At 61.4% G+C, this 54263-nt stretch carries 66 protein-coding genes and 1 pseudogene (1 of these 67 running past the window's edge); 45 read left to right on the top strand and 22 right to left on the bottom strand.

Features of this window, described 5'->3' with window-relative positions:
- The 6 genes from AB4Z38_RS08400 to AB4Z38_RS08375 form a co-directional block, all read left to right on the top strand.
- Positions 1-2257, top strand: partial view of a DNA-directed RNA polymerase subunit beta' gene (locus tag AB4Z38_RS08400; protein ID WP_441429284.1) — the 3' portion only. 1643 nt of this gene lie to the left of the window's left edge; the window shows 2257 of its 3900 coding nt (coding positions 1644-3900); its start codon lies beyond the left edge, outside the window; the stop codon is at positions 2255-2257.
- 388 nt (positions 2258-2645) lie between these two features.
- Complete coding sequence (rpsL, locus tag AB4Z38_RS08395) at positions 2646-3020, top strand: 30S ribosomal protein S12 (RefSeq protein WP_009358312.1); 375 nt, start codon at positions 2646-2648, stop codon at positions 3018-3020.
- Between the two features lies 1 nt (position 3021).
- Complete coding sequence (gene rpsG / locus AB4Z38_RS08390) at positions 3022-3492, top strand: 30S ribosomal protein S7 (RefSeq protein WP_059387355.1); 471 nt, start codon at positions 3022-3024, stop codon at positions 3490-3492.
- 68 nt (positions 3493-3560) lie between these two features.
- Positions 3561-5675: an elongation factor G gene (fusA, locus tag AB4Z38_RS08385; protein WP_236812282.1), complete on the top strand. Its 2115-nt coding sequence runs from the start codon at positions 3561-3563 to the stop codon at positions 5673-5675.
- Positions 5676-5910: 235 nt separating this feature from the next.
- Positions 5911-7101, top strand: coding sequence for an elongation factor Tu (gene tuf, locus AB4Z38_RS08380; RefSeq protein ID WP_028265109.1), 1191 nt, complete (start codon positions 5911-5913; stop codon positions 7099-7101).
- Positions 7102-7310: 209 nt separating this feature from the next.
- Positions 7311-7436 carry a hypothetical protein gene (locus AB4Z38_RS08375; RefSeq protein WP_268818815.1) on the top strand — a complete coding sequence of 42 codons (126 nt, stop codon included), beginning with the start codon at positions 7311-7313 and terminating at the stop codon, positions 7434-7436.
- A gap of 34 nt (positions 7437-7470) precedes the next feature.
- Here the strand turns inward: AB4Z38_RS08375 and AB4Z38_RS08370 are convergent, their stop codons facing one another.
- Entirely contained in the window at positions 7471-8895 is a 1425-nt protein-coding gene (locus AB4Z38_RS08370) for a GH1 family beta-glucosidase (RefSeq protein ID WP_441429283.1), read from the bottom strand.
- Positions 8896-9295: 400 nt separating this feature from the next.
- Between AB4Z38_RS08370 and rpsJ the strand changes: the two genes are divergently transcribed.
- From rpsJ to map, 23 genes are all read left to right on the top strand, one after another.
- A complete protein-coding gene (gene rpsJ, locus AB4Z38_RS08365) occupies positions 9296-9604 on the top strand; it encodes a 30S ribosomal protein S10 (protein ID WP_003803825.1) in 309 nt (102 codons plus the stop codon).
- An 18-nt stretch (positions 9605-9622) separates the two neighbouring features.
- A complete protein-coding gene (gene rplC / locus AB4Z38_RS08360) occupies positions 9623-10273 on the top strand; it encodes a 50S ribosomal protein L3 (protein ID WP_059387360.1) in 651 nt (216 codons plus the stop codon).
- A 4-nt stretch (positions 10274-10277) separates the two neighbouring features.
- The gene (gene rplD, locus AB4Z38_RS08355; protein WP_284980817.1) at positions 10278-10895 is read left to right on the top strand and encodes a 50S ribosomal protein L4; all 618 of its coding nucleotides are present in this window, start codon (positions 10278-10280) and stop codon (positions 10893-10895) included.
- Positions 10892-11197, top strand: a complete 306-nt coding sequence (rplW, locus tag AB4Z38_RS08350) for a 50S ribosomal protein L23 (RefSeq protein ID WP_059387362.1) — start codon at positions 10892-10894, stop codon at positions 11195-11197. Before rplD ends, rplW begins: the two co-directional genes overlap by 4 nt.
- A 29-nt stretch (positions 11198-11226) precedes the next feature.
- Complete coding sequence (rplB, locus tag AB4Z38_RS08345) at positions 11227-12066, top strand: 50S ribosomal protein L2 (protein ID WP_028265104.1); 840 nt, start codon at positions 11227-11229, stop codon at positions 12064-12066.
- Between the two features lie 12 nt (positions 12067-12078).
- The gene (gene rpsS / locus AB4Z38_RS08340; RefSeq protein ID WP_018773666.1) at positions 12079-12360 is read left to right on the top strand and encodes a 30S ribosomal protein S19; all 282 of its coding nucleotides are present in this window, start codon (positions 12079-12081) and stop codon (positions 12358-12360) included.
- A 38-nt stretch (positions 12361-12398) separates the two neighbouring features.
- Positions 12399-12764, top strand: a complete 366-nt coding sequence (gene rplV, locus AB4Z38_RS08335) for a 50S ribosomal protein L22 (protein WP_028265103.1) — start codon at positions 12399-12401, stop codon at positions 12762-12764.
- Positions 12765-13601 carry a 30S ribosomal protein S3 gene (rpsC, locus tag AB4Z38_RS08330; protein ID WP_028265102.1) on the top strand — a complete coding sequence of 279 codons (837 nt, stop codon included), beginning with the start codon at positions 12765-12767 and terminating at the stop codon, positions 13599-13601.
- Positions 13602-14018: a 50S ribosomal protein L16 gene (gene rplP, locus AB4Z38_RS08325; protein WP_028265101.1), complete on the top strand. Its 417-nt coding sequence runs from the start codon at positions 13602-13604 to the stop codon at positions 14016-14018.
- A 2-nt stretch (positions 14019-14020) separates the two neighbouring features.
- On the top strand, positions 14021-14344 hold the full coding sequence (gene rpmC / locus AB4Z38_RS08320) for a 50S ribosomal protein L29 (protein ID WP_059387364.1): 324 nt from the start codon (positions 14021-14023) through the stop codon (positions 14342-14344).
- Complete coding sequence (rpsQ, locus tag AB4Z38_RS08315) at positions 14341-14640, top strand: 30S ribosomal protein S17 (protein ID WP_059387365.1); 300 nt, start codon at positions 14341-14343, stop codon at positions 14638-14640. The genes rpmC and rpsQ overlap by 4 nt, the downstream gene beginning before the upstream one ends.
- A 348-nt stretch (positions 14641-14988) precedes the next feature.
- The gene (gene rplN / locus AB4Z38_RS08310; protein ID WP_003803789.1) at positions 14989-15357 is read left to right on the top strand and encodes a 50S ribosomal protein L14; all 369 of its coding nucleotides are present in this window, start codon (positions 14989-14991) and stop codon (positions 15355-15357) included.
- A 3-nt stretch (positions 15358-15360) separates the two neighbouring features.
- Positions 15361-15723: a 50S ribosomal protein L24 gene (gene rplX, locus AB4Z38_RS08305; protein ID WP_390278693.1), complete on the top strand. Its 363-nt coding sequence runs from the start codon at positions 15361-15363 to the stop codon at positions 15721-15723.
- Positions 15723-16301: a 50S ribosomal protein L5 gene (gene rplE / locus AB4Z38_RS08300; RefSeq protein ID WP_059387367.1), complete on the top strand. Its 579-nt coding sequence runs from the start codon at positions 15723-15725 to the stop codon at positions 16299-16301. The genes rplX and rplE overlap by 1 nt, the downstream gene beginning before the upstream one ends.
- A gap of 77 nt (positions 16302-16378) precedes the next feature.
- Entirely contained in the window at positions 16379-16777 is a 399-nt protein-coding gene (gene rpsH, locus AB4Z38_RS08295) for a 30S ribosomal protein S8 (protein WP_028265096.1), read from the top strand.
- Between the two features lie 18 nt (positions 16778-16795).
- Positions 16796-17332, top strand: coding sequence for a 50S ribosomal protein L6 (rplF, locus tag AB4Z38_RS08290; protein ID WP_059387368.1), 537 nt, complete (start codon positions 16796-16798; stop codon positions 17330-17332).
- A gap of 3 nt (positions 17333-17335) precedes the next feature.
- A complete protein-coding gene (gene rplR / locus AB4Z38_RS08285) occupies positions 17336-17719 on the top strand; it encodes a 50S ribosomal protein L18 (protein ID WP_236812276.1) in 384 nt (127 codons plus the stop codon).
- Positions 17720-17748: 29 nt separating this feature from the next.
- A complete protein-coding gene (gene rpsE / locus AB4Z38_RS08280; RefSeq protein WP_028265093.1) occupies positions 17749-18420 on the top strand; it encodes a 30S ribosomal protein S5 in 672 nt (223 codons plus the stop codon).
- A 2-nt stretch (positions 18421-18422) separates the two neighbouring features.
- Entirely contained in the window at positions 18423-18629 is a 207-nt protein-coding gene (rpmD, locus tag AB4Z38_RS08275) for a 50S ribosomal protein L30 (RefSeq protein ID WP_059387371.1), read from the top strand.
- Positions 18629-19111, top strand: coding sequence for a 50S ribosomal protein L15 (gene rplO, locus AB4Z38_RS08270; protein WP_059387372.1), 483 nt, complete (start codon positions 18629-18631; stop codon positions 19109-19111). The genes rpmD and rplO overlap by 1 nt, the downstream gene beginning before the upstream one ends.
- Before the next feature lie 189 nt (positions 19112-19300).
- A complete protein-coding gene (secY, locus tag AB4Z38_RS08265; RefSeq protein WP_441429282.1) occupies positions 19301-20611 on the top strand; it encodes a preprotein translocase subunit SecY in 1311 nt (436 codons plus the stop codon).
- A 5-nt stretch (positions 20612-20616) separates the two neighbouring features.
- Positions 20617-21186, top strand: a complete 570-nt coding sequence (locus AB4Z38_RS08260) for an adenylate kinase (RefSeq protein WP_441429359.1) — start codon at positions 20617-20619, stop codon at positions 21184-21186.
- A 234-nt stretch (positions 21187-21420) separates the two neighbouring features.
- Positions 21421-22248 carry a type I methionyl aminopeptidase gene (gene map / locus AB4Z38_RS08255; protein ID WP_441429281.1) on the top strand — a complete coding sequence of 276 codons (828 nt, stop codon included), beginning with the start codon at positions 21421-21423 and terminating at the stop codon, positions 22246-22248.
- Between the two features lie 105 nt (positions 22249-22353).
- Here the strand turns inward: map and AB4Z38_RS08250 are convergent, their stop codons facing one another.
- From AB4Z38_RS08250 to AB4Z38_RS08240, 3 genes are read right to left on the bottom strand one after another with little or no spacing between them, the layout of a single operon-like run.
- Positions 22354-23700 carry an ABC transporter substrate-binding protein gene (locus tag AB4Z38_RS08250; RefSeq protein WP_284980814.1) on the bottom strand — a complete coding sequence of 449 codons (1347 nt, stop codon included), beginning with the start codon at positions 23698-23700 and terminating at the stop codon, positions 22354-22356.
- 59 nt (positions 23701-23759) lie between these two features.
- Positions 23760-24698 (bottom strand): carbohydrate ABC transporter permease, encoded by a 939-nt coding sequence (locus AB4Z38_RS08245; RefSeq protein ID WP_441429280.1) that lies wholly within the window; start codon positions 24696-24698, stop codon positions 23760-23762.
- Complete coding sequence (locus AB4Z38_RS08240) at positions 24695-25645, bottom strand: carbohydrate ABC transporter permease (protein WP_441429279.1); 951 nt, start codon at positions 25643-25645, stop codon at positions 24695-24697. The genes AB4Z38_RS08245 and AB4Z38_RS08240 overlap by 4 nt, the downstream gene beginning before the upstream one ends.
- A gap of 338 nt (positions 25646-25983) precedes the next feature.
- Between AB4Z38_RS08240 and AB4Z38_RS08235 the strand changes: the two genes are divergently transcribed.
- From AB4Z38_RS08235 to AB4Z38_RS08200, 8 genes are all read left to right on the top strand, one after another.
- Positions 25984-26934 (top strand): P1 family peptidase, encoded by a 951-nt coding sequence (locus AB4Z38_RS08235; RefSeq protein ID WP_441429278.1) that lies wholly within the window; start codon positions 25984-25986, stop codon positions 26932-26934.
- A 257-nt stretch (positions 26935-27191) separates the two neighbouring features.
- On the top strand, positions 27192-27413 hold the full coding sequence (gene infA, locus AB4Z38_RS08230; protein WP_009358723.1) for a translation initiation factor IF-1: 222 nt from the start codon (positions 27192-27194) through the stop codon (positions 27411-27413).
- A gap of 82 nt (positions 27414-27495) precedes the next feature.
- Complete coding sequence (rpmJ, locus tag AB4Z38_RS08225) at positions 27496-27609, top strand: 50S ribosomal protein L36 (protein WP_011775570.1); 114 nt, start codon at positions 27496-27498, stop codon at positions 27607-27609.
- Positions 27610-27798: 189 nt separating this feature from the next.
- Positions 27799-28176 carry a 30S ribosomal protein S13 gene (gene rpsM / locus AB4Z38_RS08220; RefSeq protein ID WP_011775569.1) on the top strand — a complete coding sequence of 126 codons (378 nt, stop codon included), beginning with the start codon at positions 27799-27801 and terminating at the stop codon, positions 28174-28176.
- Between the two features lie 44 nt (positions 28177-28220).
- A complete protein-coding gene (gene rpsK, locus AB4Z38_RS08215) occupies positions 28221-28622 on the top strand; it encodes a 30S ribosomal protein S11 (protein WP_028265083.1) in 402 nt (133 codons plus the stop codon).
- Positions 28623-28764: 142 nt separating this feature from the next.
- Positions 28765-29775 (top strand): DNA-directed RNA polymerase subunit alpha, encoded by a 1011-nt coding sequence (locus AB4Z38_RS08210; protein ID WP_136321891.1) that lies wholly within the window; start codon positions 28765-28767, stop codon positions 29773-29775.
- A gap of 66 nt (positions 29776-29841) precedes the next feature.
- Positions 29842-30402, top strand: a complete 561-nt coding sequence (gene rplQ / locus AB4Z38_RS08205; protein WP_441429277.1) for a 50S ribosomal protein L17 — start codon at positions 29842-29844, stop codon at positions 30400-30402.
- A 32-nt stretch (positions 30403-30434) separates the two neighbouring features.
- Entirely contained in the window at positions 30435-31325 is an 891-nt protein-coding gene (locus tag AB4Z38_RS08200; RefSeq protein WP_441429276.1) for a tRNA pseudouridine synthase A, read from the top strand.
- 132 nt (positions 31326-31457) lie between these two features.
- On the opposite strand, the gene AB4Z38_RS08195 is transcribed toward AB4Z38_RS08200, so the two are convergent.
- The 13 genes from AB4Z38_RS08195 to AB4Z38_RS08135 form a co-directional block, all read right to left on the bottom strand.
- Positions 31458-31649, bottom strand: a complete 192-nt coding sequence (locus AB4Z38_RS08195) for a Flp family type IVb pilin (protein ID WP_441429358.1) — start codon at positions 31647-31649, stop codon at positions 31458-31460.
- Positions 31650-31679: 30 nt separating this feature from the next.
- Positions 31680-32555, bottom strand: a complete 876-nt coding sequence (locus tag AB4Z38_RS08190; RefSeq protein ID WP_441429275.1) for a type II secretion system F family protein — start codon at positions 32553-32555, stop codon at positions 31680-31682.
- A gap of 12 nt (positions 32556-32567) precedes the next feature.
- Positions 32568-33521 (bottom strand): type II secretion system F family protein, encoded by a 954-nt coding sequence (locus AB4Z38_RS08185; protein WP_441429274.1) that lies wholly within the window; start codon positions 33519-33521, stop codon positions 32568-32570.
- Entirely contained in the window at positions 33518-34999 is a 1482-nt protein-coding gene (locus tag AB4Z38_RS08180) for a CpaF family protein (RefSeq protein ID WP_441429273.1), read from the bottom strand. The genes AB4Z38_RS08185 and AB4Z38_RS08180 overlap by 4 nt, the downstream gene beginning before the upstream one ends.
- The gene (locus AB4Z38_RS08175) at positions 34996-36201 is read right to left on the bottom strand and encodes an AAA family ATPase (RefSeq protein WP_441429272.1); all 1206 of its coding nucleotides are present in this window, start codon (positions 36199-36201) and stop codon (positions 34996-34998) included. Before AB4Z38_RS08175 ends, AB4Z38_RS08180 begins: the two co-directional genes overlap by 4 nt.
- Positions 36198-36965 (bottom strand): Flp pilus assembly protein CpaB, encoded by a 768-nt coding sequence (cpaB, locus tag AB4Z38_RS08170; protein WP_441429271.1) that lies wholly within the window; start codon positions 36963-36965, stop codon positions 36198-36200. The genes AB4Z38_RS08175 and cpaB overlap by 4 nt, the downstream gene beginning before the upstream one ends.
- A 40-nt stretch (positions 36966-37005) precedes the next feature.
- A complete protein-coding gene (locus AB4Z38_RS08165) occupies positions 37006-37980 on the bottom strand; it encodes a TadE/TadG family type IV pilus assembly protein (protein WP_441429270.1) in 975 nt (324 codons plus the stop codon).
- The gene (locus tag AB4Z38_RS08160; RefSeq protein WP_441429269.1) at positions 37968-38363 is read right to left on the bottom strand and encodes a TadE/TadG family type IV pilus assembly protein; all 396 of its coding nucleotides are present in this window, start codon (positions 38361-38363) and stop codon (positions 37968-37970) included. Before AB4Z38_RS08160 ends, AB4Z38_RS08165 begins: the two co-directional genes overlap by 13 nt.
- Before the next feature lie 89 nt (positions 38364-38452).
- Positions 38453-38650, bottom strand: coding sequence for a Flp family type IVb pilin (locus tag AB4Z38_RS08155; RefSeq protein WP_441429268.1), 198 nt, complete (start codon positions 38648-38650; stop codon positions 38453-38455).
- Positions 38651-38680: 30 nt separating this feature from the next.
- Positions 38681-38881, bottom strand: coding sequence for a Flp family type IVb pilin (locus AB4Z38_RS08150; RefSeq protein WP_441429267.1), 201 nt, complete (start codon positions 38879-38881; stop codon positions 38681-38683).
- Between the two features lie 266 nt (positions 38882-39147).
- On the bottom strand, positions 39148-39801 hold the full coding sequence (locus AB4Z38_RS08145; protein WP_441429266.1) for a prepilin peptidase: 654 nt from the start codon (positions 39799-39801) through the stop codon (positions 39148-39150).
- A gap of 227 nt (positions 39802-40028) precedes the next feature.
- Positions 40029-40451 carry a hypothetical protein gene (locus AB4Z38_RS08140; protein WP_441429265.1) on the bottom strand — a complete coding sequence of 141 codons (423 nt, stop codon included), beginning with the start codon at positions 40449-40451 and terminating at the stop codon, positions 40029-40031.
- Between the two features lie 12 nt (positions 40452-40463).
- A complete protein-coding gene (locus AB4Z38_RS08135; protein ID WP_441429264.1) occupies positions 40464-41018 on the bottom strand; it encodes a hypothetical protein in 555 nt (184 codons plus the stop codon).
- Positions 41019-41465: 447 nt separating this feature from the next.
- Here AB4Z38_RS08135 and rplM point away from each other — a divergent pair, with 447 nt between their 5' ends.
- Together rplM and rpsI are read left to right on the top strand one after the other, a co-directional pair.
- On the top strand, positions 41466-41909 hold the full coding sequence (gene rplM, locus AB4Z38_RS08130) for a 50S ribosomal protein L13 (RefSeq protein WP_024817563.1): 444 nt from the start codon (positions 41466-41468) through the stop codon (positions 41907-41909).
- A gap of 36 nt (positions 41910-41945) precedes the next feature.
- Positions 41946-42455: a 30S ribosomal protein S9 gene (gene rpsI, locus AB4Z38_RS08125; protein WP_234749102.1), complete on the top strand. Its 510-nt coding sequence runs from the start codon at positions 41946-41948 to the stop codon at positions 42453-42455.
- 158 nt (positions 42456-42613) lie between these two features.
- Here rpsI and AB4Z38_RS08120 read toward each other — a convergent pair whose 3' ends face one another.
- Together AB4Z38_RS08120 and AB4Z38_RS08115 are read right to left on the bottom strand one after the other, a co-directional pair.
- Positions 42614-44524 carry an ArnT family glycosyltransferase gene (locus AB4Z38_RS08120; RefSeq protein ID WP_441429263.1) on the bottom strand — a complete coding sequence of 637 codons (1911 nt, stop codon included), beginning with the start codon at positions 44522-44524 and terminating at the stop codon, positions 42614-42616.
- Positions 44525-44585: 61 nt separating this feature from the next.
- Positions 44586-45824, bottom strand: coding sequence for a glycosyltransferase (locus AB4Z38_RS08115; protein WP_441429262.1), 1239 nt, complete (start codon positions 45822-45824; stop codon positions 44586-44588).
- Positions 45825-45983: 159 nt separating this feature from the next.
- On the opposite strand from AB4Z38_RS08115, the gene glmM reads away from it, so the two are divergent.
- The gene (gene glmM / locus AB4Z38_RS08110; protein ID WP_284980797.1) at positions 45984-47348 is read left to right on the top strand and encodes a phosphoglucosamine mutase; all 1365 of its coding nucleotides are present in this window, start codon (positions 45984-45986) and stop codon (positions 47346-47348) included.
- 73 nt (positions 47349-47421) lie between these two features.
- Here the strand turns inward: glmM and mscL are convergent, their stop codons facing one another.
- Both mscL and AB4Z38_RS08100 read right to left on the bottom strand, forming a co-directional pair.
- Positions 47422-47811 (bottom strand): large conductance mechanosensitive channel protein MscL, encoded by a 390-nt coding sequence (mscL, locus tag AB4Z38_RS08105; protein ID WP_441429261.1) that lies wholly within the window; start codon positions 47809-47811, stop codon positions 47422-47424.
- An 88-nt stretch (positions 47812-47899) separates the two neighbouring features.
- Positions 47900-48400: a M15 family metallopeptidase gene (locus AB4Z38_RS08100; protein WP_441429260.1), complete on the bottom strand. Its 501-nt coding sequence runs from the start codon at positions 48398-48400 to the stop codon at positions 47900-47902.
- A 64-nt stretch (positions 48401-48464) separates the two neighbouring features.
- Here AB4Z38_RS08100 and AB4Z38_RS08095 point away from each other — a divergent pair, with 64 nt between their 5' ends.
- Complete coding sequence (locus tag AB4Z38_RS08095) at positions 48465-48755, top strand: hypothetical protein (RefSeq protein WP_441429259.1); 291 nt, start codon at positions 48465-48467, stop codon at positions 48753-48755.
- Between the two features lie 10 nt (positions 48756-48765).
- Here the strand turns inward: AB4Z38_RS08095 and coaA are convergent, their stop codons facing one another.
- Complete coding sequence (gene coaA, locus AB4Z38_RS08090) at positions 48766-49776, bottom strand: type I pantothenate kinase (RefSeq protein WP_441429258.1); 1011 nt, start codon at positions 49774-49776, stop codon at positions 48766-48768.
- Between the two features lie 133 nt (positions 49777-49909).
- Here coaA and glmS point away from each other — a divergent pair, with 133 nt between their 5' ends.
- The 4 genes and pseudogenes from glmS to AB4Z38_RS08070 all read left to right on the top strand — a co-directional run.
- Entirely contained in the window at positions 49910-51802 is a 1893-nt protein-coding gene (gene glmS / locus AB4Z38_RS08085) for a glutamine--fructose-6-phosphate transaminase (isomerizing) (RefSeq protein WP_441429257.1), read from the top strand.
- Positions 51803-51806: 4 nt separating this feature from the next.
- Complete coding sequence (locus tag AB4Z38_RS08080; protein ID WP_269995882.1) at positions 51807-52154, top strand: holo-ACP synthase; 348 nt, start codon at positions 51807-51809, stop codon at positions 52152-52154.
- Positions 52155-52168: 14 nt separating this feature from the next.
- A complete protein-coding gene (locus AB4Z38_RS08075) occupies positions 52169-53713 on the top strand; it encodes an NAD(P)H-hydrate epimerase (protein WP_441429256.1) in 1545 nt (514 codons plus the stop codon).
- A 74-nt stretch (positions 53714-53787) separates the two neighbouring features.
- Positions 53788-54263 (top strand): annotated as a pseudogene (locus tag AB4Z38_RS08070) (glycogen debranching enzyme); the annotation flags it as partial.

The raw sequence follows: 54263 nt of genomic DNA, 5'->3' as shown, positions 1-54263 counted from the left end.
CCCCGAGGCGCAGGCTGAAGCCCGCATCCTGATGCTGTCTTCCAACAACATCTTGAAGCCGTCTGATGGCCGTCCGGTGACCCTGCCTTCGCAGGACATGATCATCGGTCTGTACCACCTGACCACCAAGCGCGTTGGTTCCGCAGGCGAAGGCCGCATCTTCTCCTCGGTTGCGGAAGCCATCATGGCCTACGATGCACGCGAGCTGCACCTGAACTCCCAGGTCAAGATCCGCCTTGAGGGCTTTGTCCCTTACGCCGGCTGGGAAGCTCCGGAAGGTTGGGAGCCGGGTCAGACTGCACTGGTTCAGACCTCCCTCGGCCAGGTTCTCTTCAACGAGACCCTGCCGGAGGACTACCCGTGGGTTGAGGCTGTTGCCGACAAGGGCGAGCTTTCCCGGATCGTCAACGACCTCGCAGAGCGCTACCCGAAGGTTGTCACGGCTGCAACGCTGGACAACCTGAAGGACGCCGGTTTCTACTGGGCAACCCGCTCGGGCGTCACCGTGGCAATCTCCGACATCGAGGTGCCCACCTCCAAGCCGGCCATCCTGGCCGGTTACGAGACCATGGCTGCCAAGATCCAGGGCCAGTACGACAAGGGCCTGATCGACGACGACGAGCGTCGCCAGGAACTGATCGAGATCTGGAACAAGGCCACCAACGAAATCGCCCAGGCGATGCGTGACAGCCTGTCCCCGATGAACACCATCAACCGCATGGTGTCCTCCGGTGCACGTGGTAACTGGATGCAGGTCCGCCAGATCGCGGGTATCCGTGGTCTTGTGGCCAACCCGAAGGGTGAGATCATCCCGCGTCCGATCAAGTCCTCGTACCGCGAGGGCCTGTCGGTGCTGGAATACTTCATCGCCACGCACGGTGCCCGTAAGGGTCTGGCCGACACCGCGCTGCGTACCGCCAACTCGGGTTACCTGACCCGTCGTCTGGTGGACGTCTCGCAGGACGTCATCGTCCGCGAAGAGGACTGTGGCACCGAGCGTGGTCTCATGACCGCAATCGCGGTGCCGGACTCCAACGGTGAGCTGGTCCTTGACGAGAACGTCGAGAACAGCGCCTACGCACGTACCCTCGCCGTCGACGTCGTCGACTCCAAGGGCGCAGTGCTGGCAGCTGCCGGCACCGACTGCGGCGATGTCGTCATTGCCGAGCTGCTCGCAGCCGGCATCACCGAGGTCAAGGTCCGCTCCGTGCTCACGTGTGAGTCCAAGGTCGGTACCTGTGCACTCTGCTACGGCCGTTCGCTGGCCACCGGCAAGACCGTGGACATCGGAGAGGCCGTCGGCATCATCGCCGCTCAGTCCATCGGTGAACCCGGTACCCAGCTGACCATGCGTACGTTCCACACCGGTGGTGCTGTTTCGGCCAGCGGTGGCGACGACATCACCCAGGGTCTGCCCCGTATCCAGGAGCTCTTTGAAGCCCGTACTCCGAAGGGTGTTGCACCGATTGCTGAAGCAGCCGGCCGCATCGCCATCGAAGAGTCCGAGCGCCAGATGCGCCTCATCATCACCCCGGACGATGGTTCCGAGGAGATCGCCTACCCGGTGCTGCGCCGTTCCCGCCTCCTCATCGAGGATGGCGAGCACGTCAGCGTCGGCCAGAAGCTGATCAACGGTCCTGTGGACCCGAAGCAGGTTCTGCGCATCATGGGACCGCGTGCCGCCCAGAAGTTCCTGGTGGACGAGGTCCAGGGCGTTTACCGCAGCCAGGGCATTGGCATCCACGACAAGCACGTGGAAGTCATCGTCCGTCAGATGCTGCGCCGCGTGACCGTCATCGAATCCGGCGACTCCGATCTGCTTCCGGGCGAGCTCGCTGAGCGCAGCCGCTTCGAAGACGAGAACCGTCGCGTGGTGTCCGAAGGCCGTACCCCGGCTTCCGGTCGACCGGAACTCATGGGTATCACGAAGGCATCTCTGGCAACCGAGTCCTGGCTGTCGGCCGCTTCCTTCCAGGAGACCACCCGCGTTCTGACGCAGGCGGCCATGGAAGGCAAGAGCGACCCGCTGCTTGGCCTCAAGGAGAACGTCATCATCGGTAAGCTCATCCCGGCCGGTACGGGTCTGCCCCGTTACACCGAGGTCACCGTGGAGCCGACTGAAGAAGCAAAGGCAAGCCTGTTCACGGGCCCCAGCGCCTTCACCGACTTCTCGTATGACGCCCTGGGCGGCGACGGAGCTCCCGAGTTCCACGCCATCCCGCTGGACGACTACGATCTCGGCAACGACTTCCGCTGAGAAGTCTGCAAGTCAAGGTAAGGACCCCGCACTCAGTGAGTGCGGGGTCCTTCCCGTTAGCGCCCGACGACGACGGCGGGCGGCACCCGCCGTTGTGGTTCATCCCTTTACACCCGATTAAGGCCCTAGATCAAGCCATGCTAGAATTTTGGTAATTGTTCTGTGTGGCAGTGGATGAAGGCCGCCGCAGCATCATTTCGGTTTTGTTCTCATGATGCTTCGGTGGAGCCTGTTTCCGGGTTGCGGGCTACGTGCGCAACGAATGCCGAACTTTTGCACGCCCATCGGGTCTTCGGACCAGGGCCGCAGGGACAACGCCAAAGCTCTCACGCAAAGACAGGCCAACGCCTGGGCGCGGAGCAGAGATCAACCAACGGAGAACACGAAAGTGCCTACGATTAACCAGCTGGTCCGCAAGGGCCGCACGCCGAAGGTCTCCAAGACCAAGGCTCCCGCGCTTAAGGGCAGCCCGATGCGCCGCGGTGTTTGCACCCGCGTTTACACGACCACCCCGAAGAAGCCGAACTCGGCTCTCCGTAAGGTTGCACGTGTGCGCCTCAACGGTGGCGTTGAAGTTACCGCCTACATCCCCGGTGTTGGCCACAACCTCCAGGAGCACTCCATCGTGCTGGTCCGTGGTGGTCGTGTGAAGGACCTTCCGGGTGTCCGTTACAAGATCGTCCGTGGTGCCCTCGATACCCAGGGTGTCAAGAACCGCAAGCAGGCCCGCAGCCGCTACGGCGCAAAGATGGAGAAGAAGTAATATGCCTCGCAAGGGTCCGGCCCCGAAGCGGCCGCTAGTTTCCGATCCCGTTTACGGTTCCCCGTTGGTCACCCAGCTGATCAACAAGGTTCTGATCGACGGCAAGAAGTCCACCGCAGAGCGCATCGTTTACGGCGCACTCGAAGGTGCACGCGCCAAGTCCGGTGGCGACCCCGTCGCCGCCCTCAAGAAGGCCATGGACAACGTCAAGCCTTCCCTCGAGGTCCGCTCCCGCCGTGTCGGTGGCGCAACCTACCAGGTTCCTGTTGAGGTCAAGCCGGGCCGTTCCACTGCTCTCGCTCTCCGCTGGTTGGTTGGCTACTCCAAGGCCCGCCGCGAGAAGACGATGACCGAGCGCCTCCAGAACGAAATCCTGGATGCGTCCAACGGTCTCGGTGCCGCTGTGAAGCGTCGCGAAGACACCCACAAGATGGCCGAGTCGAACAAGGCCTTCGCACACTACCGCTGGTAAAACTTCCCGTACGCCGCCGGCTCCCTGAGCTGGCGGCGAACGTGTAGTCCATCCGAAAGGGAGACACCGTGGCACAGGACGTGCTTACCGACCTTAGCAAGGTCCGCAACATCGGCATCATGGCCCACATCGATGCCGGCAAGACCACCACCACCGAGCGCATCCTGTTCTACACGGGTGTGAACCACAAGATCGGCGAAACGCACGACGGCGCTTCGACGACCGACTGGATGGAACAGGAAAAGGAACGCGGCATCACCATCACGTCTGCCGCCGTGACCTGCTTCTGGGACAAGAACCAGATCAACATCATTGACACCCCGGGCCACGTGGACTTCACGGTTGAGGTCGAGCGCTCGCTGCGCGTCCTCGACGGTGCCGTTGCTGTCTTCGATGGCAAGGAAGGCGTTGAGCCGCAGTCCGAGACTGTTTGGCGCCAGGCCGACAAGTACAACGTGCCGCGTATCTGCTTCGTCAACAAGATGGACAAGCTCGGCGCTGACTTCTACTTCACCGTAGACACCATCATCAGCCGCCTCGGCGCCAAGCCGCTTGTTCTCCAGCTGCCGATCGGCGCAGAGAACGACTTCATCGGCGTCGTGGATCTCCTTGAGATGCGCGCCCTGGTGTGGCCGGGCGATGCCAAGGGTGACGTCACCATGGGTGCCAAGTACGAGGTCCAGGAGATCCCCGCCGATCTCCAGGCCAAGGCTGAGGAATACCGTGCACAGCTCGTTGAGACTGTGGCCGAGGCTTCCGAAGAACTCATGGAGAAGTACCTCGAAGGTGAAGAACTCACTGTCGAGGAGCTCAAGGCCGGCATCCGCAAGATGACCATCAACTCCGAGCTCTACCCGGTTCTCTGTGGTTCTGCCTTCAAGAACCGCGGCGTACAGCCGATGCTGGATGCTGTTGTTGACTTCCTGCCGAACCCGCTCGACGTCCCGCCCATGGTCGGCCACGACCCGCGCGACGAAGAGAAGGAGCTCACCCGCAAGCCTTCTGCCGAAGAGCCGTTCTCGGCCCTGGCGTTCAAGATTGCCGCGCACCCGTTCTTCGGCCAGCTCACCTTCATCCGCGTGTACTCCGGTCACGTGGAAGCAGGCGCCCAGGTGGTCAACTCCACCAAGGGCAAGAAGGAGCGCATCGGCAAGCTGTTCCAGATGCACGCCAACAAGGAAATGCCTGTTGAAGGCGCTACCGCGGGCCACATCTACGCAGCAATCGGTCTGAAGGACACGACCACGGGCGACACCCTGTGCGACGCGAACAACCAGATCGTCCTCGAGTCCATGAGCTTCCCGGAGCCCGTGATCTCGGTTGCCATCGAGCCGAACACCAAGGGTGACCAGGAGAAGCTCTCCACGGCTATCCAGAAGCTCTCTGCTGAGGACCCGACCTTCCAGGTCTCCCTCAACGAGGACACCGGTCAGACCATCATCGCCGGCATGGGCGAGCTCCACCTGGACATCCTGGTGGACCGCATGCGCCGCGAATTCAAGGTCGAGGCAAACGTCGGCAAGCCGCAGGTTGCTTACCGCGAAACCATCAAGCGCGCTGTAGAGCGTCACGACTACACGCACAAGAAGCAGACCGGTGGTTCGGGTCAGTTCGCAAAGATCCAGATCGCCATCGAGCCGATGGACACCGCCGACGGCGAGCTCTACGCGTTCGAGAACAAGGTCACCGGTGGCCGCGTGCCCCGCGAGTACATCCCGTCCGTTGACGCGGGCATCCAGGATGCACTCAACGACGGCGTTCTGGCCGGCTACCCGGTTGTCGGCATCAAGGCCACGCTGATTGACGGCGCGTACCACGATGTTGACTCCTCGGAAATGGCGTTCAAGATCGCCGGCCGTATGGCTTTCAAGGAAGCCGCACGCAAGGCGAACCCGGTTCTGCTCGAACCGCTGATGGATGTTGAGGTCCGCACCCCTGAGGAATACATGGGTGAAGTAATCGGTGACCTGAACTCCCGCCGTGGCCAGATGCAGTCCATGGAAGATGCCGCTGGTGTCAAGGTGATCCGTGCGCACGTTCCGCTGTCCGGCATGTTCGGCTACATCGGTGACCTGCGTTCGAAGACCCAGGGCCGTGCTGTGTACTCCATGACGTTCAACAGCTACGCCGAGGTCCCGAAGGCAGTTGCCGACGAGATCATCCAGAAGAACCGCGGCGAGTAATCTCCGACGGATAAACCAGGATGCTTGCCCGTTCCGGGTAAGCATTCAGTGCAGGCGCCGGGCTGTAGCCCAGGCCGCAGTCCGGTCCCTGCGCGAACAGACTCCAGGTACCGGCATTGGTCCCTGAATCTGCAATTTCACCAAATCCAAAGCCCCCAAGTAGACTTGCTGGAGTTTCTGCCGCGAAAAGCGCGGCCGAGGAGCAACTCACTTGAAATCGTTCTAGGAGGAACCTGTGGCAAAGGCAAAGTTCGAGCGGACTAAGCCGCACGTCAACATCGGCACCATTGGTCACGTTGACCACGGTAAGACGACGCTGACTGCCGCCATTTCCAAGGTGCTGTACGACAAGTACCCCACTCTCAACGAGCAGCGCGACTTCGCGTCGATTGACTCTGCTCCGGAAGAGCGCCAGCGTGGTATTACCATCAACATCTCCCACGTTGAGTACCAGACCGAGAAGCGCCACTACGCACACGTAGACGCTCCGGGTCACGCTGACTACATCAAGAACATGATCACCGGTGCTGCCCAGATGGACGGTGCGATCCTCGTGGTTGCCGCCACTGACGGCCCGATGGCTCAGACCCGCGAGCACGTTCTGCTCGCCCGCCAGGTTGGCGTTCCCTACCTGCTGGTCGCGCTGAACAAGTCCGACATGGTCGACGACGAAGAGCTTCTCGACCTCGTTGAAATGGAAGTTCGCGAGCTGCTCAGCGCTCAGGGCTTCGATGGCGACGACGCTCCGGTTGTGCGTGTTTCCGGCCTCAAGGCACTCGAAGGCGACCCGGTTTGGGTCAAGTCCGTCGAGGACCTCATGGAAGCTGTCGACAACTCGGTTCCGGACCCCGTTCGTGACCGCGACAAGCCGTTCCTGATGCCGATCGAAGACGTCTTCACGATCACCGGTCGTGGCACCGTTGTTACGGGTCGCGCCGAGCGCGGTACCCTCGCGATCAACTCTGAAGTTGAAATCGTTGGTATCCGTCCGGTCCAGAAGACCACCGTTACCGGTATCGAGATGTTCCACAAGCAGCTCGACGAAGCATGGGCCGGCGAGAACTGTGGCCTCCTGCTCCGCGGTCTGAAGCGCGATGACGTCGAGCGTGGCCAGGTTGTCGTCAAGCCGGGTTCCATCACCCCGCACACCGACTTCGAGGCCAACGTCTACATCCTTTCCAAGGACGAAGGCGGACGTCACAACCCGTTCTACTCGAACTACCGCCCGCAGTTCTACTTCCGTACGACGGACGTAACCGGCGTTATCACCCTGCCGGAAGGCACGGAAATGGTTATGCCTGGCGACAACACTGAGATGACCGTTGAGCTCATCCAGCCGATCGCTATGGAAGAGGGCCTCGGCTTCGCAATCCGTGAAGGTGGCCGCACCGTTGGTTCGGGACGTGTCACCAAGATCCTCAAGTAGTTTCTGCTTGTAGATCGGTGAAGGACCGGCCGCCTGGCGTCCGGTAGCAAACCAAAGAAGAACCCCGTCACTATCGTGGCGGGGTTCTTCTTTTGCCATGCAACGCGGTTACGCCTTGGCATCCTCCGGGCCGGCATTGATCGTCCTTGCCGTCTGGCGCCTCAGCAGGACCGCGCCCTGATAGCGTTGCTTCAAAGGAGGAGTGCGGAATGGGATGGCTCATTTTTCTGGTTGTGGTGGTTGTGGTGGTAGCTGGCGTGATGTGGGGAAGGAAATACTTCCGCCGCGAGATCGAGCGCGCAAAGCGCATCAATCGGTCGAACCGGAAAGATTGATTTAGCACGATCGGTCCACAAAAGGGACTTCGAATCAGCTCCGGCGCGCCTTGCTCAAGGACTGGTACCAGTAGTACGAGTCCTTGGGGGTTCTTTCAAGCGTGTCGAAATCAACGTGCACAAGGCCGAATCGCTGTGAATAGCCGGCGGCCCATTCGAAGTTGTCCAGCAGCGTCCAGACGTAGTAACCCAGAAGTTCGACGTCGTGGGCGATCCCGCCGGGGGCCGTGGCTCTCAGGGCCTGGCCAAGGTGCGAAGCAAGGTAGCTGATGCGGTCGGCGTCGTGCACTGGACCCCGGGTGTGGTCCGGTTCCGGGAAGCTCGCGCCGCTCTCCGTGATGAAGAGGGGAGGCAGGGCTGCTCCGTACCGGTCTTTCAACTCCCGCAGCAGGATTCCGAGGTGTTCGGGAGCCACAGGCCAACCAAATCCGGTCGTTTCGTATTCGGGGAAGGCTGCCAGATGGAACGGCAGCCTGGCCATCATCTCCGGGTTGCTGACCGGGGTGCCGTCGCCGCGGCCCGAGGCTACCTTGACGGGGTAGTAGTAGTTCAAACCGTAGAAATCCAGCGGCTGGTGGATCGTCTTGAGATCCTCGTCCCTTACCTTGCCCAGGGCCCGGAACCAAGGCTTCACCTGTAGTGGCGGCTTCGGGTACCGCCCCAGGAGGATGGGATCGGCATACACCCGGTTGAAGATGAGGTCGAACGCCTTGGCCATGAGACCGTCTGCCAGTCGCTTGCTTGCGGGCCGGACTGGAGAATGCACGTTGGCCACGCCAACCGTTCCCGCCACGCCGGCAGCGCGCAGGGCCTGGACGGCCAGGCCGTGCCCCAACAACTGGTGGTGGGCGGCCGGCAAGGCATCGAAAAGCAGCCGCCTGCCGGGGGCGTGGACGCCGAGCGCATACCCCTGCAACGCGACCGAAACTGGTTCGTTCAGGGTGACCCATTGTGCCACTCGGTCACCGAAGCGGTGTGCGGCCGCAGCGGAGTATTCGGCGAACCGTTCCGCCGTCGTCCGGTTCAGCCAGCCGCCGTCGTGCTCCAACGGCAGGGGGGTATCCCAATGGAAGAGGGTCACCATGGGGGAGACCCCGGCGTTCAGGAGCTTGTCGATCAACCGGTCGTAGAAGTCCAGGCCCTGTTGGTTGATGGGTCCCTTGCCACCGGGTTGGATCCGCGGCCAGGAGAGGGAAAACCGGTAGGAATCAATGCCCAGGTCCTGCATGAGGGCAATGTCCTCGTCCGTCCGGTTGTAGTGGTCGCAGGCGACTGCGGGGGAGTGGCCGTCGACGATCGCGCCCGGTTTCTCGGCAAATGCATCCCAGCTTGACGGTCCGCGTCCGTCCGCCGTGAGCGAGCCCTCGATCTGGAAGGCCGCCGCAGCGACGCCCAAGGTGAAGTCCGGCCGGATGCGGCCTGCAAGATCCCCCACAGTGGCAGCATCTTGGACGGTCATGACCCCATCATCCCGAGCGCAGGAGCCGATGGCAATGCTTCCCGGCTGGGCAATGAGTGCCCGATTGGCTTATGCCGGGGAATTCCGGCATACTAGGTGAGTTGTTCAAGCGCTTCTTCGCGTCCCGATCCGGATAATGCCGGGTGTCAGGGTCCAAGCTGGAGCCCAAACATAACCCAGATCCCCAAAGGAAGTCGGACGCGTTTGCGTGGAAATCGCGACACGCCCGACCGCGGGGGTCGGTTACACCGGCAAGTTGAGGAACCCGGATCCCTCCGGATTCAGCTTGTGCGGCGGGTGGTAGTACTACTTCAAATGCTTCGGCAGCCACATACAACACGTAAGTGAACAGGGCAGCCTTTATTCGAGGGCAGCACAGACTGAAAGAGAGTCAGGCGACATGGCGGGACAAAAAATCCGCATCCGGCTGAAGTCATATGACCACGAGGTCATTGATGTTTCAGCGCGGAAGATCGTTGAGACGGTCACGCGCGCAGGCGCAACGGTAGTGGGCCCCGTGCCGCTGCCGACGGAGAAGAACGTGTACTGCGTTATCCGCTCTCCCCACAAGTACAAGGACAGCCGTGAGCACTTTGAAATGCGTACTCACAAGCGTCTGATCGACATCATCGACCCCACGCCGAAGGCTGTTGACTCGCTTATGCGTCTCGACCTGCCGGCCGACGTGAACATCGAAATCAAGCTGTAGGGAGGTGCTGAGAAAACTATGACCGCAACCCGTAATGTAAAGGGCCTGCTGGGCACGAAGCTCGGCATGACCCAGGTCTGGGACGAGAACAACAAGCTCATCCCGGTAACTGTCGTCCAGGCTGACTCCAACGTCATCACCCAGCTGCGCAATGCAGAGACTGATGGCTATGTCGCCGTTCAGATCGGCTACGGCCAGATCGATCCCCGCAAGGTCACCAAGCCGCTGGCTGGTCACTTTGAAAAGGCTGGCGTAACTCCTCGCCGCCACGTCGTCGAACTGCGCACTGCAGACGCCGCGTCTTACGAACTGGGCCAGGAGCTTTCTGTTGAGCTCTTCGAAGCCGGGCAGAAGATCGACGTCGTCGGCACCAGCAAGGGTAAGGGCTTCGCCGGTGTTATGAAGCGTCACGGCTTCCACGGTGTTGGAGCTTCCCACGGTGCGCACAAGAACCACCGCAAGCCCGGTTCCATCGGTGGCGCATCCACCCCGAGCCGCGTCTTCAAGGGTCTGAAAATGGCCGGTCGCATGGGCGCAGAACGTCACACCACGCTGAACCTCACGGTTCACGCTGTTGACGCCGAGAAGTCGCTGCTCCTTATCAAGGGTGCCGTCCCCGGCGCCCGCGGCCAGGTCGTCCTCGTACGCACCGCCGTGAAGGGAGCCTAGTTAGATGACTAGCACTGTCAAGGTAGACCTGCCTGCAGAGATCTTCGACGTCCAGACCAATGTGCCGCTGCTGCACCAGGTCGTCGTCGCACAGCTCGCTGCTGCTCGCCAGGGTACCCACAAGACCAAGACCCGCGCCGAAGTTTCCGGTGCAGGCCGCAAGCCGTTCAAGCAGAAGGGCACCGGCCGCGCCCGTCAGGGTTCCATCCGTGCTCCTCACATGACCGGTGGTGGCGTTGTCCACGGCCCGACGCCGCGTGACTACAGCCAGCGGACCCCCAAGAAGATGAAGGCTGCCGCACTGCGTGGCGCCCTGTCGGACCGCGCCCGTAACGGCCGCATCCACGTCGTTGCTGAACTGGTCGCCGGCCCCAAGCCGTCCTCCAAGGAAGCACTGGCCGCGTTGCGTGCAGTCTCCGAGCGTAGGAACCTGCTCGTTGTTATCGAGCGCGCCAACGACGTTGCCGCACTGTCCGTGCGCAACCTCGCAGATGTTCACGTTCTGTACGCAGACCAGCTGAACACCTACGACGTGCTGGTTTCCGACGACGTTGTCTTCACCAAGGCTGCGTTCGAGGCTTTCATCGCTGACAAGGCAAAGAACGAGGAGGATGCCAAGTGAGTGCAGCCACCATCAAAGACCCGCGCGACGTCGTCATTGCACCCGTCGTTTCGGAAAAGAGCTACGGCCTGATCGATGAGGGCAAGTACACCTTCCTGGTGGACCCCCGCTCGAACAAGACCGAGATCAAGCTGGCCGTGGAGAAGATTTTCTCCGTCAAGGTCGAATCGATCAACACCATCAACCGTGCCGGTAAGCGCAAGCGCACCAAATTCGGCTGGGGACAGCGCAAGAGCACCAAGCGTGCAATTGTCACCCTCAAAGAAGGCACAATCGACATCTTCGGCGGTCCGCTCGCGTAGCGGAGACCACTTTAACGAGGAAATGAATTATGGGAATCCGTAAATACAAGCCGACTACCCCGGGCCGTCGCGGCTCGAGCGTAGCCGACTTCTCCGAAATCACGCGATCGACTCCGGAAAAGTCGTTGCTGCGTCCGCTGCACAAGACTGGCGGCCGTAACAACACCGGTAAGATCACTACCCGTCACAAGGGTGGTGGCCACAAGCGCCAGTACCGTCTGATCGACTTCCGTCGTCACGACAAGGACGGCGTCAACGCCCGCGTTGCCGAAATCGAGTACGATCCGAACCGTACGGCTCGCATCGCCCTCCTGCACTACGTTGATGGCACCAAGCGTTACATCATCGCCCCGAACAAGCTGTCCCAGGGTGACTTCGTCGAGGCTGGTCCCGACGCTGACATCAAGCCGGGCAACAACTTGCCGCTGCGCAACATCCCGGTTGGTACCACCATCCACGCAGTTGAACTGCGTCCGGGTGGCGGCGCCAAGATGGCCCGTTCCGCAGGTGCTTCGGTTCAGCTCGTCGCCAAGGAAGGCCGTTTCGCCCAGCTGCGTCTGCCCTCCGGTGAAATCCGCAACGTTGACGTGCGCTGCCGCGCAACCGTCGGCGAGGTCGGCAACGCCGAGCAGTCGAACATCAACTGGGGCAAGGCCGGCCGTATGCGCTGGAAGGGCGTTCGCCCGACCGTCCGCGGTGTCGCGATGAACCCGGTTGACCACCCGCACGGTGGTGGCGAGGGTAAGACGTCCGGTGGACGTCACCCCGTCAACCCGAACGGTAAGCGTGAAGGCCGCACCCGCCGCCCCAACAAAGAGAGCGACAAGCTTATTGTTCGTCGCCGTCGTACTGGCAAGAACAAGCGATAGGAGCCTGGACACATGCCACGCAGCCTGAAAAAAGGTCCTTTCGTTGACCAGCACCTCTTTGTAAAGGTAGCCAGGGAAAACGAAAAGGGCACCAAGAACGTCATCAAGACCTGGTCCCGCCGTTCGATGATCGTCCCCGACATGCTCGGCCACACGATCGCCGTGCACGACGGACGCAAGCACATTCCGGTGTTTGTCACCGAGTCGATGGTCGGGCACAAGCTCGGCGAATTCGCTCCCACGCGGACATTCCGCGGCCATGTCAAGGACGACCGTAAGGGCAAGCGCCGCTAGGCGCCTGCACTTACGTCAAAGACGAGAGAAGGAAAGCAATGGAAGCCAAGGCTATTGCGCGTCACATCCGCGTAACGCCTATGAAGGCCCGGCGCGTCGTCAACCTTGTTCGTGGTAAGCAAGCGAATGAGGCTCTGGCAATTCTGAAGTTTGCCGAACAGGCAGCTTCGGAGCCGGTATTCAAGGTAGTTCAGTCGGCAATGGCAAACGCACGGGTCCTCGCGGACCGCGATGGCGTTGCCTTTGACGAAGGAGACCTCTACATCAGCGAAGCGTTTGTTGATGAAGGCCCGACCATGAAGCGGTTCCAGCCGCGTGCTCAGGGTCGCGCATTTCAGATCAAGAAGCGCACGAGCCACATCACCGTGGTAGTCGCTACCCCGGAGAAAGAGGAGGCTCGCTAAGTGGGACAGAAAGTAAACCCGCACGGGTTCCGACTCGGCATCACCACCGATCACGTATCGCACTGGTTTGCTGACAGCACCAAGGCTGGCCAGCGGTACAAGGACTTCGTTCGCGAAGACATCCGCATCCGCCAGCTCATGTCCACGGGCATGGAGCGCGCCGGCATCGCCAAGGTCGAAATCGAGCGCACCCGTGACCGTGTCCGCGTGGACATCCACACGGCTCGCCCGGGCATCGTCATCGGCCGCCGCGGTGCAGAAGCGGACCGCATTCGCGGCGAGCTCGAAAAGCTCACCGGCAAGCAGGTCCAGCTGAACATCCTCGAGGTCAAGAACCCCGAGATGGAAGCCCAGCTTGTTGCCCAGGGCGTTGCTGAGCAGCTCACTTCCCGCGTGGCTTTCCGCCGTGCGATGAAGAAGGCCATGCAGTCCGCACAGCGTGCGGGTGCCAAGGGTATCCGTATTGCTTGCTCCGGTCGACTGGGTGGCGCAGAAATGTCCCGCTCGGAGTTCTACCGCGAAGGCCGTGTGCCCCTGCACACCCTGCGTGCGAACATCGACTACGGCTTCTACGAGGCCAAGACCACCTTCGGCCGCATCGGCGTGAAGGTCTGGATCTACAAGGGCGACGTCACCGCCAAGGAACTGGCTCAGCAGGCAGCTGCTGCTCCGTCCCGCGGCCGCGGTCCCAGCGACCGCCCGGGCCGCCCGGGTGGCGCCGACCGTGGTGACCGCCGTCGTCGTACCGACCGTCCGGCAGCCGACGCAGCACCTGTTGCTGCAGAGGCTCCGGCAGCTGAAGCTGCTGCTCCCGCAGCAGAAGGAGGACAGGCTTAAATGCTTATCCCACGTCGAGTCAAGCACCGTAAGCAGCACCACCCGGGTCGTTCCGGCGCTGCAACGGGCGGCACCAAGGTCACTTTCGGTGAGTACGGCATCCAGGCGCTGAGCCCGGCCTACGTCACGAACCGTCAGATCGAGTCTGCCCGTATCGCGATGACCCGCCACATCAAGCGTGGCGGCAAGGTCTGGATCAACATTTATCCGGACCGTCCGCTGACGAAGAAGCCGGCCGAAACCCGCATGGGTTCCGGTAAGGGTTCTCCGGAATGGTGGGTCGCAAACGTCAAGCCGGGCCGCGTTCTCTTCGAGCTCGCCGGTGTCAATGAAGAGGTAGCTCGCGAGGCACTGCGCCTGGCAATCCACAAGCTGCCGTTGAAGGCACGCATTGTGCGTCGCGAAGGTGGTGAATAGAAATGGCAGTAGGGTCGAAGGATCTCGCACCCGCACAGCTGGACGGTTTCGACAACGAGCGTCTCGTTGAAGAACTCCGCAAGTCCAAGGAAGAGCTGTTCAACCTGCGTTTCCAGTCCGCCACCGGACAGCTGGAGAACCACGGTCGTCTGCGCGCGGTAAAGAAGGACATCGCACGCATCTACACCGTTCTCCGTGAGCGCGAGCTGGGCATTCGTGCCGAGGTTGCCGCACCGGTTGTGGAAGCCAAGGAAGAAAAGAAGTCCAAGAAGGCAGAAGCCAAGGCTGAAAAGGCCGAAGCCGAGGCTGGAGAGGACGCCAAGTGAGCGAACAGAAGGAAACTGTGACGGAAGCAGCAGCCAGCGCTGAACAGCGCGGTTACCGTAAGACGCGTCGCGGCTACGTTGTCTCTGACAAGATGGAAAAGACCATCGTTGTTCAGGTTGAAGACCGCGTGAAGCACGCTCTGTACGGCAAGGTCATTCGCCGCACCTCGAAGATCAAGGCTCACGACGAGCAGAACACCGCCGGCATCGGCGACCTCGTTCTGATCTCTGAGACCCGCCCGCTGTCCGCTACAAAGCGGTGGCGCCTGGTCGAGATCCTCGAAAAGGCTAAGTAATCCCGCGCCGGGCTTTGTCCGGCAGCGATATGGATTGGTGGGAAGGCCCGTATTCCGGAAGGAATGCGGGCCTTTCCGCGTTTCGGTCCTTAGCATAAAACGTGCTAGGATATTGAGTTTGTATGGCGCCAGTTGTGCGTCAACAACCACCTCGTAAACAATCGTGCCGCGGCATACTGCCCCGCGCAGTCATTTCCGCAAGGGAAGCTGATGCTGGCGGCACGGGAGTTTAGGCCTGCTCTGGCAAAATCCAGGCAGGTCAAGAGACACCCCGATCAACCGTTCCGCAAGGCTCATTCCGTATGCTCCATTTCGGTCTGAGAACCGGCGCGACGCAAGGAGTAAAAATTGATTCAGCAGGAGTCGCGACTGAAGGTCGCCGACAACACGGGTGCTAAGGAAATCCTTACCATTCGCGTTCTCGGTGGATCCGGCCGTCGCTACGCAGGCATTGGCGACGTCATTGTCGCAACCGTCAAGGACGCTATCCCGGGCGGCAACGTAAAGAAGGGTGACGTCGTCAAGGCTGTCATCGTTCGTACCAAGAAGGAACGCCGCCGTGCGGATGGTTCCTACATCAAGTTTGACGAGAACGCAGCTGTGATTCTGAAGAACGACGGTGACCCCCGCGGTACCCGTATCTTCGGCCCGGTTGGTCGTGAACTCCGTGACAAGAAGTTCATGAAGATCGTTTCGCTGGCTCCGGAGGTGCTGTAACCCATGGGTGCAAAGATCAAGAAGGGTGACCTCGTTCAGGTCATCACCGGCGCCAAGCAGGAACGTGGCGGCGACCGCGGGAAGCAGGGCAAGGTTCTGCGCGTTTTCACCGAGACCAACCGCGTCCTGGTAGAAGGCATCAACCGCGTCACCAAGCACACCAAGGTCGGTCAGTCGCAGCGCGGCACCAAGACCGGTGGCATCGAGGTCGTTGAGGCCCCGATCCACGTCTCCAACGTTGCTCTTGTTGACCCCTCGACCAAGAAGCCGACCCGCGTTGGTTTCCGCCTCGAGACCGTTGAGAAGGACGGCGTCTCCAAGACCGTCCGTGTCCGCGTGTCCAAGGCATCCGGGAAGGACATCTAATGACTGAGACTCTCGAGACTCCAGCGAAGATCGTTCCGCGTCTGAAGACGAAGTACGCCGATTCCATCAAGCAGACCCTGGTTGAGGAATTCAAGTACGAGAACGTGAACCAGGTTCCCCGCCTGGTGAAGGTTGTAGTGAACATGGGTGTTGGAGATGCCGCCAAGGACTCCAAGCTGATCGACGGCGCTGTCCGCGACCTCACCCTGATCACCGGCCAGAAGCCGCAGGTAACCAAGGCCCGCAAGTCCATCGCCCAGTTCAAGCTGCGCGAAGGCATGCCCATCGGTGCACACGCAACTCTGCGTGGGGACCGTATGTGGGAATTCGTGGACCGCCTCGTGACCCTCGCCCTGCCCCGTATCCGCGACTTCCGCGGCCTCAACGGCAAGCAGTTCGACGGCAACGGCAACTACACCTTCGGTCTGACCGAACAGGTTATGTTCCACGAAATCGACCAGGACTCCATTGACCGCGTTCGCGGTATGGACATCACGGTTGTCACCACTGCAAAGACCGATGACGAAGGCCGTGCGCTGCTCAAGGCACTTGGCTTCCCGTTCAAATCCGAAGACTAATAACTACGTAGTAGGTCCGGCCGCGGCTGCTTTGTAGCCAACGCGGAAACCATTACGAGGAAGGGCAAGAGCCCACAATGACTATGACAGATCCTGTCGCAGACATGCTTACGCGTCTGCGCAACGCCAACTCGGCATACCACGACACCGTGAGCATGCCGTACAGCAAGCTCAAGGCACGCGTTGCCGACATCCTGAAGGCAGAAGGCTACATTGCTGCCTGGAAGGAAGAGGAAGCCGAAGTTGGCAAGAAGCTGACCATCGACCTCAAGTTCGGTCCGAACCGCGAGCGTTCGATTGCTGGTGTCCGCCGCATTTCCAAGCCTGGTCTCCGCGTTTACGCGAAGTCCACCAACCTGCCTCACGTGCTGGGTGGCCTGGGTATCGCAATCCTGTCCACCTCTTCCGGCCTCCTGACTGACAAGCAGGCCGGCAAGAAGGGCGTGGGCGGCGAAGTCCTCGCGTACGTCTGGTAACGGGAAAGGAAGAGAATAATGTCACGTATTGGACGTCTCCCCATCACCGTTCCTGCCGGCGTTGAAGTTAAGGTTGATGGCTCTGTCATCAACGTCAAGGGCACCAAAGGCGAGCTGAGCCACACTGTAGCCAGCCCGATCGAGGTCACCCTGGACGAAAGCACCTTGACTGTCACCCGCCCGAACGACGAGCGCGCTTCGCGTTCCCTGCACGGCCTGACCCGCACCCTGATCGCCAACATGATCGAGGGCGTCACCAAGGGCTACGAAAAGAAGCTTGAAATCGTTGGTACCGGTTACCGCGTTCAGGCCAAGGGTTCTGACCTTGAGTTCGCTCTCGGCTTCAGCCACCCGGTCAATGTCTCCGCTCCCGAAGGCATCACCTTCACGGTGGAGGGGCCGACCAAGCTCTCCGTCGCTGGTATCTCCAAGCAGCAGGTCGGCGAGGTTGCTGCCAACATTCGCAAGCTGCGCAAGCCCGACCCCTACAAGGGCAAGGGTGTCCGTTACGCCGGCGAAGTTATCCGCCGCAAGGTCGGAAAGGCTGGTAAGTAAACCATGGCCATCGCAATTAACAAGAAGCGTACGAACAAGAGCAAGTCTGCTGCACGCAGCCGTCGCCAGCTTCGTATCCGCAAGCGCATCACCGGCACGGCTGCTCGTCCTCGTCTGGTCGTCAACCGCTCCGCACGCCACATCTTCGTCCAGGTTGTCGATGACAGCAAGGGTGTAACCGTGGCTTACGCTTCCACTTTGGAAGCTGACCTTCGTGCATTCGACGGCGACAAGACTGCCAAGGCCAAGCGCGTCGGCGAGCTCGTTGCCGGGCGTGCCAAGGCTGCAGGCATCGAAGCAGTTGTCTTCGACCGCGGTGGTAACAAGTACCACGGCCGGATCGCCGCCGTCGCTGACGGCGCACGTGAAGGTGGGCTGGCACTGTGACCGTTGAGAATAACGAAAAGGACATTCAGGTGACTGAAGCTGCAGCTGCTGAGGCAACTGAGACTGCTGCTGCCACCGACGACCGCCGCGGCGGCCGTCGTGGCGAGCGTGGTGACCGTGGCCAGGGCCGCGGCGACCGTGGTGGCCGTGGTGGCCGCGACGGCGGTCGCGAGGCCGAGAAGAGCCAGTTCGTAGAGCGCGTTGTAACCATCAACCGTGTTGCCAAGGTCGTCAAGGGTGGTCGTCGCTTCAGCTTCACCGCACTCGTCGTCGTCGGTGACGGCAACGGCCTGGTTGGCGTTGGCTACGGCAAGGCCAAGGAAGTTCCGGCAGCTATCGCAAAGGGCGTTGAAGAGGCTAAGAAGTCCTTCTTCCGCGTTCCCCGCGTTGGCAGCACCATCCCGCACCGCGTGCAGGGTGAAGCCGCAGCAGGCGTTGTCATGCTGCGTCCGGCTTCCCCGGGTACCGGTGTTATCGCCGGTGGTCCGGTCCGCGCGGTACTGGAATGCGTCGGTATCCACGACGTTCTCTCCAAGTCGCTCGGTTCCTCGAACGCCATCAACATCGTTCACGCGACTGTTGACGCCCTGAAGCGACTGGAAGAGCCCGCTTCTGTGGCAGCCCGCCGTGGCCTGCCGCTGGACGAGGTCGCTCCTGCTGCTCTGGTGCGCGCACTCCAGAACCAGAAGGCAGGTGTCTAGTCATGGCTAAGAACCTGACTCCCTCCGACGCTCAGTTGGAGATCACCCAGATCAAGGGCGTCATCGGCGCCAAGCAGAACCAGCGTGAGACCCTGCGGTCCCTCGGCCTCAAGCGCATCGGACACACTGTTGTCCGTACCGCTGATGCCGTGACCGTCGGAATGCTCAACACGGTTCCGCACCTCGTGAATGTAGAGGAGGCGAAGTAATGGCTGAGAACAAAACCGCCGCAGAGGCTGCCGACAAGCAGAACACTCTGAAGGTCCACCACCTGCGTCCAGCCCCCGGTGCCAAGACTGCCAAGACCCGTGTTGGTCGTGGTGAAGGCTCCAAGGGTAAGACCGCCGGTCGCGGTACCAAGGGTACGAAGGCCCGCTACCAGGTCAAGGCTGGCTTTGCCGGCGGCCAGCTGCCGCTGCACATGCGCCTGCCGAAGCTTCGCGGCTTCAAGAACCCGTTCCGGGTTGAGTTCCAGGTTGTAAACCTGGACAAGCTCAACGAGCTGTTCCCGGAAGGTGGCGCTGTCACCGTCGAGTCCCTGGTTGAGAAGGGTGCCGTTCGCAAGAACCAGCCCGTCAAGGTGCTGGGCACCGGTGACATCACCGTCAAGGTTGACGTCACCGCCCACGCTTTCTCCTCCAGCGCAGCTGAGAAGATCGCAGCAGCAGGCGGAACCACCACGGCCCTCTAAAGGGCTCTGGGGCGTTCGCCCGCTGTAAAAAGACTCCCGGTGCGGAGGGCTTCGGCCCCTCGCGCCGGGAGTTTTTTCGCATGGCGCGCACCCCTCGATTGTTCGCATGGCGCATCAAACCGTTAGACTCGGGTGTTGGGTTTCAATGACCCCTTTCGACACCCTTGGACTTTTAACTCAGGAGGACGCTTGCTAAGCGCATTCGGCCGGGCATTTCGTACGCCTGATCTGCGACGCAAGTTGTTGTTCACGCTGGGAATCATCACAATCTTCCGCTTGGGAGCTTTTATCCCCTCGCCTGGTGTGAGCTACCAAAATGTTCAGCAATGTTTGTCAAGCAATCAGGACCAGGGCGGCCTCTACCAGCTCGTCAACCTGTTCAGCGGTGGTGCACTGCTGCAGGTTTCGATCTTTGCCTTGGGGATCATGCCGTACATCACGGCCAGCATCATCGTCCAGCTGCTCCGCGTGGTCATTCCGCGGTTCCAGGAGCTGTATGACGAGGGTGCCTCGGGCCAGTCGAGGCTGACGCAATACACGCGTTATCTGACCATTGCGCTGGGCCTGCTGAACGCCACCACTTTGGTGTCCCTGGCACGCTCCGGGCAGCTGCTGCCCAACTGCCAGCTGCCGATCATCCCCGACACGAGCATCATCGCCACGATTCTTGTGGTCATCACCTTGACGGCCGGTACAGGCCTCATCATGTGGATGGGCGAACTGGTTACCGAGAAGGGCGTGGGCAACGGCATGTCCCTGCTCATCTTCACCTCCATTGCTGCCGGCTTTCCGACCTCGCTTGGTGCCATCTGGAACTCCAAGGGTCCGGGCACCTTCTTCACGGTGTTGGCGATCGGGCTCGTGACAGTAGCACTCGTAGTCTTCGTGGAGCAATCCCAGCGGCGCATTCCAGTCCAGTACGCCAAGCGTATGATAGGCCGGCGCACCGTGGGCGGCACCAGCACCTACATCCCCATCAAAGTGAACATGGCCGGCGTCGTGCCCGTCATCTTCGCTTCCTCCATGCTCTACTTGCCCGGGCTGATTGCGCAGTTCAACCAGCCGAAGGCCGGAGAGTCCATCGCCCCGTGGGTTGAGTGGATCAACAACAACCTCACCAAGGGCGACCACCCCATCTACATGGCGTTGTACTTCGTCATGATTGTGTTCTTCACCTACTTCTACGTCGCGATCACCTTCAACCCTGAAGAGGTCTCGGACAACATGAAGAAGTACGGCGGGTTCATTCCGGGCATCCGGGCGGGTAAACCGACCGCGGACTACCTGCAGTACGTGCTTTCCAGGATCACCCTCCCCGGCGCCTTTTACCTGGGCTTCGTGGCGTTGATTCCGCTGGTCGCACTCGTCCTGATCGGCGCCAACCAGAACTTCCCGTTCGGTGGCACGTCAATTCTGATCATGGTGGGTGTGGGCCTGGAAACCGTCAAGCAGATTGATGCGCAGCTACAACAACGTCACTACGAAGGGCTTTTGCGATGACGAGAATGCTGATCATTGGACCCCCGGGTTCGGGCAAGGGAACCCAGGCTGAGCGGATTTCCGAGCGCTTGGGCGTAGTCGCCATCTCGACCGGCGATATCTTCCGTGCAAACGTCAAGGGCGAAACCCCGCTGGGTATCGAAGCCAAGAAGTACATGGACGCGGGCGATTTCGTTCCGGACAGCGTCACCAACAAGATGGTCCGTGACCGCCTGAGCGAGAACGACGTCGAGAACGGCTTCCTGCTCGACGGATACCCGCGCACCACCGCCCAGGTGGAATACCTGGACCAGATCCTCGCGAACACGGAAGAGAAGCTCGACGTCGTGCTTCAGCTGACGGCCGACGACGAGGAACTTGTTACGCGTTTGCTGGGCCGTGCCAAGGAGACCGGGCGCTCGGATGACAACGAAGGTGTCATCCGCCACCGCCTGGACCTCTACCACGAGCAGACCGAGGCCGTTGTGGCCAAGTATGCCGAACGCGGCATCCTGACCCAGGTCGATGGCATTGGCGGCATCGACGAGGTCACGGATCGCGTCCTGTTGGCCATCGAGGCGGCCAAGGCAGTCTAATCGCCGCACGACTGTTGAAAGGGTGTGTCCCGCGCCGGAGTGAACTGCTCCCACGCGGGGCACGCCCTTTTCTGTTCCCCTTCTGTGGGCCCGGGACCTTGGACAGTTCCCGGGACCGTTCCGGCGCGTTCGCGGCTCCGGTTTCGGGCAGGACCGCCGATGCGGGAAAATAAAGGATCAGAGGGTGATCTGGTTCCGCAGCCCACCACAAGCAGCACACGACAAGAGGAGACCATGGCGTTCGGCCAGCCCCGCATCGAATACAAGACCAATGAGCAAATGCGCAAGATGCACGAGGCCGGATTGGTCCTCAGCAGAGCGCTCGACGCGGCCGTTGAAGCTGCGAAGCCGGGCGTGACCACGCGTGAGATCGACGCCGTGTTCGCGGCGGTCCTCATCGACGCCGGAGCGAAGTCGAATTTCCTCGGGTACCACGGCTTCCCGGCCACCATCTGCACGTCCGTCAACGAGGAAGTGGTGCACGGCATCCCCGGTGACCGGGTCCTCCAGGACGGGGACATCATTTCGATTGATGGGGGAGCGATCGTTGACGGTTGGCACTCCGACTCCGCGCGCACAGTGATAGTCGGTGCGGCTGATCCTGAAGACCAGCGGCTCTCCGATGTCACCCAGGCCGCCATGTGGCGTGGAATTGCTGCTTTGGCCAAGGGCAAGTTTGTGGGCGACATCGGCAACGCCGTGGATGACTATGTCTCTTCCGTACCGGGAAAGCCTCTGGGCATCCTGGAAGACTACGTAGGCCACGGCATCGGTTCCGAGATGCACATGGCCCCTGATGTGTTGAACTATCGCACCACGCACCGCGGCCCGAAGATCAGGCCGGGACTGTGCCTTGCGATTGAACCCATGCTCGTCCGCGGCGGCATCGAAACAGCAACCCTCGACGACGACTGGACCGTGGTGACCACCGACGGCAAGCGTTCGTGCCAGTGGGAGCACTCGGTTGCCGTCCACGAAAAGGGCATCTGGGTCCTGTCCGCGCCCGACGGCGGTGCAGGGCAGCTGGTGCCGCTCGGCGTCGTGCCCGTTCCGATTCCCTGACGACACGGCTGCCCAACTAGCTCGCATTAGATGTCGTTCTGACGCGTCAAAACGACATTAACTGTGAGTTAGTTGGGCAGCGGGTAGCACTCGGCGTGTAGAGCCTCAGCTCTTGAGCTTGGGCTTCACGTCCTTGGTGTAAATGCCGTCGAGGGTTGCCTTGAGGTCCGTCATGGTGGCCTTCACGTCGCCCTGCTGGGTGAGGATCTTCGCGGCAGCCTTGGCCATCTCCTGATCGGCGCCGGGCAGGAATACGCGGGCATTGTCCTGCACCTTGGTCACGGCGAGCTGGTCCATTGCCGTCTTGATCTGGGGAGTCTTGGCGAGGACTGCCGTCATGTCTGCCGAGACGCGCGTGGGCATGTAACCGGTCGCAGCGGAGAATGCCGCAGTGTTTTCCGGTTCGGTCATGAATTTCAGGAAGGTGGCGGCCGCGAGCTGGACTTCCTTGCTGACACCGCTGGGAATCCCGAGTCCGGCGCCGCCGGTGGGGCAGACGTTCGTCTCGGCCTTGGGCCCGCCCGGCAGGAAGCCGACGCCGACGTTGAACTTGGCGGACTTCAGTACGCCCAGCAGGTCCCCGGTGGAGGAGATCGTGGTCGACGTGATGCCTGCGGAGAAGTCGTCCGCGGCGTTCTTGGAGGACACTCCGGCCCACTTGTCTTTGTAGATGGAGTCCTGGGCCCACTGCAGGGCCGTGACGGACTCGGTGGAATCGCAGTTGAAGGTCCAGCCGTTGGACCAGCTGCCGCCCCAGCCCCACAGGTTGTTCTGCAGGGTCCAGCCGGCGTATCCGGCAAGGGCCGGGTAGATGTAGGCGTACTTCGCGCCTGAGCTGGCCTGGAGCTTGGGGGCCCACTCGGCGAACTCCTGCCAGGTCTTGGGTGCCCGGTCCGGAAGGCCGGCGGCCTTGAAGTGGTCCTTGTTGTAATAGAAGAGCGGGGTGGAGCGGCCGTAGGGGAGCGCCCACTGCTTGTTGGCGTATTGGTAGTCCGCCACGAGGGACTTCTGGAAGTCGTCAATTTTGACGTCGAGCTGCTTGATGAGTCCGTCCAACGGAATGATGTTGCCGTTGGTGTAGTAGCGGAACCACCAGACGTCGGAGAGCACTACGAGGCCGGGGAGGGCCGACTTCGCAGCCTGCGAGGTCTGGAACTTCTGGGCGATTTCCTCGTAGTTGGCGCCTGCCGTCACGAGGTTCACCTTGATGTCCGGGAACTTCGCCTGGAACTTGTCGATGATGGATTGCTCGACGGCCTGGGACTGCCCGGGGTGGCTGGTCCAAAAGTCGAACGAGCCGGCCGGCTTGACGCCCGTGAAGTCGATGTCTGAAGGGCTGCTGCTCGCTGCGCTGCCGCTGGTCGACGGACCGCCGCATGCTGCCAGGGCGGCGGCGCCGACCCCAAGTCCGGCGAGCCCCAGGAAGTTTCTACGATCAAGATTCATTGCCATGGTTGGTCCTCTCAAGGATGCAAAGGTGGTGATGGGGTTGTGTGGAAGGTGCGGTGTTACTAGCCGGTGACACTGCCCTGGGTGAGCCCGGCAACGATGTAGCGTTGCAACGCTGCGAAGACAAGGAGGATGGGGATGATCACCAGGACTGCCCCGGCCATCAGGATCCCCCACCCGGCGCCGTTCCCTTCAGAGTTCTGAAGCAGGGTAAGGCCGACCGGGAGGGTCATGGTTTCCGGCCGGTCCGTGATGATCAGGGGCCAGATGTAGTCGTTCCATTCGCTGACCACGGTGACGAGGGCAACGGTGGCGATGGAGGGGAGAGACACGGGGACAACTACTTGCCACAGCCTGCGCCAATGGTCCGCGCCGTCGATTTCCGCGGCTTCGAGGATCGACCCTGGAAGCGTCTTGAAATGCTGGCGGAGGAGGAAGGTTCCAAAGGCAGTGCCGAGTCCGGGAAGAATGATTCCCCACAGGGTGTTCTTCCCGCCGATTCCCGCGATCAGGATGTAGTTGGGGAGGATCGACACCTGCGGCGGCACCATCAGGGCCACGAGGATCACCACGAAGATGACGTTCTTGAACGGGAAACGGACAAAAACCAGTGCGTAAGCGGTCAGGATCGCCAGGATCACCTTCACTGTGGAACCGACCACAGTGACGATCAGGCTGTTCAGGAAGAACCGCCCGAACGGCACGGTGGTCATGGCCGTGTGGTAGTTCTCCAGGTTCAGGCCCTGCGGCAGGATCTTGAGATCCGTGGTGACGATCTCGCCGGGCTGCTTGAAGGAACTCAGCAACATCCACAACAGGGGCAGGACCACCACGAGCGTGGCCACGATCAGCGGGATGTAGCCTCCGGCCAGTGTCTGGACGAGGTTTGCACGGGAGAACGGCTTGTCGCGCCGCGCTGGGAGCTCCGGACCGCCGTCGGGAGCTTTCAGGGTCCCGACGCCGCTTGCGGAGTTGGGGCTGACGGGAGAGAGCGTGCTCATGAGTAGTGCACCTTCCGTTCGACGAACCGCAACTGGAGCACGGTGATGATGAGCAGGATGGCGAAGAGCACCACTGAGATCGCGGCGGAGTAGCCGGCGCGGTTGTAGGCGCCGAAGGCCTGGAGATAGGCCTCGTAGATCAGCGTGCTGGTGCCGTTGCCCAACGGGGTCATGATGCGGATCAGGTCAAAGGCCTGCAGCGAGCTGATCATCGTGGTGATCAGCAGGAAGAACGTGGTGGGCGAGAGCAGGGGAACGGAGATGCTCATGAAGCGGCGGAAGCCGTTGGCGCCATCCAGGGATGCTGCCTCCATGACGTCCTTCGGGAGGGACTGGAGCCCGGCGAGATACACGACGGCGCAGTAGCCCAGGTTCTTCCAGACGTAGACGATGATGACCATCACGAGGGAGAGCTGCGGATCGTTGATCCACTGGGGGCTTTGCTGGCCGATGCCCCGGAGCAGCCATGACAGCACGCCGTATCCGGGGTCGAAGATGAACAGCCATACGAGGCCAACGCCTACGCCGCTGAGGACGTACGGGGCGAAGACGGCAGATCGCGCAAATGTGGTGCCGCGGACCTTCGCGTTCAAGGCCAGGGCCACCAAGAGGCCCAGCACCATGGAACCGCCGACAGTGACCACGGTGAAGATGAGGGTGGTGCCAAGTACTTGCGGGGCATCGGAGCTGGTGAAGAAGGTGACGTAGTTGTCGAAGCCGACAACCGTGGCCGAGGTGGAGCCCAAGGTCCAGTCAAGGGTTGAGTAATACATGTTGTTGATCAACGGCAGATACGTGAACACCGCGATCAGCGCCAAGTTCGGCAAGGCCAGTGCCAGGAACACAAAAAAGTCGCGTCGAGTTCGGCCGGACCAGCGTCCCCGGCGCTGAAGGGCCGGGACAGCCTGCGCGGTGGCCGCGGGGCTGCCTGTCAGTTGTCTTGTCATAGGAGGTCTCTAACGGTTCGCAGATAGGGGGCGCGCCGGACCCTAACTATTGGGTCAAAGGGGGCGGCTAGTTTCACCTCACCACACGGGAACACCTGTCAAGTCAAAAAGAGGGCTGTTCACAGGATTGTTGGACAAGCCTTTTGCGCTCGTTTACTCGACGTTCGGTGACGGGTAGGGTCGCGTTCATATTCGAGGTTGGACTACCACTTGTGCGCGCTCAGGGAAAACAGACGACGACGGCTCCCGACCCAAGTAGCTCGCAGTTGTTGTCGTTTAGACGGCTGATAACGACAACAACTGCCAGCCAGTTGGGCGGCGAGGAGCAGAATAGGCACATGACTTCCAAGATCACTGATGTGCCAGGAATCCGGGTGGGACATGTCCAGCGGATCGGCGATGGCTGGCTGAGCGGGGTGACCGTCATCCTTCCGCCCCCGGGGACGGTGGGATCGGTGGACGTCCGAGGCGGCGGACCGGGCACGCACGAGACAGACGCGCTCGATCCCACCACCCTGGTGCCCACGGTCGACGCCGTAGTGCTCACCGGCGGGAGTGCCTTCGGTTTGATCACGGCCCACGGTGCCCAGCGATGGTGCGAGGAGCAAGGGCGCGGTTTCGCCGTGCCCGGGGGAGTGGTGCCGATCGTTCCGGCCGCCGCGATCTTCGACTTGGGTCGCGGCGGTGACTTCGCCGCCCGCCCGGACGAAGCAATGGGATACGAAGCCGCCGCTGCGGCTGGGGCCTCGAGCGAGCACGCCGACGTCGGGCGCGGAAACATCGGTGCCGGTACCGGTGCGGTGATTGGGCGCGGCGCGTTCAAAGGGGGACTGGGCACCTCGTCCATCACCCTGGACAGCGGCGTGGTGGTGGGCGCGCTCGCAGTGGTCAACGCCCTCGGGATGCCTTTCGGCACATCGTCCCGGCGGGCGGAATCCGGCAGCTCCGAACCGGTGGGGCCCCCGGCGCTGAACACCACGCTCGTCGTCGTCGCCACCAACGCGGTCCTCGACCCCGCCGAATGCAAACGCACCGCCAGTGCGGCACACGCCGGCCTAGCCCGGGCGCTGAATCCTTCCCATACCCTCGCCGACGGCGACACCGTGTTCGCGCTGGCGACCGGCGCCGTCGGGCTTGACCGCAGTTCGGAACAAGCAAGGCAGGTTTCGCTCATCACCCTGCAAAGCGCGGCGGCGGACGCGGTCCGCCTGGCTGTCTTCGACGGCGTCGCGGCTGCGGAATCCATCACGACGGCGGCAGGCACCTTCGCTGCCTATGGCGCGGTTTAGCGGGATCCAAGGGGGTTCCGCGGCCCGGAGCAGCGTGACACCGTGCCGGTGTCTGCGCTAGCATGGGCGGATTTAACTTTCGCGCCGTCTTGGCGTAGAGTTGTCTGTTGGTTGTCTGCACAGCCACGCCCATTTAACAGGTCGCGAGTCCTGCTTCGTGGAGTGGCAGGAGCCGGACGGCCAAACAAACAAAAAACGTCCGCAGATTTTCCGGTGCCTAACCGGAGGGCTGCGGCAAACAACAGTTAGCGGAGGATATGGCCAAGAAGGACGGGGTCATTGAGATCGAGGGCGTTGTGACTGAGGCGCTGCCCAATGCGATGTTTCGTGTTGAGCTCACCAACAAGCACATCGTTCTTGCACACATCTCGGGGAAGATGCGACAGCACTACATCAGGATTCTCCCTGAGGACCGCGTAGTGGTGGAGCTAAGCCCTTACGACCTCACACGTGGTCGCATCGTCTACCGCTACAAGTAATTGCTGGGCGGCAGCCTCGGGAAAACGAAAGCCTTAGGTAGAGCCGCTTCAGCTGACCAACTGCAACACGCAAAGGAACGCCATGAAGGTCAAGCCGAGCGTTAAGCAGATCTGCGACAAGTGCAAAGTGATCCGCCGTAATGGCCGGGTCATGGTGATCTGCGAGAACCCGCGCCACAAGCAGCGCCAGGGCTAATTCCCCGCAAGGGAACTAGCGCCCGCGAGGGCAACCTGGGTTGCAACCCACGCAAGTAAATAAAGGCAGCACAAGCTGAATTGGGACGTATGGGCCCGGACAGCTAACCCCCGGTCGGAGGCTGGGGCCGCACTGAAAGTGCGGGTGTACTGCCTACGACCTCCGGTTTATACAAGGAGTACTGCCACTATGGCTCGTCTCGCTGGCGTAGACATTCCCCGCGAAAAGCGGTTGGAAATTGCGCTTACTTACATCTACGGCGTGGGCAAGACCCGTGCACACGAAACCCTGGCTGCCACCGGCATCAGCGCTGACGTTCGGGTCAAGGACCTGACTGACGCCGAGCTGGTCCAGCTGCGTGACTACATTGAAGGCAACTACAAGGTTGAGGGTGACCTTCGCCGCGAAGTAGCAGCAGATATCCGCCGCAAGGTTGAAATCGGCAGCTACGAAGGCCTGCGTCACCGCAAGGGCCTGCCCGTACGCGGTCAGCGTACGAAGACCAACGCTCGTACCCGCAAGGGCCCGAAGCGTACCGTCGCCGGCAAGAAGAAGGCCGGCCGCTAAAACTAGCAGCCGACTTTCCCCCATAACTTTCTGTAGGAGAAATAATGCCCCCGAAGACTCGTGGCGCGGTTCGCAAGCCGCGTAAGAAGGACAAGAAGAATATCGCGCTTGGCCAGGCGCACATCAAGAGCACCTTTAACAACACCATCGTGTCCATCACGGACCCGAACGGTGCTGTAATCTCCTGGGCTTCCGCCGGTGAGGTTGGATTCAAGGGCTCCCGCAAGTCCACCCCGTTCGCCGCCCAGATGGCTGCCGAGGCTGCTGCAAAGCGCGCCCAGGAGCACGGTCTGCGCAAGGTTGACGTGTTCGTCAAGGGACCGGGATCCGGACGCGAGACCGCAATCCGTTCGCTGCAGGCCGCTGGCCTCGAGGTTGGCTCCATCCAGGACGTCACCCCCAGCGCCCACAACGGTTGCCGCCCGCCGAAGCGCCGCCGCGTCTAATTGGATTCTTGGCCTTGCCGGCCGGGTCCGTTACGGAGCAGCCTGACTGCTCCGTAACACCCGGCCGGCAAAGCCGGAACCAAGCCGATTTCCACCACCTGTGTTGCGTCATATAGCGGATGCTCGCCGAAAGGAAACCTAAGTGCTTATTGCACAGCGCCCCACTCTGTCTGAAGAAGTAGTCTCCGAGAACCGCTCGCGTTTCATCATTGAACCGCTGGAACCGGGCTTCGGTTACACCCTCGGAAACTCCCTCCGCCGTACCCTGCTCTCCTCCATCCCCGGTGCTGCTGTAACCAGCATCCGGATCGATGGCGTGCTGCACGAGTTCACCACGGTTCCGGGTGTCAAGGAAGATGTCACTGAGATCATCCTGAACATCAAGAGCCTCTCCGTGTCCTCCGAGCACGATGAGCCGGTTGTTGCATACCTGCGCAAGCAGGGCCCCGGAGTCGTCACCGCAGCGGACATCGCTCCGCCGGCCGGCGTCGAATTCCACAACCCGGATCTGCACATTGCCACGCTGAACTCGAAGGGCAAGTTCGAACTCGAACTGACCATCGAACGCGGCCGCGGCTACGTTTCGGCAGCTCAGAACAAGTCCGGCGACTCCGAGATCGGCCGTATTCCGGTCGACTCGATCTACTCGCCGGTCTTGAAGGTTACCTTCCGCGTGGAAGCTACCCGTGTTGAGCAGCGCACTGACTTCGACAAGCTGATTGTCGACGTCGAGACCAAGCAGGCTATCGCCCCGCGCGACGCCGTTGCCTCGGCAGGCACCACCCTGGTGGAACTGTTCGGTCTTGCACGTGAGCTGAACACCGCAGCTGAAGGTATCGAGATCGGCCCGTCGCCGACGGATGCTGCCCTGGCAGCTGACATGGCACTCCCGATCGAGGATCTGGACCTCACCGTCCGTTCCTACAACTGCCTCAAGCGTGAGGGCATCCACACCGTGGGTGAACTCGTTGCCCGCTCCGAGGCTGACCTGATGGACATCCGTAACTTCGGTGCGAAGTCCATCGATGAGGTCAAGGCAAAGCTGGTTGAACTGGGTCTGTCCCTCAAGGACTCGCCTCCCGGTTTCGATCTTGCAGCCCGCGCCGCAGCCATCGAAGAGGACGACGCCGCGTTCAGCGACGACGAGCTCTAACAAGCAGATCTTGGCCACCGAGTCCACGTTCGGACCCGGACGGCCTTCATTACAGGAGAAATTACTATGCCTACCCCCACTAAGGGTCCGCGCCTCGGAGGCGGTCCGGCTCACGAGCGCCTGATGCTCGCGAACCTGGCAGCAGCCTTGTTCGAGCACAAGCGCATCACCACGACGGTCACCAAGGCCAAGCGCCTGAAGCCGTACGCAGAGCGCCTCGTGACCTTCGCCAAGCGCGGCGACCTGTCCTCCCGCCGCCGCGTGCTCGGCCTGATCAGCGACAAGGGCATCGTCCACGAGCTGTTCACCGACATCGCCGGCGCCGTTGCCAACCGCGATGGTGGCTACACCCGTATCACCAAGATCGGCAACCGCAAGGGCGACAATGCTCCCATGGCTGTCATCGAGCTGGTTCTTGAGCCGGTTTCCCCGAAGCAGGCTGTAGTTGCCGAGGCAACTAAGGCTGCTGAGAAGGCTGCTCCGGCCGCCGAAGAGACCGCTCCGGTTGTCGAGGAAGAGGTCGTTGAGGCTGAAGCTGAGACTGAAGCCCCGGAGACCGAAGCCGAGGCTCCCGAGGCTGAAGCTGCTGAAACCGAAGAGGCTCCGGCCGCTGAGGAAAAGAAGTAATTCACTGAATTCTTCACAGTAGACTTAAGTCTATGAACGAACGAAAACCCGCTGCCCCCGTTTTGGGGGGCGGCGGGTTTTTGCGTGTCCGGATGGATCTTTCCTACGACGGCGGCCCATTCAACGGGTGGGCGCTCCAGCCGGGTCTCCGGACCGTGCAGGGATCGTTGGAAGAGGCATTGGCGCTGATCGTGCGGCGCCCCGTACGGGTCACCGTGGCGGGGCGGACCGACGCCGGTGTCCACGCCCGGGGACAAGTGGCGCACATTGACCTGTCCGAGGCCGAGTGGGCCGGACTGCCGAGGGGCCACGAGATCGACCCCGCGGCCGCGATGCTGCGGAGGCTTCGCGGAGCCTTGAGCCGGGTCCTGCAGGACGAAACCGGCGCCATTGAGGTGCACGACGTCGGGCTGGCGCCTAACGGTTTCGACGCTCGCTTCTCTGCGTTGTGGCGCCGCTACAGTTACCGGATCGCCGATGGCCCGGAACGCTGGGACCCGGTCCTGCGCAGGCTGACCCTTTGGCACAAGGCCGCCCTGGACGAGGGGGCGATGAATTCCGGGGCGGTGTCGCTCCTTGGGCTTCAGGACTTTCGCGCCTACTGCAAGCCTAGGGAAGGCGCCACGACAATCCGCGAACTGCAGCGGCTTGAGTTCGTCCGCGGCAGCGACGGTGTGCTGGTCGCCAACGTCCAGGCCGATGCATTCTGCCACAACATGGTGCGTGCCTTGGTGGGATCCGCATTGCGCGTGGGAGAGGGCCTGGAAAGTCCGGAGTGGCTGCATGAGCGTTTGCTTGCGGGGGTTAGGGACGCCAAGTCGGTGTTGGCTGCGCCGCACCCCTTGGTGCTTGAGGAAGTGGCCTATCCCTCCGACGACGAACTGTTTGCGCGGGCCGAGCTGACGCGGGCGCGGCGGGAGTAACAGGGGCTTTGTCGTTGGACGGCCCCCTCCCGGCTCTGGGTACCGTGGAGGGGGCCTGCGAAGACCACCCGCGGTTCTGGGTTCGCGGGTGGCCGGTCGGTAACGCCCCAGATGCGCTTGGTGGGTCTGTTCTTAGGGTAGTCCCAGTGCGGTCTTCACTCCGTTGGCCAGTGTGCCGAAGTAACCGTTCAGGGCAGCCCCGAACAGTCCTACTCCGGCAACGATGACCATCGCGATGAAGCCCACCAGAACTGAGTATTCTGTGGCCGTTGATCCCTGCTCTCCAGCCAAGATCCTGATTAGCTGCTTGAACCTTCTTTTCATATCGATCACCGTCTGTTCGTTAGTGTGACGCTAGGAGAACGCCGCGATGATGTTCATGACGGCTGGCCCCAGGAGGATGATGAACAGCGTCGGAAAGATGCAGAAGATCAGCGGGAAAAGGATTTTCACTGGAATCTTCATGGCGTACTCTTCGGCCCGCTGACGGCGCTTGGTCCGCATTTCCTGTGCCTGGGCCTTGAGGACTTTGGCGATGGCAATACCGTAGGCATCCGCTTGGACAACGGCCCTGATGAAGCTCCGAACGTCTGGAACATCTACACGCTGGGACATGTCGAGATATGCGTCCTTTCGGCTCCGCCCCACCTGAATGTCCTGCAGGGTCCTGATGAACTCGTCTGCCAACGGCCCCTTGCCGCTTTCCGCAGCGCGGGCCATAGCGGCTTCAAAACCCAGACCTGCCTGGACGGAGATCAGCATCTGGTCGAGCGAGTTTGGCAGTTCCAAGCGAATTGCCTCGCGCCGTTTTTGCGCATTCGAACGAATGAGGAGATCCGGGACGAAATAGGCCACTGCCGTCACCGCAAAGGCAAGAAGGAGTTTTCCGGCCGATGGATCGCCGAGGAACAACAGCACCCCGAAGACGCCACCACCGAGTGCGAGCAATGGTTTGACCATCAAGATCCTGCCCAAAGGCCAATCCTTGGGACGACCAGCCCCCGCCAGTTGCTTGTCGAGCCAGGCCACGTAGCCGTCGGGTGCAAGTTGCCGTGATATGGCCGTCAATCGATCCTGGACATTGCCGGACTGTGGGGTGGACGCCGTGCGGACACCGAGATTAGTACGAATGTTGCGCAGTCCCGCCCTGTCCCCCGTGAAAGCGAGCCAGACCATCCAAGACACGGGGGCCACGATGGCCAACATGGCTGCATATGCGAAGAATTGCATGGTGGATCCCTCCTAGTACTTCGGCTTGATGAGCCGGCTCAACCACCATGCGCCCACGCTGAGCATGACCGCGGCGGCGGCAAGCATGAGGTAACCAGGCACAGTGGATGTGAAGGTATGGGCATAGCTCGGGTTTATGAACAGGAGTGCGATGAACATGACTACGGGCAGCGCGAGGAGGACCAGCGCGGACATTCGTCCTTCGGCGCTCAGCGCCCTGACCTGCCGGCGGATTTGATTGCGGTCGCGGATGGTTTCGCCAACGTGGTCCAAGACCTCGGCCAAGTCACCGCCGACTTCTCGGTGGATTTCGATTGCTTGGGCTATCCAGCCGAAGTCCTCACTCCCCGTTCTGATGGCGACGTCGTTGAGGGAAGCTCCCAGATCCCGGCCGATCCGGGTTTCGTTGACGATCCGACTCATCTCCTCAGTCATAGGTGCCTCGCTTTCCTGCGCAGTGGCGTCTACAGCCCGCAAGAGGCTATGCCCGGCCCGCATTCCTCCACTCAACATCTGGAGGGCATCAGGTACTTGTTCGTCGAATTTCGACGCACGCCGGGCAGTGAGGACGCTCAGGAACGCCACCAGCGAAACCATAGCGATCAGGCACATCAGGATCGTGAAAACGAGGCCGCCGAGCAGGAAGCCGATTGCGCCGGCGAAAGCTACTACGATTCCAGCAATCAAGACGTAGTCGGCTGGTTGTTTCTTCAAACCTGCGGCGTCCAGTTTCGCGCGCGAAAGATATCCACCAGAGCCCGAATGAATGTGTATCTGAATGGCATCTCGTGCGCCGTCGGTGAGCCGGGTCAGGGCGGACGTGTGGATCGGGGCGTCGGGTCGGCGTCTTTCGGCATCGAGGGTCCTCTTTGACTTGAGCACCACCAATACCAGCAGAAGCAAAGCAAGATAGACCAAGCCCAACCCTGCCGCGAGCAAAATGGGTTGGACTCCCGCGTCGCTCATCGCAAGCCTCCTATCATCGGGGCTCCGAACACTGCCGGAGAGATGGGAATCCCCAGTTCTGCGAAGCGGTCGGTGAAGCGGGGCCGGACTCCCGTGGGGACCGGTTTGCCCAGGAATCGGCCGTTGGCATCGACACCGGCCGAGTAGTCGAACACGAAGGCGTCCTGGAGAGTCACGATGTCGCCTTCCATTCCCTGGACCTCCGTGATGTGCGTGACCCGGCGGGTTCCATCCCGCAAACGGCTGATGTGCACGATCAGGTTCACGGCGGAAGCCACTTGTTCCCGGATGGCCCTGAGCGGAAGGTCCATTCCGGCCATGAGCACTAGAGTCTCGAGGCGCGCGACTGCGTCCCGCGGGGAGTTTGCGTGAACAGTGGAGATGGAGCCGTCGTGGCCCGTGTTCATGGCTTGGAGCATGTCGAGGGACTCTCCTCCACGAACTTCGCCCACCACGATGCGGTCAGGACGCATACGAAGGGAGTTTCGCACGAGATCCCGAATGGTGACCTCACCGCGGCCCTCTATGTTGGCTGGCCTGCTCTCAAGGCGCACCACATGCTCTTGTTGGAGTTGCAATTCGACAGCGTCCTCAATGGTGACGATCCGGTCCTCTACCGGAATAAACGACGAGAGGACGTTCAACAGGGTCGTCTTCCCAGTGCCGGTACCGCCGGACACGATGATATTCATCCGAGCCAACACACAAGCCCTGAGCAGCTCCGCCATTTCCGGGGACAGGCTGCCAAATTCGATGAGTTTGTTCACCGTGAGTGCTTCGCGGCCAAACTTTCGTATGGTCAGCGAAGGCCCATTGACGGCGAGCGGCGGAATGATGGCATTCACGCGGGAGCCGTCGGGGAGCCGCGCGTCGACGAGTGGAGACGACTCGTCGATTCGCCGCCCGACCCTGGACACAATGCGCTCAATGATCCGCCGCAAGGCCTCGTCCGAGGAGAATTTGGCCTCGGTCTTGTACAGCCGGCCATACCGTTCGACGTAAATGCTGTCGTATCGGTTCACCATGACTTCCGTAATTTCCGGATCGTCCAGGAAGCGCTGGATGGCGCCATGGCCGAGGACGTCGTCGATGATCTCTGCAGTGAGGCGCTGCCGTTCTGCTGACGTTAGGGGCACCTGTTCTTCGTCGACAACGACCTTCAGCTCATCGCGTACGTACTGGTGCAGTTCTGTCTCGTCTAGGGAGGAATCGGAGAGCCTGGAGCCGAGTCGTTCAAACAGCGCCTTGCTTGCCCGCTCCTTAAGGTCGCCGAGTGCTTCACTGGCCAGAATCGTTGACGGTGTGTTTTCATCGGCGGGAGCCATGGTGTTCGAGGATTCGGCTGCTTTTGCTTCTTGGATCCGGCCGAGGGTGGTTGCTGTGGGCGTAGCCATTTCCGGGGAAACGGTCGCAGCGCCTTGTGCTGCGCCGGAACCGGCGTCGTACCGACGACTTTCGAGTCTGCGTGAGAGGTTCACCGGACAACCGCCCTTCTGTGCATCTGCTTGTGTTCTCGCTCGTCCCAATTGGGCTTAAACCGGTTCACCAGCAGGCGAAGGCCCTTGGTGGCGGCATCTCGTGTCCCGTCCTGCAGCAGCGGGACGCCTTTGTTCGTGGAGAAAGGAAGGGTCCGTGAACGAGGAATGGCAACATCCACCGGAACTCCGATGGTCGCTTCCACGTCCTTTAGGCCCAATCCGCTCTTGGGATCGGCCATGTTCAGGACGACGTGACGGTACTGAGGTAGCAACTGCAATTCGTCGAGGATATTGAGTCCCGTCCGCAATCCGCGGATACTCGGAATATCCATGCCGCACACCCACACTGCATCGGTAGCGTTCTCCAGAGCGGCCAGAACATGCTCGCCGAGCCCAGGAGCGGTGTCGATGACGACATATTGGAATTCGTGCCGCAACTGTTCCAACAACCTGCTGACGTGTTGGGCTGTGATGCGATCCATTTCCACCGGATTGCGCGGGGCGCAGAGCGCGTAGATGCTCGCCGGATGAACGCTCAAGTAGGTCTTGAGAACCATGGAATCCTGGCTGGCTGGCCCAAGCACGGCGTCCGTGATGGTGTGTTCGGGATTCAACAGCAATCCGCTCGCCACATCGCCAAACTGAAGGTCCAGGTCGACAATCACTACGCCCATTGGCGCCAGTGCCCCAAGTCCGACCGCTAGGTTCGTCGCGACTGTTGTCTTACCCACCCCGCCCTTGGGGGACATGACCGCGATGACGCGGCCGCCCGAAGCCTGCGAGGGAGTCTCGATGGCGTTGGGGGCAAGGCCCCGTCGCCTGCCGGCGGCGGCAAGACTAGCCCGTTCCACCATCACACGGATGGAATCCGAATCCGCTGCGGGGGAGAGAAGGTCTCGCACCCCGGAACGCATTGCTGCCAGGACCAAAGACTCGCTCTGTTCCGCGGCCAGCACCACACTGATTTCCGGGAACTGAAGATCCAGCAAGGCAGCGTGCTTGAGAGAGTCACTGATTTCCAGCCCCGGTCCCAAAATCAGCACCTCAGGCGGTTCTCCGAGAAGCTGGTCCAAGATCTCCCGTGGCCCTGCCGGCAAGTAGTCTGCCTGGAACCATTGGAGACTTCCGCTCATTCCTGCTGTTGCAGAGCGGACCCGGCGTTCGAAGTCGAGATCCGGCGTGATGAGAACGAAGCGGCTCATTTGAATACACTTCCCCGATCGATGACTCCTATTGCGCCTGCAACGGCATCCGAAGGCTCTTTGCTCAGGTAGATGGTGCCGAACTCAACGGCGTACACGATCTTTTGGACATCGACGGCGGAGCGTGCCACCGTGACGAGGTAGCCGCTCCCTGAGCCCGCGGTCTTGTTGGCGTTCAGGGAACCGCTTCCTGCCTGAGAGGCGGAACTTGAGTTGTCTGCAATCGTTCCACTGGCGTCCTGCACTGCGGTGACCAGGACTTTGTGGAATGTAAAGTTTGTCTGGTCAGGGGAGCTGGATTTGTCATCGGCCTTGAAGGACAGCATCACGCCGACTGTGTCACCGGCCTTCACTGTCCCGCCGACAACGCGTTCGATCGGCAGTTTGAGGGTGACCTCCTGAAGTCCGGCAGGAACTTCAACCCTGCCTGGACCCGCCAAGCTGTTTGGGTTGACCATCCGGGTCGCAAGCAATTGCTCACCAGGCATGAAGGCAATCGAGGAAACCTTGGAGCCGAGGTCCCCAAGATTGGTGACGCTGTCGGCCGCAATGGCTGACTTTGGCACAGACTTTTTGACGACGGAATCCCCGAAGCCGGCGGTCGGAGTGCCAGCGGGAATTTCCTTTTGGATGACGTAGACGTCTTCCGTTTCCGTATTTGCCAGAGCGCGCTTGTCGGCGCCCTGGACGTAGAACACGAGCATCACTGTTCCAATGATGGCTACGACAAGCGCAGCGATGCCTCCCAGTAGGCGTGTTTTCACTGTTCTTCCTTCCCAGATTGCGCTCGCCCAGGAGCGCCGTTTATTTGATGAGTTGCGGCGGCAGATTTGCCCCGCCCTGCGTGTATCCGCCTCCCTGGTACAGAGAGGGGTCCGCAATCCAGCTGACAAAATACCCGCGGACCCCGTTGTTGGTGCCTCCAAGGCCTGTTTGATCGCCGCCGGACATGCCGGGGAAGTTGTACCCGGTCAGATAGAAGGCGGCATATCCCTTGATGTAGTACTTACCTCCAGCGCCGCTTGCCGAAGCTTCTGTGAAAACGGGAAAGGCAACCACTGTATTCAGATAACCGCTGATGAGGGACTTGCACGTTTTGGGCATGCTCAGTCCCGTGTTGGTCTGCGCGTAGGGATCAACCACTCCAGTTGTGGCGGGGTCATCCGGATATACCTTTGCGGCGCACTGGCCGGTTTCGGGCGTCAGCCATTCAAAACCGCCGGGGATTACCTGACCGGATGGGCTATCACTTACGCAGGTTTTTGATCCGTGGGTGAGAATGGTCTGTGTGGCGCCATTGATGTCGAACTGGCACGGGGCAAAGGCCAGGGGAAGGGTTGCTGGACCGGAGCCAGGGCCTCCCCAGGTTGCAATGGCTTGGGCACCGAGCGTCACCGGCCCAGTGTTGAGGGCGCTAGCGAACATCTTGCTCAGGTATCCCGCACCCGTTGTGCCGTCTTTGGTGGTCGTCGTGACCGTCACTTGGCCAGGCACACTGAGGTCAACTGACTTCACTGTGCTTGCACCGTCGTTGGCATTTGAGTTGGCGAGGGCGCCAGCAATCGAGGTGGTGCAGGACCCTTTCGCGCAGGAGTTCGCCACCGCGAGGGCTCCAGCGTCCGCCCCGTTTTGCAGTTGGGCGCGTTCTGCATAGATTTGGCCGACGTCTACCGCGACCGCGCCCACCCCAATTAGGGTGAGCATCATGAGCGCGACCATGACGCCCGCAGCCCCGCGTTCTCTGTCCTGCGGGTCCTGACGCCGGATCAGCCGTTGCATTGCATCGCTCCCTTGCCTGTGACGGTGAGACTGGAGCCGAAGAATCCGGTTAGAGACTGTCCACTGTAGGTAGTGGTCACCGTGATTGTTGGAGGGGGACTGCCTGCCGCGCAGGCGCCAGAATAGCTGAAACTCAGCTTGGAGGTGTCCAGCGAGGGCGCTCCGGCCTTGCCGGCCGCGGTTGCCTTGCCAGAGTCGTTGGTGATTGCCATGGTCCGAGCAGCTTCACGCGAGGCTTGAGTCACGGAAACCTGGATGTTATAGGCATTCGAAAATTCGACAATTGCAATGATCAGGGAAATGAGAATGGGCGCGACAAGTGCGAATTCAACGGCGACGGCGCCTCGCTCATTGTTCCTGGAAGTTCTGATCCTGTGTTTCACTGGATCCCCCTGGGTACGTGCTGCTGAAGTCTGCAGCAATAACGGTGCGTTGTGCCGCGCCAGCGGCGCGGCACAACGCGTTTGCCCAATTACCAGGTGCCCACCGTCGTAGCGAGGCTGTTGAACCACGCGTTCAGGTTGGTGCCGAAGAGCCCGACGCCTACAACTATGACGAGGGCGATCAATCCGACTAGCAATGAATATTCTGTGGCAGTCGCTCCCCTTTCAGCGGGAAGTTCGCCGAAAAGTAGTTGGAGTGCGCGAAATTGCTTCTTGAAATTGAACATGTTGAGACCTATCGAGACCGGCAGCTCTCGCTACCAGGCTGCAACCTTCCCGGCCAGGCCATTGAAGAAGGCGTTCAGGTTAGTGCCGAACAGCCCGACGCCGACGACGATGACGAGGGCAATAAGGCCGACAAGCAGCGAATATTCCGTTGCTGTCGCGCCTTTCTCGGAAGTGAGCTTGTCTTTGATGCCGGCGATGAAAGCGAGTGTGGAGATCATGAGAGTTGACATTGGAAAAACCTTCCCAGATAAGTGAATTTGTCTACGAATTCCAGTTGCCCACATATCCCGTTTGGCGGTCGGATTTCGATAGGACAAGAATTGCCCCTGGGAGGGTTAACAAACAATGCGTAGTGGTACTCGTCTTTTCTAGTGCGAGTGCAATGGACTACTCGAACTGCCCCTGCGCGGTACTCGGTTTTTCTGCCTAAGTACTACCTAGTTACTGGCACGGATGGGACTCGTGGGGACTGAGGGGACCGGGAAGCATGCCGTGCTCACGGGACGAGGAGGACCACTCCAATTGCTGCGGCAAACATGGCCGGCCCGTGGGCGACTTCAGATGGCTTGATTCCGCGCTTCAGACGCAACTGCAGTACCGTCATCACCCCGCCCACCACGAAGCCCAGCAGTCCCCCATAAAACACTTGGGTCCAGCCCAAGTAGCCCAAGTACATTCCGAGTGGTGCTGCGAGCTTCACGTCGCCCATTCCGAGGCTTCCGGGAGAAACTAAACCGAGAATTAAGTACCCGAGGAACAAAATGACGGCGCCGGCAGCCGCGCGCAGCAGTCCAGACCAGTCCGGAACGAGCACAGCTGACATAGTTAACAGACCAAGGCCGGCAGCAAGCAGCAACAGAACAAGCGGGTTTGGAAGCAAATGGTGCACCACGTCCACGCGTGACAGCTGCACGGCCATTACCCCTAGTAGCAAGTAGGCAGCGAGCATCGGGGAGAGTCCGAACCGAAGCGTCAGGAGGGCAAACAACGCGGCGGTGGCAACCGCCGTCGTGATCCGGACAGCGGGGGAGGCGGGCCCGCCAAGCCGCGGCAGGAATCTGGCTATCAGAAGCTCTGCCACGAGGTTCGTGAGCAGCCCCAGGAGCCCGAAGGCGGCCACAAGCAAGGGCTGGGCGGCAGTTGCTGTCATGGCATCTCCTAGGAGCTCAGAATGGGTCTCAGTTGTTCACGCTGGTTGCCAGCCTATTCGTAATGCCTCAGGTCAAGATGCTCGCGAAATGAGTTCCCGTGCCTCATCTATTTGTGCTCGCGTGGATGATGCTTCCAGGGCCTGTGTTTTCGCTGCGGCGAGGGCGATCAGCTGGGTCTGAATTTTGGTGATGCCCCGGGTGAGGTCGGCCGGGTTGGTGGTCTCCATCAGTTGGGCGAGTTCAGCGGCTTTGGCTTCGGTGAGGGTCCCGGAGTCGATGACGCGTTGGTACGGGGTCCGTGGCTTGTCGTAGACGCCGGTCTTTTCCCGTGTTTGTTCGAGCGCCAGCCGGTTGCTTTGGTGGTGGCGGTGAACAGGTTCAGCCGGACCCGGACGAGGGCGTAGAGGGCGTTGAGGAGCTTCAGCTCCGCGGCGGTGTCGTAGCGGTAGTGGAAGGTGTGCCGGCGGACCACGTCGCCGTTCTTCTGCTCGACATGGGCGTTGTCGTTGGACTTGTAGGGCCGAGCGCGGGTGAAGTAGATGTCCTTTTCGCCGGCCCATCTGATCAGGGCGTGGTTGATGAATTCCCCGCCGTTGTCCGTGTCCAGGCCGACCATGGGGAACGGCAGGCGGGCGAGGATCTCATCCATGGCTTCCAGCACCTATTTGTGCGCGCCGTTTCGGACCGCGACGTTCTCGGTCCAGCCGGTGAACACGTCCGTGGCGGTCAGGGTCCTGACGAATTCACCGGCCAGGGTGGGCCCACAGTGCACGACCATGTCAGCCTCGATGAACCCCGGGGCCTGTTCGTGTTCATCCCCGGCCTTGCGGACCGTGATCGAGTTCCGCAGCAGCGGCCCGGCCTTCGTCGCGGACAGTACCTTGGGCCTGTCCGTGTCCTTCGTGGGCTTAAGCAGCCGGTCGATCGTCGCTCCCGAGATCCTCAGCAACTGCGCCCGCACCGCCGGGGTGAGCCGCTTCGCGTCGAGTTCCCCGAAGGTCTCGAGCTTGGGCAGCCACAGACCCATGGTCACGGCCAGGTATTTGCCCGACGGCATCCCGGCCAGCCGCCACACACTGATCAGGACCTTCAGCACGTCATAGCCGTAGGACCGCCCCCGCGGCTTCCGCACCACCGTCTTCGCGGGGCCCTTCCGCTTGCGCGCCGTGGACAGCGCCCGGCGGGCGTTGGCCCGGGACCACCCCGTAACAGCCACGGCTCGTCCAAAATCAGGCCCTTGGCCGTCTTGGACGACTTCGCGTAATCGGTGGCGTACTTCTTCGTGATATCCCTACGCGTTCCCAACGACAGACCCATCCCTCATCGTCACCGCCGTGCCCGTGGCAGCCCGGTGATTTCGCGAGCGTTTCCCAAATGAGGCACGCACCCCATTTCGCGAGCACTATAGGTGAGTCTCGTCGCTATTTTGACCCTGAAGCTCCTTGCCGCTATTGTTGATAGTCGTTGTGCGTGTCCTTTCTCGATGACACATGCCCGCTTGGGGATCCAGTTGCAGGATCGTTAACTCGACAGGCATATCGGGACTTCGGGATGACTGGTACATAGAGCCCTCACCTCTGCTCCGGTAACGCATACCTAGTAGGCACACGCTTCAAGCGTGCCGCCTAAAACATGAACGCCAGAACAAGAACGAGGCAAAACCGTGCGTACGTACACCCCGAAGCCCGGCGATATCAACCGCCAGTGGCACGTCATCGATGCCACCGACGTTGTCCTTGGTCGTCTTGCCAGCCAGACCGCAACACTGCTGCGCGGAAAGCACAAGCCGACCTTTGCGTCCCACATGGACATGGGCGACTTCGTCATCATCATCAACGCTGAAAAGGTCGCCCTGACCGGCGCCAAGCTGGAGCAGAAGCGCGCATACCGCCACTCCGGCTACCCGGGCGGCCTGACCTCCGTCAACTACGCGGAGTTGCTGGAATCCAACCCGGTCCGCGCCGTGGAGAAGGCCATCAAGGGCATGCTCCCGAAGAACTCCCTTGCTGCACAGCAGCTGGGCAAGCTCAAGGTCTACCGTGGTGCAGAACACCCCCACGCAGCCCAGCAGCCCAAGACTTTCGAAATCACCCAGGTCGCCCAGTAGTCCTGGCCACCAACCAACTTTTAATCAAGGAGAATCGTGGCTCAGAACGAAGAACTGACCACCGAGGCCGTTGTGGCTGAGGAAAACCTGACCAGCTACACCTCGGAGAGCGGTCCTGCGGAAGCAGAAGCGCCGAAGAAGGAGCGCCCGGCACTGACCGTTGCCGGCGCCGCAGTTGGCCGTCGTAAAGAAGCCGTTGCACGTGTTCGCATCGTGCCCGGCACCGGCAAGTGGATCATCAACGGCCGCGAGTTGGCCAACTACTTCCCGAACAAGCTGCACCAGCAGGACGTTAACGAGCCCTTCAAGATCCTTGATCTTGACGGCGCCTATGACGTCTTTGCACGCATCCACGGTGGCGGCATTTCCGGTCAGGCTGGCGCTCTGCGTCTCGGCATCGCCCGTTCACTGAACGAGATCGACACCGAGAACAACCGCGCCACCCTGAAGAAGGCCGGTTTCCTGCGTCGTGACGCCCGCGTCATCGAGCGTAAGAAGGCTGGTCTCAAGAAGGCACGCAAGGCTCAGCAGTACTCCAAGCGCTAAAAATGCGCCTACCCATGGTGTTGCCGCTGGCGCGACATCACCATGGGGCCCTCGGCGCGATTTAGCGCTCGGATCCACAATCGCTAAATCGCGCTCCACAAGCGCAAAATCGCTTTCAAGGCCCGCTCCGCCGCCTGGCGGGGCGGGCCTTACTGCGTTTAACGGCTACTTTCCAGTGGTCTTCCTAGGTCGTACACCGTGGTGCCGTCAGTGATATCTGCGTGGAATGTGGCCGCTACCCAATTCTGAATCGCCGTGAGTTCCTGACTGTTTCCCGGGACGTTCAGTTGTTCAGGCTGCTCGACTAGGTAGCAAATTTGTCCCGCAGCGACCCAGCCCCGGAACTTGTTCAGGGTGGGGCTGGGATCCACAGCAGCGAAACCACCCAGCGGCATGATCGGACGATTGGAAGCCAGCTGAAAACGCGCGGCCGTTTGGGCAGGATAGGTAGCTGCGGCCCACGTACATCTCGATGGGGCGCTTTCCAGCTTCTCCAAGATGGCTTGGCCGGGATTATTGCCAATCGCAATTCCGTACGCCCAGGCCGGTTCCTGTTTCTTGACTCCGTCAAGGAAGCGGCTAAGTGTATTCGGGTTCCGGGAGATGCCACCCGAAAGGGGATTCGACCCGGATTGAGGAGAACCCACAGTCAGAAAAGAGCAAAATACCGGTCCGATCAGCAGCGCTCCAATTGTCATGGCAGCTGTTGAGCGCTCAAGCCAAGGCCAGGGTGGGCGGACAGCTGAGGCTGCAGCCAAGAGCAAGCCGGCAGACAGTATGGCGGTTCCGAGCCATTCCGGATACAGATCGCTAATCCGCCATATTGCGTTGGCGAAGATGAAGCTTGCAACCAAAGCACCTGTAGTCCATATTCGCCCTAGCACTGTCTTGGCGCCTGACAAGAGCAGACGGGCACCAATGCCGACGCAAAGAGCCAGCGGAGGCGCCAGTGACGACGAATAGTAGGAATGAAAGCCCTGGCTCATGAAACTCAGCACGAGATACGTTGTGACGAACCAGAGAACTGCTGCCGCCGATAAGATCGCCTCATGCCTTTCGAATCGGCGTGTGGCAATCGCCCATGTGATGACCACACAGCTGAGCAAGGCGGGCATGAGCAGCCAGCCGATTTCCTGCCCGTAGTTCAGATTGATCAGCCTGAAGAATCCTGCGTCTGAGCCCATACTCCTGAACTCTTGGGGTATGAGAGACAAGGACGGGTCATCTGCATGCTGGACTACGCGGTCGATCCCGTTGTACCCGAGCGTCAGCTCAATCATGCTGTTGCCCGTTGAGCCTCCGACAAAGGGGCGGGATTGGGCAGGTGTGAGGTCCACGGCGAGCGGCCAAGCCAAGGAACAGGCGGCCACCAAGCATCCTGCCAGTGCAAGTCCTAGGAACTTCTTTCGCCAAGGCAGTCGGGCGAAGGTCAGAAAGACGATCGCAATTGCCGGGAGAACCAGAAACGCCTGAAGCTGCTTCGTCAGGAATCCAAGAGCCAAAAATCCGCTTGCGAGGAGCATCGGCTTGAGTTTGCCGGTCTCAGCAGCTCGCGTCCCGGTGTAGAGCGCCGCAATCATCAACAGGACCATGAGCGGATCCGGGTTGTTGTAGCGAGCTAGCAGAACGGTGATTGGGGTGTACGCGAACACTGCTGCCGCGATAAGGGCGGCGGAGGCCGGGAAGTATCTGCGGATTAGGACAAAGATCAACAAAGTGCTGGTCAACGTGATGATGACTTGTGGAACGAGGAGGCCCCAAGAGTTGAGTCCGAATAGTCGGACCGAAAGCCCCATGATCCACAGGCTGAGTGGGGGTTTATCGACGGTGATGGAGTTGCCCCAGTCCGAGGAACCGAAGAAGAATGCCGTGAAGTCATGTTCACCGGACTGGACTGCAGCTGAGTAAAATGCGTTGGCCCAACCATTTTGATCCAGCTTCCACAGGTAAAGAAATGCTGTGGAGAGCAAGAGGAAAGCGATGGTGACCTTCTCCCGGCGTGCAACTGGGGTTGGGCTCCGCGCTGGGAAGCCGGCCTGGCCCGTACGGGAGGCGGTAGATTCGGACACCGTCAAAAGATTCCTCCTTGAAATTTTCCCCAAGTGGTTTTCCCCGCCTGGGACAACAGGATCAAAGTAACGACTCTTTTGGCTGGTTGAGAGCGAAACCGCCGCGCCGATCCTCCGTCCGCCGTACCCGGAAGACCCAGATACGGAGCAGGACGAAGCGCACCAGAGTGGCGAAGATGTTTGCACAGGTCAGGACAAAGAGCTCAGTACTGGGTGCTGCGTCCGGGTGAATGGCATGTAGCAATACAAGGGAAGAAGAAGTGATTCCCCAGGCGACCAAGAAAACCACAAGGCCTTGAAACTGTTGTGTGAACTGCCGCTCGGGTCCGTGGATCCTGAAGGTGAAGCGGCGGTTGGCGGCCGTGTTCGCGATGGCCGTGAGCAACAGGGCCAGGAAGTTTCCCTGCTGTGGGCCAAACGGGCCCTGGAATAGCAGATACAGCAAAGCGAAAGCGAGAGTGGAGAAGGCGCCGACGATTCCAAAACGTATCACTTGGCCGAAGAAGCTTGGACGCGTTGGCGCGGCGATAGGTCCTCGCCCCAGCTCCGCGTATATCGCTTGCAAAGGGATATTTCCCTTCATCATGGAGCCGGCGACGCGTACGAGGCCCCTGATATCGTCGACGGCCGTTTGGCGGATATCCACCCTGCTGTCAGGATCGTCGATCCAGTCGACTGGAATTTCGTGGATTCGAAGTCCTGCCCGCTCAGCCAGGATCAACAGCTCGGTGTCGAAGAACCAGCAGTTGTCCTCCACATAAGGAAGCAGCCGATGCGCGACTTCCGCCCTGACAGCCTTAAAACCACACTGGGCATCGGAGAACTGTACCTGCATGGTCCGTTTAAGAATCAGGTTGTAGCTCCGGGAGATGAATTCCCGTTTGGGGCCCCTGACCACCCTGGAAGTGCGGCCAAGCCGGGTCCCGATGCTGACATCCGAGTGTCCGGATAGCAGGGGAGCGATGAGCGGCGGCAAAGCCGCCAAATCAGTCGAGAGGTCGACGTCTACATATGCCAGAACTTTGGCTTCAGACGATGTCCAGGCGTCGCGGAGAGCGAAACCCCGCCCTTTTGTCTCAAGGCGCCGATAACTGACATTGGGAACCTCATCAGCGAGCTTCCGCGCAATTAAACCGGTCGCGTCGGTGCTCGCGTTGTCGGCAATCGTGATTTTCCAGCTGTACAACAATTCCCGGGAAAGATAGTCGACAAGCCGGTAAATGCTTCTTTCGAGTATGGCGGACTCGTTGAAAACGGGGACAATTATTTCTAGCGCCAAGCCCCCAGAGCTAGGTGTCATGCGGTAATCGTAGATACTTGTTAAGGGTCAATACTAGAGTGGAGCGGAAAACGCAAGTCAAGTAGTTCCACTCTTGTGCTCGCGCGGCTGAAGGGGTACAGGCGGGCCCTGCGGCACCCTTTCCTCGACCCCTACAACCGTCGTCTAGACTGGGACGCGATGGCTAGATTATTTGGAACAGATGGCGTGCGTGGTCTCGCCAATGGATTGCTCACCGCGGAGCTTGCTCTTCAGTTGGCCCAAGCTGCCGCAGTGGTCCTCGGCCACGAGCGTGCAGCCGACGGAAAACGGCCCCGTGCCGTGGTCGCCCGGGACCCCCGCGCAAGCGGGGAGTTTATCGCCGCGGCGGTGGAAGCCGGACTTTCGAGCTCCGGCATCGACGTGTACGACGCCGGTGTGCTGCCCACGCCGGCAGCGGCCTACCTCATCGCGGACCTCGATGCCGACTTCGGCGTCATGATTTCGGCCTCGCACAACCCTGCACCGGACAACGGCATCAAGTTCTTTGCCCGCGGCGGCCAGAAGCTCCCCGACGAGGTTGAGGACGCGATCGAGGCCCAGCTCGGCAAGGAACCGTCACGCCCTGTGGCCGGCGACGTCGGCCGCATCCAGCGCTTCTCGGACGCCGAGGACCGTTACATCGTCCACCTGCTCGGCACCCTGCCGCACCGCCTCGAAGGTCTCAAGGTTGTCCTGGACTGCGCCCACGGTGCAGCCAGCGGCTGCTCCCCGCAGGTCTTCGCCAGCGCCGGCGCCGAAGTTGTGGTGATCGGCGCCGAACCCGACGGCCTGAACATCAACGACGGCGTCGGTTCCACCCACCTTGGCCAGCTCAAGGAAGCGGTCGTCAAGCACGGCGCGGACTTCGGCATAGCGCACGACGGCGACGCCGACCGCTGCCTGGCCGTAGACCACGAAGGCAACGAGGTTGACGGCGACCAGATCATGGCGATTCTGGCCCTCGCGCTGAAGAAGTCCGGAAAACTGAAGGACGACGTCCTGGTAGCCACCGTGATGAGCAACCTCGGACTCAAGATCGCCTTGCGCGAGGCTGGAATCACCCTCCGCGAGACCGCGGTGGGGGACCGATACGTCCTGGAGGCAATGCGCGAAGGCGGCTTCAGCCTTGGGGGAGAGCAATCGGGCCACGTGATCTTCTCCGATTACGCCACCACTGGCGACGGCGTCCTGACCGGTCTGCAGATTGCCGCCCAGGTGGCCGGCACCGGCCGGACCCTCCAAGACCTTGCCCGTGCCATGACCAAGCTGCCGCAGCTCATGATCAACGTGAAGGGCGTGGACAAGTCACGTGCCGCCACGGACGAAGGCGTCGCCGCTGCGGTGGCTGCCGCCGAACTCGAACTTGGTGACACCGGCCGGGTGCTCCTGCGGCCATCGGGCACCGAAGCGCTGGTGCGCGTGATGGTGGAGGCCGCGGACATGGAAACCGCCACCCGCATATGCACTGAACTGGCCGGCGTCGTCGAAGACCGCCTCGCTATTCCACGCGAACTGGCCCTCTAGTCCCGAACGCAGCAAAGACCAAACAACTGTGGCCCGTCTCCGTGAGGAGCCGGGCCACAGCTATTTCAAATGCTTACCGTCGGACCAGGTTGTCGCGGATCTCGGTGAGGAGCGTGACGGCGGGGTCTGCCGCCGGCTCCTCCTCCGTGATGCCCAACTTGGCGTTGCGGCGCTCGATGAGGTGGTTCATCGGAGCCACCACGACGAAATAGATAGCGGCTGCTACGAGGACGAAATTGACGATCGCGGTTAGCAAAACCCCGAACTGCAGGTCATTTCCGTTGATGGTTACCTTCGCAAAACTGTCAAAGTTGGGGGATCCAACCAAGGCAGCGATCAGCGGCATGAGGACGTTCTTGACGAGTGCGTCAACAACTGCACCGAAGGCGGCACCCATGACGACGGCTACGGCAAGGTCTACGACGTTGCCCTTCAGAATGAAATTCTTAAATCCACTCAACATGGCACCAAGCTAGCGCATGCTTGTGAATTCAAAGTGAGCAGACGTTCAATTCCCAGGAGTGTCGGGAACTTTCCTGGTTAATCAACCGCTAGGGGTAGCCCGGCGCCGCTTCGAGTCCAAAGTACTCCTCAAGGGTGCCGATACCCCGCTTGGCCATATCCGCTGCAGCCTCAACTCCGATAAATCGCAAATGCCACGGCTCGTAGTAATAGCCAGTGATTTCATTGAGCATCCACGGGTACCTGACAACAAATCCGTACTTGTACGCGTTGGCCTTGGCCCAAGCGGCGGCCGGCTGATCAGCGAAGCAAGGCTCGAAGCTGCACGCCCCGCCGCCGTCGCCGATGTCGAATGCCCAGCCAGTTTGGTGCTCCGAGAAGCCCGGACGGGCGGAGGCCGTGTCCGCCGAGGCCTGGCCGCGCGTGCTCACGTAACCGTTGTACGTTGCGGTCTGGGTCTGGAAGGAACGGTAACCGGACGCCAAGGTCATAGTCACTCCGGCTGAGGCGGCTGCCGCAAAGAGCTTTTCGGCTGCTCCGGCGGTGGTGCTGTTGAGCAGGGACCCCTCTCCGCTGACTGCCAGTTGCACGCGGGGCTGTGCCAAGTCGGCAGGGGCAAACTGCAAGGGCGTCAGCGGCCGGTGCTTGTTGACGATGACCCACTGGCTTGTGGGGTCGCTTAGGGAAAACTGTTGCGACAGAACCCCCGACGGCGGAGCCTTCGACGGCGGTGCGCCCGACGGCGGCTGGCTCGCCGCTGTGGCGGGAACCGCCGTCGTGGTCGCCACAGTCGGCGTCGGCGTTGCCGTTTGGGGACCCGAGGGGGACGGAGCGGCCGTGGGCGAGGCGACCCGGGTATCCGGGGTGCAGGCCGCCAAGGCAGTGATTCCCACGCCTGCCGCAAGTAGCGTCGTGAAGGACCTTCGGCTGGGGCCGCAGTTGTAGCACATCCGTGCTAGACCTTTCGGAGCAGCATGCGGCGGATGGAATGGTCGGCATCCTTGGTGAGGACGAGCTGCGCACGGCCGCGCGTAGGGAGCACGTTTTCCTCAAGGTTGGGCTCGTTGATGCGCTTCCAAATGCCGCGGGCAGTGGCTTCCGCCTCAGCGTCGGAGAGCGTCGCGTAACGGTGGAAGTAGGATTCGGGCTGGGCGAACGCCGTGGTTCGAAGCTTGCGGAAACGGTCCACGTACCAGTCTTCGATGTACGACGTCTTGGCGTCAACGTAAATGGAGAAATCAAAGAAGTCGCTCAGGGCCAAGCCTTGCCGGCCGTCCTGCCGGGGTCGGGCGGGTGCCAACACGTTGAGGCCCTCGACGATGAGGACGTCAGGCCGTCGGACCACCACTTCCTTGTCCGGGACGATGTCGTAAGTGACGTGCGAATACCAAGGAGCGCGGACCTCTTCGGCGCCCCCCTTGATCGCACTCACGAATCGAAGCAAGGCCCGGCGGTCGTAGGATTCCGGAAAGCCCTTGCGCTCAAGCAAATGCCGGCGCTTCAACTCAGCGAGCGGGTAAAGGAATCCGTCGGTGGTGATGAGTTCGACGTTCGGAGTGCCGGGCCAGCGGCGGAGCATTTCGCGCAGCACGCGGGCGATAGTGGACTTGCCGACAGCCACCGAACCTGCGACGCCGATCACGAAGGGCGTGCGCTGGGTTTGCTCACCAAGGAATGTCGTCGTAGCTGCATGAAGCTGTTGTGATGCCTGAACATAGAGGTGCAACAAGCGTGAGAGCGGAAGGTAGACCTCGCGGATTTCCTTCATGTCCAGGGGATCACCGAGGCCGCGAAGCCGGACGATGTCCTCTTCGTTAAGCGGCTGCTCCATCTGCGCACCCAGCCGGGACCACGTCTGCCTGTCCAGCTCCACGAACGGGGAGGAGCTGTCGCCGTTCGCTTCATTGCGTTGCAAAGTCACTTTAGAGATTCTGCCCCTCCACTGGCTGATCCGGAAATACAGCATGAACGGCGGGCAGATTTTGTGTGAGCGTGCTCTGCGGAAAAGGTAAGCGATCCGGCATATTCCGCGGCCAGGCCTGCTTGCGGGCCGGGATATCCTACGTCCATTTCGCGGGGCAACCGCTACTCTTGTAGGCATGTGTGGAATCGTAGGTTATGTTGGCAATTCATCCCGCCGGGCAGATGCCGGGCACTCGGCTCTCGACGTCGTGCTTGAAGGACTCCGGAGGCTTGAATACCGGGGCTATGATTCAGCCGGAGTCGCAGTCGTGGCCCATGGAACCATCGCCAGCCGGAAGAAGTCGGGAAAGCTCAGCAACCTGCTGAACGAGCTTGAGGACAATCCGCTCCCGGACTCGCTGACCGGCATCGGCCACACCCGCTGGGCCACCCACGGCGGACCCACCGACCAGAACGCCCATCCGCATCTGGCGGACGACGGACGCCTGGCCATGATCCACAACGGAATCATCGAAAACTTCGCCGAGCTCAAGCAGGAGCTCATCGCCAAGGGTGTCACTTTCGAGTCGGAGACGGACACCGAAGTCGCGGCAGCACTTCTGGGCGATATTTTCCGCAACCAGCTCGGCGGGGACTCTTCCAACGGCAAGCTCACCAAAGCGATGCAGCTCGCCTGCCAGCGGCTCGAAGGCGCGTTCACGCTCCTTGCCGTGCACGCCGAGCGGCCGGACGTCGTCGTCGCCGCCCGTCGCAACTCCCCTCTTGTTGTAGGTCTGGGAGAAGGCGAGAACTTCCTTGGCTCGGACGTTTCCGGCTTCATCGATCACACGCGCCGCGCCGTCGAGCTTGGCCAGGACCAGATCGTCACCATCACAGCCGACACCGTGGAGATCACGGACTTCTTCGGCGCCCCGGCCCAGGGCAAGGAATACCACGTTGACTGGGACCCGGCTTCCGCGGAAAAGGGCGGCTTCAGCTCGTTCATGGAGAAGGAAATCCACGACCAGCCCGACGCCGTCACCCAGACCCTCCTCGGCCGCTCGGACATTAACGGCCAGCTGACCTTGAGCGAGCTCCGGATCGACCCGGAGCTGCTCAAGCAGGTCAACAAGATCATCGTCCTGGCTTGTGGCACGGCCGCATACGCCGGAATGGTCGCCAAGTACGCCATCGAGAACTGGTGCCGCATCCCCACCGAGGTGGAACTCGCGCATGAATTCCGCTACCGCGACCCGATCGTTGACGCCAACACCCTGGTGGTGTCCATCAGCCAGTCCGGCGAGACCATGGATACCCTGATGGCCGTCCGTTACGCCCGCGAACAGGGTGCCAAGACGATCTCTATCTGCAACACCAACGGATCCACTATCCCGCGCGAATCCGACGCCGTTCTTTACACCCACGCCGGTCCGGAGATCGCCGTCGCCTCGACCAAGGCGTTCCTGGCCCAGATCACGGCCGCCTATCTTCTTGGTCTCTACCTCGCCCAGCTGCGCGGAAACATCTTTACCGGCCAGATCAAGGACGTCTTGGCGGACCTTGGCAAGATCCCGGCGAAGATCCAGACCATCCTCGACGGCGCTGGCCCCCTACGCGAACTCGCCCGCAGCATGAAGGACGAGAAGTCGGTGCTCTTCCTGGGCCGCCACGTCGGCTTCCCGGTGGCACTCGAGGGCGCGTTGAAGCTCAAGGAAATCGCGTACATCCACGCCGAAGGGTTCGCTGCCGGCGAGCTCAAACACGGCCCGATTGCCCTGATCGACGAAGGACAGCCCGTCTTCGTCGTGGTCCCGTCCCCGCGTGGCCGCGACTCCCTCCATGCCAAGGTTGTCAGCAATATCCAGGAAATCCGCGCCCGCGGTGCGCGCACCCTGGTGATCGCCGAAGAAGGTGACGAAACCGTGCAGGCCTACGCCGAGCACGTCTTCTACGTCCCTCAGACGCCGCCTCTCCTGATGCCGCTTCTCACAACTGTTCCGCTGCAGATTTTTGCGGCAGAGCTGGCCAAGGCCAAGGGGTACGACGTGGACCAGCCGCGTAACCTCGCCAAGAGTGTGACCGTAGAATAGCCGCATGATTGTTGGCATAGGCGTAGACGTCGTAGACATAGAGCGCTTCGGGCGCCAACTCGAGCGGACCCCGGGCCTCCGCGACCGTTTGTTCGTTCCCGCGGAACGCGAACTCAACACACGGTCCTTGGCCGCGCGTTTCGCGGCCAAGGAAGCTGTGGCCAAGGTATTGGGAGCTCCGGCCGGCATGAACTGGCAGGACTGCTGGATCGGCCTCGACCAGAACGGCCCCACCATCAAGGTGAAGGGCACCGTGCTGGCAGTTGCCGAGTCCAAGGGCGTGAAGCGCTGGCACGTGTCCATGAGCCACGATGGCGGAATCGCCACTGCCATGGTCATCGCCGAAGCCTAGCAGCGCAAGAAACCATGATCAGCGCCTTCACCGGAACACAGATCAGGGCAGCGGAAAAACCGCTCCTTGATGCCGGCGAAGGCGCTGTTCTCATGCAGCGCGCGGCACACGGACTGGCAATCGCCGTCGTACGTGAACTCCGCTCGGAAGGCCGCAGCCTTTACGGCTCGAGCGTTACAGTGCTGGCGGGCAAAGGCAACAACGGCGGGGATGGCCTCTACGCCGCGGCAATGCTCGCGAGGCGTGGCATGCGCACGACGGCGGTCCTCACCGCCGGTTCCGCCCATCCTGACGCCCTCGCGGCTTTCGGGGCTGCCGGCGGACGCGTCCATGTTTTGGACGAGGACAACGCCGAAGAACTAGCCGTGCTGGTTGCCGGCGACGATGTGGTCATTGACGCCATCCTGGGCACGGGTGCCCGGGGCGGCCTTGGCGGCTCGGCCGCGGAATTGATTGCTGCCTTGGAGGAGCTAAGGCCCGATTTGGTTGTGGCCTGCGATACTCCCAGCGGAGTGGACGCCGACACAGGCGAGGTCCACTGGCCCGTATTGACGGCGCGGCTGACCGTGGCATTCGGGGGAGTCAAGGCCGGGCTGATGGCCGATCCGGGTGAGGGCTGTGCCGGCCGCGTGATCCTCATACCTATCGGCATCGAGGAATATCTTCCGGCACCTGCCCTGCGCCGTTTCTCTACCCTTGACCTGGCTGCCGTCCTGCCGGACCCTGGGCGTCGGGCACAGAAGTACACCAGGGGAGTCCTGGGCGTCGTGGCAGGTTCCGAGCGCTACACCGGGGCCGCGGCGCTCTGTGTCGAGGCCGCCTCCGCGGCCGGTGCGGGAATGGTGCGGTACCTCGGCCCGGAAGTCGTGGCGCGGCAGGTCCTGGCACGAACCCCCGAAGCCATATGGGAACCGGCCGAGCCGGGCCGGGTCCAGGCGTGGTTGCTCGGTCCTGGCCTGGACGGAGCCGAGCAACTCGATCGTGCCCGTGACGTATTGGTCGCGGCGGCCAGCGCCAGCCAGCCCGCCGTCGTCGACGCCGGAGCCCTGGACCTCCTGCCGGAACGCTGCCCGCCGAACTGGATTCTCACCCCGCACGCAGGGGAGCTCGCGGCCCTTCTTGGCCGAGGCGAAGTGCGCATCACGCGTGAGGACGTGGAATCGCGGACCGTGCACTTCGCCCGGCTCGCGGCCGAGCACACCGGTGCGGTCGTCCTGCTCAAAGGTGCCACAACGGTGGTTGCTTCGCCTTCCGGGGCGGTCTTCAGCCAGGCGGACGGATGCCCGTGGATGTCGACAGCAGGCAGCGGGGACGTCCTTGGCGGGATAGTCGGCGCGCTGGCTGCAGCGTACGCGGAATCCGGGCTGGACGACGACGGACCGTTCGCCGCGTTGGGAATCGCCCCTGATGAGCGCTGGGCCGCGGTAGCCGCAGTCGGCGCAAGCATCCACGGAAGGGCTGGCAGCGCAGCCTCGGCGGGCGGGCCATTGACCGCTTCCGATATCGCCCGGGCGGTCCCGGACGTCCTCCGGATTCTCAAGGAACATCGCGCCGGATGACTCCGGATGTTCTTTGAATGTCACATAGTCTGGCTAGGCTGGCAGGAAGTTATCCGGCAGGTGAAGGAGAACACATGAACGTTTGGCCAGGATCCGCATACCCGTTGGGTGCCACCTTTGATGGCACGGGAACCAACTTCGCGCTGTTCAGCGAGAAGGCGGAAAAGGTGGAATTGTGTCTCTTTGACGACGACGGGGACGAAGTTAGCTACACCGTCAACGAGGTGGACGGTTATGTTTGGCACTGTTACCTGCCGCATGTGCAGCCGGGCCAGAAGTACGGGTACCGGGTGCACGGTCCGTATGACCCTGCCGCGGGCCAGCGCTTCAATCCGAACAAGCTCCTCCTGGACCCTTACGCGAAGGCCATCCACCGGCAGATCGATTGGGACCCGGCGCTCTTCTCGTACAACATGGGGGATCCGGACTCCCGCAACGACAAGGATTCCGCGCCCCACATGATGATGGGTGTGGTCATCAACCCGTTCTTCGACTGGGACGGTGACCACCTCCCGCGGATCCCGTACCACCGGTCCGTGATCTATGAGGC

It is taken from the genome of Arthrobacter sp. 2RAF6 (assembly GCF_052115205.1).
Lineage (GTDB): Bacteria > Actinomycetota > Actinomycetes > Actinomycetales > Micrococcaceae > Arthrobacter.
This window is presented reverse-complemented; position numbering and strand designations above follow the sequence as displayed.

What these genes read in the sequence shown, in the direction of transcription:
- rpsG (WP_059387355.1), top strand. Translation starts at nt 3,022, where the DNA reads ATGCCTCGCAAGGGTCCGGCCCCGAAGCGGCCGCTAGTTTCCGATCCC.
- AB4Z38_RS08375 (WP_268818815.1), top strand. Translation starts at nt 7,311, where the DNA reads ATGGGATGGCTCATTTTTCTGGTTGTGGTGGTTGTGGTGGTAGCTGGC.
- AB4Z38_RS08370 (WP_441429283.1), bottom strand. Translation starts at nt 8,895, where the DNA reads ATGACCGTCCAAGATGCTGCCACTGTGGGGGATCTTGCAGGCCGCATC.
- rpsJ (WP_003803825.1), top strand. Translation starts at nt 9,296, where the DNA reads ATGGCGGGACAAAAAATCCGCATCCGGCTGAAGTCATATGACCACGAG.
- rplC (WP_059387360.1), top strand. Translation starts at nt 9,623, where the DNA reads ATGACCGCAACCCGTAATGTAAAGGGCCTGCTGGGCACGAAGCTCGGC.
- rplD (WP_284980817.1), top strand. Translation starts at nt 10,278, where the DNA reads ATGACTAGCACTGTCAAGGTAGACCTGCCTGCAGAGATCTTCGACGTC.
- rplB (WP_028265104.1), top strand. Translation starts at nt 11,227, where the DNA reads ATGGGAATCCGTAAATACAAGCCGACTACCCCGGGCCGTCGCGGCTCG.
- rpsS (WP_018773666.1), top strand. Translation starts at nt 12,079, where the DNA reads ATGCCACGCAGCCTGAAAAAAGGTCCTTTCGTTGACCAGCACCTCTTT.
- rplV (WP_028265103.1), top strand. Translation starts at nt 12,399, where the DNA reads ATGGAAGCCAAGGCTATTGCGCGTCACATCCGCGTAACGCCTATGAAG.
- rplP (WP_028265101.1), top strand. Translation starts at nt 13,602, where the DNA reads ATGCTTATCCCACGTCGAGTCAAGCACCGTAAGCAGCACCACCCGGGT.
- rpmC (WP_059387364.1), top strand. Translation starts at nt 14,021, where the DNA reads ATGGCAGTAGGGTCGAAGGATCTCGCACCCGCACAGCTGGACGGTTTC.
- rplX (WP_390278693.1), top strand. Translation starts at nt 15,361, where the DNA reads ATGGGTGCAAAGATCAAGAAGGGTGACCTCGTTCAGGTCATCACCGGC.
- rplE (WP_059387367.1), top strand. Translation starts at nt 15,723, where the DNA reads ATGACTGAGACTCTCGAGACTCCAGCGAAGATCGTTCCGCGTCTGAAG.
- rpsH (WP_028265096.1), top strand. Translation starts at nt 16,379, where the DNA reads ATGACTATGACAGATCCTGTCGCAGACATGCTTACGCGTCTGCGCAAC.
- rplF (WP_059387368.1), top strand. Translation starts at nt 16,796, where the DNA reads ATGTCACGTATTGGACGTCTCCCCATCACCGTTCCTGCCGGCGTTGAA.
- rplR (WP_236812276.1), top strand. Translation starts at nt 17,336, where the DNA reads ATGGCCATCGCAATTAACAAGAAGCGTACGAACAAGAGCAAGTCTGCT.
- rpmD (WP_059387371.1), top strand. Translation starts at nt 18,423, where the DNA reads ATGGCTAAGAACCTGACTCCCTCCGACGCTCAGTTGGAGATCACCCAG.
- rplO (WP_059387372.1), top strand. Translation starts at nt 18,629, where the DNA reads ATGGCTGAGAACAAAACCGCCGCAGAGGCTGCCGACAAGCAGAACACT.
- AB4Z38_RS08260 (WP_441429359.1), top strand. Translation starts at nt 20,617, where the DNA reads ATGCTGATCATTGGACCCCCGGGTTCGGGCAAGGGAACCCAGGCTGAG.
- map (WP_441429281.1), top strand. Translation starts at nt 21,421, where the DNA reads ATGGCGTTCGGCCAGCCCCGCATCGAATACAAGACCAATGAGCAAATG.
- AB4Z38_RS08250 (WP_284980814.1), bottom strand. Translation starts at nt 23,700, where the DNA reads ATGGCAATGAATCTTGATCGTAGAAACTTCCTGGGGCTCGCCGGACTT.
- AB4Z38_RS08245 (WP_441429280.1), bottom strand. Translation starts at nt 24,698, where the DNA reads ATGAGCACGCTCTCTCCCGTCAGCCCCAACTCCGCAAGCGGCGTCGGG.
- AB4Z38_RS08240 (WP_441429279.1), bottom strand. Translation starts at nt 25,645, where the DNA reads ATGACAAGACAACTGACAGGCAGCCCCGCGGCCACCGCGCAGGCTGTC.
- AB4Z38_RS08235 (WP_441429278.1), top strand. Translation starts at nt 25,984, where the DNA reads ATGACTTCCAAGATCACTGATGTGCCAGGAATCCGGGTGGGACATGTC.
- infA (WP_009358723.1), top strand. Translation starts at nt 27,192, where the DNA reads ATGGCCAAGAAGGACGGGGTCATTGAGATCGAGGGCGTTGTGACTGAG.
- rpmJ (WP_011775570.1), top strand. Translation starts at nt 27,496, where the DNA reads ATGAAGGTCAAGCCGAGCGTTAAGCAGATCTGCGACAAGTGCAAAGTG.
- rpsM (WP_011775569.1), top strand. Translation starts at nt 27,799, where the DNA reads ATGGCTCGTCTCGCTGGCGTAGACATTCCCCGCGAAAAGCGGTTGGAA.
- rpsK (WP_028265083.1), top strand. Translation starts at nt 28,221, where the DNA reads ATGCCCCCGAAGACTCGTGGCGCGGTTCGCAAGCCGCGTAAGAAGGAC.
- rplQ (WP_441429277.1), top strand. Translation starts at nt 29,842, where the DNA reads ATGCCTACCCCCACTAAGGGTCCGCGCCTCGGAGGCGGTCCGGCTCAC.
- AB4Z38_RS08200 (WP_441429276.1), top strand. Translation starts at nt 30,435, where the DNA reads ATGAACGAACGAAAACCCGCTGCCCCCGTTTTGGGGGGCGGCGGGTTT.
- AB4Z38_RS08195 (WP_441429358.1), bottom strand. Translation starts at nt 31,649, where the DNA reads ATGAAAAGAAGGTTCAAGCAGCTAATCAGGATCTTGGCTGGAGAGCAG.
- AB4Z38_RS08190 (WP_441429275.1), bottom strand. Translation starts at nt 32,555, where the DNA reads ATGCAATTCTTCGCATATGCAGCCATGTTGGCCATCGTGGCCCCCGTG.
- AB4Z38_RS08185 (WP_441429274.1), bottom strand. Translation starts at nt 33,521, where the DNA reads ATGAGCGACGCGGGAGTCCAACCCATTTTGCTCGCGGCAGGGTTGGGC.
- AB4Z38_RS08175 (WP_441429272.1), bottom strand. Translation starts at nt 36,201, where the DNA reads ATGAGCCGCTTCGTTCTCATCACGCCGGATCTCGACTTCGAACGCCGG.
- AB4Z38_RS08165 (WP_441429270.1), bottom strand. Translation starts at nt 37,980, where the DNA reads ATGCAACGGCTGATCCGGCGTCAGGACCCGCAGGACAGAGAACGCGGG.
- AB4Z38_RS08155 (WP_441429268.1), bottom strand. Translation starts at nt 38,650, where the DNA reads ATGTTCAATTTCAAGAAGCAATTTCGCGCACTCCAACTACTTTTCGGC.
- AB4Z38_RS08150 (WP_441429267.1), bottom strand. Translation starts at nt 38,881, where the DNA reads ATGTCAACTCTCATGATCTCCACACTCGCTTTCATCGCCGGCATCAAA.
- AB4Z38_RS08145 (WP_441429266.1), bottom strand. Translation starts at nt 39,801, where the DNA reads ATGACAGCAACTGCCGCCCAGCCCTTGCTTGTGGCCGCCTTCGGGCTC.
- AB4Z38_RS08140 (WP_441429265.1), bottom strand. Translation starts at nt 40,451, where the DNA reads ATGGATGAGATCCTCGCCCGCCTGCCGTTCCCCATGGTCGGCCTGGAC.
- AB4Z38_RS08115 (WP_441429262.1), bottom strand. Translation starts at nt 45,824, where the DNA reads ATGACACCTAGCTCTGGGGGCTTGGCGCTAGAAATAATTGTCCCCGTT.
- glmM (WP_284980797.1), top strand. Translation starts at nt 45,984, where the DNA reads ATGGCTAGATTATTTGGAACAGATGGCGTGCGTGGTCTCGCCAATGGA.
- mscL (WP_441429261.1), bottom strand. Translation starts at nt 47,811, where the DNA reads ATGTTGAGTGGATTTAAGAATTTCATTCTGAAGGGCAACGTCGTAGAC.
- AB4Z38_RS08095 (WP_441429259.1), top strand. Translation starts at nt 48,465, where the DNA reads ATGACCCACTGGCTTGTGGGGTCGCTTAGGGAAAACTGTTGCGACAGA.
- coaA (WP_441429258.1), bottom strand. Translation starts at nt 49,776, where the DNA reads ATGCTGTATTTCCGGATCAGCCAGTGGAGGGGCAGAATCTCTAAAGTG.
- glmS (WP_441429257.1), top strand. Translation starts at nt 49,910, where the DNA reads ATGTGTGGAATCGTAGGTTATGTTGGCAATTCATCCCGCCGGGCAGAT.
- AB4Z38_RS08080 (WP_269995882.1), top strand. Translation starts at nt 51,807, where the DNA reads ATGATTGTTGGCATAGGCGTAGACGTCGTAGACATAGAGCGCTTCGGG.
- AB4Z38_RS08075 (WP_441429256.1), top strand. Translation starts at nt 52,169, where the DNA reads ATGATCAGCGCCTTCACCGGAACACAGATCAGGGCAGCGGAAAAACCG.